This is a genomic window from Flagellimonas flava, assembly GCF_050617915.1.
Lineage (GTDB): Bacteria > Bacteroidota > Bacteroidia > Flavobacteriales > Flavobacteriaceae > Flagellimonas > Flagellimonas flava_A.
Map to the genome: position 1 here is coordinate 230686 of NZ_JBODQE010000001.1, position 57671 is coordinate 288356.

The window sequence follows — 57671 nt, forward strand, 5'->3', positions numbered from 1 at the left end:
GCCTCCCCGGAGAATTTTTCCGTATTTCCATCCTTGGTGGTGATATCGAATACGGAAGAGAGTCTACCCCCAAATTCTGCTGGTATATTTCCCTTGTAAATCTCCGCTGAACCTGTGGAAAAAGGGTTTATGGCAGAAAAAATCCCGAAGAAGTGGGAAGGATTATAAATTACCCCATTATCCAAAAGTATCAGGTTTTGGTCTGTTCTACCGCCCCTAACATTGTAGCCAGCAGCCCCTTCTCCTGCCGTTGTTATGCCAGGAAGTGTAATGGCAGCTTTAAGGATGTCCCGTTCACCCAAGACCAAGGGGATATTTTTGATTTTTTCCACCTCAATAAGGGTAACCCCTGTAATCGCGGTTTCCACATTTCTATCCAAATTACCCTGGACCACCACTTCATCCAACGCTTCCACACTCTCATTGAGGTCAAAATTGTAAACCCCATTGTTGTACAGGATTACCTTGGTTCTGGAATCTTGGATTCCAAGCCCTTGCGTACGAATGATGTTTTCACCTACAGGAAGTTCCAAACTGTAGTTACCATTTGCATTGGTAGATGTTCCCAAGTCCTCGCCCTCCACAATGATGGCCAAATCAGGGATGGGCTGTCCTGTTCTGGCATTGGTCACTTTCCCATTTAAGGTAAACGTCCTTTTTCTGTTGTTTCGATTCTCCTTTCCAATTTTCACCACCTGCATTCCCCTAGATACACCGGAGTCCTCAGCGTTAACAAACAAAGGCCCTAAATCTTGAATGTCGTCATAGCTGGGCCCATCATCGGCAACAGCATCTTTTTTGCCAAAAAAATCTTCCGGAAGCGACTCGTAAATCTGATTGTTCTGTAGAAGAAAAATTTTGTTGTCCTCAGCTATATAAAAATTAAGGACCGTGTTTTTGAACAGGTCATCCAAAATTAAGCTCACCTGGGTATCTTGATAAGTGCCGCTTACCTTAATATTCTCCAACCAGGCGTCCAGATAATAAAATCTGTAATCCGTTTTGCTTTCAATGGACTGTAATGCATCCAAAACATCCACATTGGTAAAGGAGATTGAAATCTTTGGTATTTCTTCTTGGGCCAATGCATGCTGCATGCCTACAAGAAGCATGAACGAAATCAAAATTTTCTTCATTACTTGGAAGTGTTTTTAGGTTGGGACATTAGTATTTCCAAACGTTTTAAAAGACTTACCTGAAAACCGTTTGGATCCGATTTCCTGAGTCCCCTAGCTAGATTGTAAAATCTATCTATATCCTTTTTCAATTGTGGGAACACCAAAAGATTATCCTTTTTGGTATTAACTATATGGTACTTGCCTTGATAGAAAAGGACTTGTTCACTTTGTCCGTCCAAGAACTCATAGTAAATAGCACTGCGGTCCTTTCGGTCAAAACTTTTCTTGGTGTATTTGGTATAGAGCGTATACAAAGGACCTTCATAGGCCACGGCATAAAACCCGTAAAGGTTAAGCCCTGGAGCCTGGCTCCTTTCGAGCTTGATAAAATCCACCCCGGCAATGGTAAAACTTTCCACCTTATCCTTGAAAAGTCGCAAGGTTCCCCCACCAGCTTTGCTAATTAATTTAAGTAATACCTGGTCTTCAAAAACATCATATTTAAGATCCAAACCGTAGTAGCACTGCCCTTCGTAACACACATCCCCTTTAAGAAAATCCCTGTTTTTATAGTATTGGGTATTCTCATTAATGGTCCTGTATTTTACAGCGTGGATTTCACCTTGGTACAGCCCTGTATTCTCTATACCAACCTCTTTGTCAAATTGATTATAATATGAAACTTGCTGAGACTCCTGGCCATGCGCAGACGCGACTAAACCAAGGACAAGCATTGCCCTAAAAGGCTTCCGAAAAAAATAAAGCATCCTACTGTTTGATTGATGTATGAGGTTCGTTTGTTTAATTGAATTAGCTTGACCTAAAGTACCACATAATGTGATAATTTTTAAATTTTTGTTAAAAATTCATGGAATTTTATCAATCTGGTTAAATCACAAAAATTTTACTCGTGATTTAACATTTTTTAACATGGAATTTTTAATGGTCCAAAGCTAGTTTGGGCTAAAAACCAATAAAGAAGTAGAATTATTTTGGATTTCTTCTTTGTTCATCATCATTTTTCTGAACTTCCCGTCCACAAACATTTCTGCCTGATCTTCATAGTGCTTACTGAAAGGGTTACCTGATTGTCCTGTAGGAAGTATGCTGATGCTATTGTCAATATCTGAAAAATCGACAATTCGACGTGTAGATGGGCCCACGTTGACCTTATGGAATCCAGTACCGTCATAGGTGAAGTTCATATTATTGATTACTTCCCTGGTACCGTTGACTGGGAAAGGCCCAACATTGAAAAAACTACGCAATGATTCCACTTGGCCTATAGGGTGAGGGTGTTCCACAGTATGTACCTTATCCCAAGTCCATTGGGATGCATCCGGCCCAAAATCATCTACCAAGGATTGCCATGCTTCGGCAAAGGACTGGAGTACAATTTCATCCCTGCTTTCCACTTTATCCTTGGTATGGACATTGTCCCACCAAATTCCCGTTTGCATCTGCGCCCCATATGCAATCTGCCTTTTAAATATATGGGTGCCCAAAAACTGTTTGAACTTTTCCTCTCCCAGCTCGTCCAAAAAGGTATTCTTTACCATATAATATTCGCACCTATGGTACAAGGTTGGGTTTGTTCCATCCAAAGTATAGGTTCCGTCCCAGTTCCGAAGTGCATCTACCTGAACCAGTTGCTCATCGCTTAAATGGGAAACATCAAGTAGTTTGATCAATTCTGAAACCAATGCAGGGTTCACCAAAGAGGTGGCATCCAAAATCATCTGGGAAGTGGATTCGCTGTCCCAATCGCTTTTACTTTCCAACAATTGAACAATTCGCAGGGCCCGGTTCTCAGGAAGGTAGTATCCAGGATAAAGCATCCCCGCGATGGAATCCGGTTGGTTATTGGCCGAATACACATAATCCCATGGCGGGTTTATGGCCGATGGATTCTCGGAAAAATCCAGATAACGGACTGGTTCGTCTTTGCCTGAAGCGCCGTCCATGACCATCTTTGTAGAGACACTATCCGGCATTTGATAGAGTTGGGCGGTGGCCCACCAGGCCACATTTCCTTCCGCATCCCCATACATCACGTTCAATCCAGGTGCGTGGATTTTGGGCAAAGCACCTTTAAATTCCTCCAGATTGCTGGCGTGGCTCATTTCATAGACCGCATCCAGTACCTTGTTTTCTTTTTGGGTATAAATCCAAGACATGGCAATGGGAGTATCTCCTTTTATTTGCTTGGCCACATTATTTACCAATGGCCCGTGTCTGGTTTTTCTAATGGTGAAACTAATTGGTTCGGCATCCTTTACCTTGATTTCCTTGGTAACATATTCATAGTTCTCCCAGCCATTTTCGGTTTTATATTGCGTACTGTCCGCAGGATTGGTTTGCTCCAAATAAAAATCAATGTCATCATTTTCAAACATGGTAAGACCGTATGCCACATTTCTATCGTGGGCTAGCATGGGAAACGGCCCTCCTGCCATATGATACCCATACTTCTCATAGGTTGGAGTACTTATATGGGCCTCATACCAAACTGAAGGCTGGGCGTACGAAATATGTGGGTCGTTGGCCAAAATCACCTTTCCGGACTTTGTCTTGTTGGGGGCAATCACCCAACTGTTACTCCCCTCAAATTGAGGAACAGGTAGTTTGTTCAAGGCTTGGAACACTCCAGCGGTAATGTCCAAATCCAAGCTGTCCATTTTAGTATTTCTGTAATTTTTAATCCATGTTGTAGTGGTATCCGAATACACCGCCAAATCTTGAATGTACTTCTCACCCAATTCATTTTTGATATCCGTGAGAAGCGGATCTGTTTTATGTGCCATGGCAAAGCTGAAGGCCATATACCCCATGGCATCCATAATATCATTAAGCTCAAAGGGTTCTTTTTTTAAGCCAGTAAGGTAAAATTCAATGGGGGTTGGCCCTTCTTCAATAAACTCATTTACCCCTTCAAGATACGCCTGTGCCAAAATTACGGCCTCACTGTCCATATCCATTTCGGAAACTGCTTGGACAGAGTTGTCGTCTATCCCCAAAGAGAGGAAGAACTTGTCGGTTTCTACCAAATCGGCTCCAAAGACTTCGGAGAGCTGGCCTTTGGCAACACGACGCAACAGCTCCATTTGCCAAAGTCTGTCCTGGGCATGGACATAACCCAATGCCTTGGTGGCATCTTTTTCATTATTGGCATAAATATGGGGAATTCCGTAGTCGTCAAAATAGACATTCACCTCATTGGAAATACCGGCTAGGGAAATTTTTCCATCATAGTCCGGTTTTAGACTTTGTACAAACACGAAGACGCCTATGGCAACAATAAGCACAAGGCCAGCAAGTACTAAAAGTACCTTTTTAAGTTTCTTCACTGGGGCTTTGGTTAATTGAAATAGTTACTCTAAGGTACACTATTTTCCAAAAAGCCTAAAAAATGGAAGGAAGAATAACTATTTATTCATGGACAATTGGTATGTGGCAAGACCGGATTTGAGCCATTGCCCGTATTCCTCCACATCCACGTATTGAACCGCATCATTTAGGATTTCCAAATTAGGGGACAGCAGTACATAATAGGGTTGGGAAGCAGCATTAAAATTGATGGTCTGGAAAGTCCCCCATTTTTGTCCAACCGTTGTGATCTCCTTAATACGTCCAGACTCATATTGGAAATCGAACTTCTGGTTTTCCGGGAGTTCTTTGCGATCGTCCACATAAAGTGAGATCAAAACATATTCATCCTTAAGCAGGGGATAAATGCTTGGATCACTCCAAACATTTTCTTCCATCTTCCTACAATTAACACAGGCCCACCCAGTAAAATCCAACAAAATTGGCTTATTTACCGCTTGCGCATGGGCCACACCTTCATCAAAATCCTTATAGCAATCCAAGCCCAGTGGGCAATCGCTTTCGGATGTACTCAAAGTATAAAAGTCCGGTGGTGGAAAACCACTCAACAACTTTAGACTGGTCATATTTAGTAATCCCAATATCAGATAGGTAGCAAAGGCGGTACTAAGAACGCCCACCAATTTTCTTCCCATGGACAGTTTTTGTTTGGGTCCATCATGAGGGAATCGGAAAATACCAAACAAATAGAGCGCCATCAGAACGAAAATCAATATCCATATACCAAGAAATATCTCGCGTTTGAAGATTCCCCAGTTCCCCACCAAATCTGCATTGGATAAAAATTTGAATGCCAATGCCAATTCCAAAAAGCCCAACACTACTTTCACTGTGGTCATCCAACCCCCGGATTTTGGCAACGAATTCAACCAAGCCGGGAACAAGGCGAATAGGGCAAAGGGTAAGGCCAAGGCCAAGCCAAAACCTACCATTCCCGCGGACAGGTTGACTGCCACATCACCTTCTGCCAAGGTGGTACTGCCCAATAATCCACCCAAAATGGGTCCCGTACAAGAGAACGACACAATGGCCAAGGTTAGCGCCATAAAGAAAATTCCCAGTCCACCGCCCACTTTGGATGAGGCAGCATCCATTTTGTTGGCCCAAGAACTCGGTAAGGTCAATTCGTAATAGCCGAAAAATGAGAAGGCGAAAAAGACGAATATGGCAAAAAAGAACACATTCAGCCAAATATTGGTGGCTATGGTATTCAGAATCTGCGAGTCAATGGAATCAAACAAATGAAATGGAAGACTCAACAAAAAGTAAATCAACACAATGAAAAAACCATAGAGCATAGCATTGGTTATGCCTTTGGCCTTTTGTTGCGATTGTTTGGTAAAAAATGATACGGTCAATGGAATCATTGGGAAAACACAAGGAGTCAGCAAGGCAATCAAACCTCCTAGGAACCCAAGTCCGAAAACCATCCACAATCCTGACTTTTTCTTGGCCTGGGTCAACCCTCCCTGATTCAGTAACTCCTTGTTCTTTAAATCCAATTTCAGGTTGGCACTCATAGCCAAACTTTCCTCATCAATTTGTTGTTCCGAAGCCACAAAACCCTGTCCATCCAAGGAAACTTGGAACAGTTCGTCCATAGGTATGCATACCTCCTTACAAATTTGATAGAACAGATTCACCGAAATTTGGCGAACCTCTGGGTTCAACAGTTTAATACGTTGGGTAAAAATGGCCTCTTTTTTAAAGAAGGTCTCCTCTACTTCGAAGATGTCACTGTACTCTTTTATTGTTTCACTTTCTTGGGTCTTGCCCACCAACTCATAGTCTACGCCAGCATTTTCAAAAGTGAATTCACTGGGTAGAGAACCTCCTTCGGCGGTGTACTGGGAATACACGTGCCAACCTTCCATGATTATCCCCTTAAAAACAAGCTCATATTCGGTATCGGATATTTTGTTAACCGTATGCGACCAAAGTGCTGGTTCTTTATCTGTCTGACCGTAAAGCCAAGAGCTCAATGCAAAAAAGCCTAAGAGTAGTGCTAACTTTCTCATACAAGAAGCGAAATTTTAAGTATCTGTTGGGTCGTGGTTTCCACCTTGAACCTTTCATCAAACCTTCTGCCCAAAACCCACAGAATGGCATCACCCGAACAAAGCAACCACTGCCTTTCCTTGGAAAAAACGTCCATTTTCTCGTCCTTGAAGAATTTGGACAGCTTTTTTTTGCCGTGCATTCCAAAAGGATAAAAATAGTCGCCTTTTTCCCATTTCCTTAATAATAACGGATAGTTTAACTTTTCCTTATCAACAAAAATCACCTGGGGAGAAGAATTTTCAATGGAATCTGCTTGTTCAAATTTCAAGGGAACAGGAAATTTGACCAAACTTTCCTCTTCTGCAATCCAATATTTTTGGTTGATGGCGTTTTCATTTTTGGAAAGAATCAAATGCTCCCGATCCTTTAATAATCGATGGGTTTTGGAATGCAATTCCTTACCGCTTGCAGCCTTTGTCAATGCCTTGATATCTTCCCACACAACAAACCCATATTCCTTGAATAGTTCATACAAATGACCCCCCAAGGGATGAAGTTGCAACATGTTTTCAATATTGATTCGAATCTCACCCTCCATTTCCTCGAACAAGTTCGCTCTGACCGAATCCACATAATTTGAAATCAGGCTTTTTGAATGGCGTAAATGCTCTTGTGTTGCACCAAAATTTTGAAGAAAAGTAGGATGCAGTTCCTTCAATTTTGGCACCAGTTGATGTCGGATTTTGTTCCGAAGGTATTTGGTGTCTTCATTGCTGCTGTCCTCCCGCCATTCCAAATGCTCTTTTTGGGCGAAATCCAGGATTTGCTGTCTGGAAAACGGGAGTAATGGTCTAACAACATTCCCATTTTGGGCAGGAATCCCCGAGAGTCCATCTATTCCAGTTCCTCTGGAAAGGTTGATTAAAAATGTCTCCAAGACATCATCAGCATGATGGGCCGTTAGTACATAATGGAATCCTTGGGTTTCCATCAGCTCGTCAAACCAGTCATAGCGAAGTTGCCTAGCAGCCATTTGAATGGAACCTCGATTTTCTTCTGCATAATTGACCGTGTCAAAAGACTTTTTATGGACCTCTACCCCTAAGGTTTGCGCCAATTCCTCAACGAATTCCTCGTCCCCATCACTTTCGTCCCCACGAAGTTTAAAATTACAATGCGCCAGCGCAATGTTCAAACCAGCCTGTTTGCACAAATGGGCCAGAATAACACTATCCAAACCTCCGCTGCAAGCCACAAGCACTTTGCCCTCCGTTAAAAAGGGAAAATGTTTCTGAATATGGGCCTCGAATTGTGCTCGCATTTGGCAAAAGTAGCAATAAACCTCAGCTTCCTTCCAGTACGCTGCGCATGGCCTTGGCCTTTAACAGACATTCTTGGTATTCTTTTTCCACATCCGATTTGGAGGTGATAGCACTCCCGACGGAAAATGAAACATATTTAGAGGTTTGGTTATAGAGAATACTGCGGATAACCACATTGAAGTCAAAATCCCCATTGGGATCAAAATAGCCCACAGCTCCGCTATACAATCCCCGCTTGGTCTCTTCCTGTTCCTCAATGATTTTCATGGCAGAAACTTTCGGGGCACCCGTCATACTTCCCATCGGAAAGGTGTCCTTAATCAATTTCATGGAATTCAACTCTTTGGGCACTTTGGCAGTTATGGTCGAAATCATCTGATGCACCTGCTTAAAAGCATAAACCCCACATAATTCCTCTACCTTCACACTGCCCTTTAATGCGCTTTTTGACAAATCATTCCGCACCAAATCGGTTATCATGATATTCTCCGCCCGCTCCTTAGGGTCTTGCTGCAATTGCTTTTTCAGTTCTCGGTCTTCCTTTTGATTCGCGCCTCTTGGTGCCGTACCTTTTATGGGCTGGGATATCACCTTCTCCCCTTCCCTGCGCAAGTAACGTTCTGGGGAAGCACATAGCAGATATTTATCGTCCAACTTTAAAAAGGCCGCAAAGGGAGGTGATGAAATTTGATTCAAATTCCTATAGGTTTCCCATGGATCTATTTCCGTTTCCTCCGCATAAAATTCTTGGCAAAAGTTGGCCTCGTAGATATCTCCTCGATGTATGTGTTCCAAAAATCTGTTGGCCTTTTCAAAATAGGCATCCTTATGGATGCGCAGTTTTATTCGAACAGATTGATGGAGCTCAGGAGTAGTTCTATTTTGTGACAATCGCTGTATTTCGATATAATCTGATTCCATCTCCGAGGAGAGACTATTCAGATACAACAACTGAACTTGATCGTCTTTTAAAGTCAGAATTTTTTCAGGCCTGAAGAAATGGAGGACTGGAAATCCCAGCCCATCAAAATTGCTGGAATCAAGATCTTCCCATTGGTTTTTTAGGTCGTATGAAAAATAACCAAACAACCAATCCTTCTCTTTGTCGATGAAATCTGATACTTCATCGGTGTTTTGGAGTGATTTGATAGACTCATCGGTCTGTTCAGAAATTGCCAGAATTGCATCGTATTTCCCGTATGTATCCTCATGATTATTACTGTCCAGCCAAACCACTTTATTAAAGGATTTAGACCATTCCAATAGCCCGCTTTTGAAATTTTCAGGGGAGGAAACAGAAAAAGAGCGTTGCTTTCGCAAAAGATTTTACTTAAGTGAATCCAGAAATTGGGTCAGTGCTTTTTGATGCGCTTGCTTCAATTCGGCATCCACTATTCCACCCTGCCCAAAATTCTGATGGAATGCAGGCAACGAGAAGGTACTTACAATCTCAGCGCCAAATCTGGGCAGTAGGGCTTCGGTGACCCCCAAAGCGCCAATGCCTCCGCGTCCACCAGGAGAGGCCGACATCAAGAGAACCTTGGTGTTGTCCAAGAATTTACGCTCCAACCGGGATAGCCAATCCAATACATTCTTAAAGTAGGCAGAGGGATTGCTATTGTGTTCATTTACGGAAAGAATCAGCCCATTTGCTTGTTGGATATCGTTCTTGAGTTCCACTAAAGAATTGGAATACCCTTTTTGTTTCTCCTCATCCTCACTAAACATGGGGAATGGATATCTGGTCATGTCTAACAATTGAACCTGATGCCCTTCAATCATAGTTGTGGTATGCTGAACCAATTTAAAATTGACCGAGGTGGAAGAATTACTTCCGGCAAACGCCAAAATTGAAGCCATAGGGAAAAAACTTTGTTTGTTTGGCTAAAATACCGCAAAAGGCTATTCCATGCGAGTATTTTGTCTAATTTTGACGCGTTAAACATCCAAACTTGCTGTTAAGCAAGTATATAGGATAATTGTTTGCCAATGAATTCCAAGTCCACCAGATTATTTTTTATTGATGCCATGAGGGCCTGGGCCATTTTGATGATGCTCCAAGGACACTTTATTGATGGCCTCTTAGATCCCGTTTTCAGGGACAGGGAAAACATGGTGTTCAAAACCTGGCTTTATTTCCGTGGAATTACTGCACCCGTATTCTTTACGGTATCTGGATTTATCTTTACATACCTGCTCATCAGGGTTCCCCAAAAAGGGTTTGATAATCCCAGGGTAAAAAAAGGCATACGCCGTGGTTTGCAATTATTGCTCATTGGCTATTTGCTCCGCACCAATTTTGTTGGATTGTTAAGTGGACATATCTATGGTTCCTTTTACCTGGTGGATGTACTGCATTGTATTGGTCTTTCCATTTTGGCCGTAATAGGAGTCTATCTCTTTGCTGTCAGAAGAAAAGCTTTCGTTTTCCCAGCATTATTGTTGGGAATAACTTTGGTTTTATTTCTATTTGAGCCTGTTTACAAACAGTGGTCTTTTGGCTTTTTGCCGGAAATGTTGGCCAACTATTTTACCAAGGCCAATGGTTCCGTATTTACCATAATCCCGTGGTTGGGCTATGCCACCGTAGGTGGTTTTTTGGCGGTGCTGTTTACAAAGTTCAAGGATTTTAAGTACCTATATCCTGTTGCCATTTCCGTGACGGCCGTAGTTGGATCAGCATTGATTTTTTACTCTTCCTCTGGATTTGTATCGTTATTCCGCCTTACCGGAATTGAATTGTTCCATATGATTCAATCCAACAATTACCTCTTTATTCGATTGGGAGATGTCTTTCTGGTCTTCGCTGTTTTCATGATCATCCGAAAATTCCTGACCAACCCTACCATTTTGAAAATTGGGGCCAGCACCCTTTCCATTTATGTAATTCACTTCATCATCCTTTATGGAAGTTTTACGGGAATGGGGCTTTACCGTTTTTTCAAGTACAGCTTGAGTCCTTCGGTGGTAATTTCAGGAGCATTGGTTTTTATGGTAGTGTGTACTTACCTAGCGCTGCTTTACAACAAACGCGAATCAGAAATTAAGGAACATTTTACCTTGGCTCTGGATTACTCAAAATTGAAAGCTGGGGAGCTCAAGCTTATTTTGTCTCCAATAGCCCGTGATCTTTCGCTTCGGGCAAAAGCGGCCTGGAGACGTTTTTCCAGAATCCGGCAGTAACTGCTAAAATCCCCTTTTTATGGAGGACATCCAGGCCATGGATCTGGAAACCATTTCCTGGCTTATATCATTGGTTGTCACATCAATCAATTCGTGTGTAGTGTTATCCAGTAGTTCCAATCGAAAGTTTTCTTTGCCCATCTTATTTAAGGTCTCCAAATCAAATAATCCCGGATGGCTTCTATCCAATGCGCCGTACATCCAGAGAACAGGAATATCCATACGCTTTATTGTCTTTATGGGATCAAAACCATGATAGCCCTTAAAACTGTTGACCAATTTATTACCATTCTCAATCGTCATACTAGCATCGTCCATTTGCTCATCGTAGTAATCCGATGCCCCTACCGAGGCCACTCCACCGCTATAATTCATTAGAAAGGCCACATTCCCATGGGTTTTATACACTTCGGAAGCCACCCATGTTCCTTGGCTTGAGGACAACAGTCCAATTTGGTCAGCGGAAACCGAATGCAGTCCTTGAAGATATTTGATCAAACTTGCTACAATTTTAGCTCGTTCCGCGATGGTCTTTTTACTGTTGGTGCTGGAAACCTGGATGAAGCTTCCAGTGGATTTCCCCACACCTTGCTTGTCATACAACAGAACGCCGTACCCAATGCTATTGATTGCAGGAACAAAGGGCAAAAAGTAATCACGGGTTCCTCTATCCGATCCTGGCACCACAATCACCACGGGTACTTGGCCATCCTGATTTTCAGGTAGATGTAAGGAGGCAGAAATGACCGCTAATCCGTTTTTCACCTCAAAATTCAAGGGTACCGGCAACTCCTGACCAATCCCTTTAGATAGCCATATGGCCATCATAACCAAACTTATTCTTTTTAAAAGCATCTTATCTGAAATTAAATTAACAATCCAACTTCAGCCCAAAGGGCTGCTCCTAAAAGATAAGTTACATGCAATTCTGTTACAGTTTCAGCACTGTTAGCTCCAGAATACCATTAAATTAAATATGGATCGGTCTGTTTTCCGTGGCCGCCAAGGCAGCTTCCTTGACCGCTTCGGCATAGGTAGGATGTGCATGGCTCATTCGTGCCATATCCTCCGCAGATGCCCTGAATTCCATCGCAGTAACTCCTTCGGTAATGAGGTCTGCGCAGCGCGCTCCGATCATGTGTACGCCAAGAACTTCATCGGTGGTTTTATCCGCTAGGATTTTTACAAATCCGTCAATGTCCATACTCGCTCTGGCTCTTCCCAATGCCCGCATAGGAAATTGACCAACTTTATAGTCAACCCCAGCTTCCTTGAGTTGCTCTTCCGTTTGTCCTACCGCAGCTACTTCTGGCCAGGTATAGACCACGCCTGGAATCAAGTTGTAATTGATATGTGGCTTTTGACCTGCCAAATATTCGGCAACCAAAGTTCCTTCCTCCTCAGCCTTGTGGGCCAACATGGCACCACGCACCACGTCGCCAATAGCATAGATGTTGGACACATTGGTTTGTAGGTGTTCATTGACCTCTACCCTACCACGGTCATCCAATTTTACCCCAGCGGCTTCAGCATTAAGTCCATCCGTATAAGGTCTTCTTCCTACAGAGACCAGACAGTAATCCCCAGTAAAAGTAACCTCCTGTCCTTTCTTGTCATCTGCTTTCACGATCACTTCATCTCCTTTGCGTTCCACGGATTTCACCTTGTGCGACAAATGGAATTTCATCTTTTGCTTTTTCAAGGACCTCATAAGCTCTTTGGAAAGTCCGCCATCCATGCCTGGAATGATTCTATCCATGAATTCCACCACAGTTACCTCAGCACCCAAACGCTTATATACTTGTCCCAATTCCAATCCAATAACACCCCCACCAATCACAATCATGTGTTTTGGAACCTCTTTTAGCTCAAGAGCTTCCGTGGAAGTAATGATTCGCTCCTTATCCAACTTAATAAAGGGCAAAGTAGATGGTTTGGACCCTGTTGCTATAATGGTGTTCTTAGCCTCAATGGTCTCGGTTTTGCCATCTTCTGAATCAATGTTGACGTGGGTAGCATCCTTAAAACTCCCTACTCCCTGATATACATCGATTTTGTTTTTATCCATCAAAAATTGAATGCCTTTAGTGGTTTGGTCAACCACACCTTGCTTACGGGCGATCATTTGCTCAATGTTTACCTTTACTTCACCCGGGATATCAATACCGTGCTCCTTAAAATGTTTGACAGCATCTTCGTAATGATGGGACGAATCCAATAGGGCCTTGGAGGGAATACAGCCCACATTGAGACAGGTTCCGCCCAAGGTGGCGTATTTCTCAACAATTGCAGTTTTCATTCCTAATTGGGCGCAGCGAATTGCCGCCACATAGCCTCCAGGTCCAGAGCCAATAACGGCCACATCGTATTGATTCATATCTATTTATTAGGGATTTTGTTTTGTTTTGATAATGAGTACAAAAATAACAATGTTTCTTTGAAATGCCTTTTCTTTTTGCTATTTGATTTAGCTCATGTTAGTATTCTGACAATGTTCTGTTAAAGGGTGTATCAACGCCACTGAAATTGTTTAAATTCAAGGGTTTTTGTTTTATGCGTACGCTTAGATTACAAAAAGAAGTTGAGCTATTTGTGGCAGGAATAGGTGCCGCACAAAGCCTGTTTCTTTCCATTTATAGTTTGTTGGAACGCAAATGGGATTTTAGGAACCTGTTGCTCTCCCTTTTCTTTTTTGCCATCACCATAAGATTGACCAAATCCATACTCTGGGTCTATCTGGATACCAGTCCTATCTGGTTTATCAATTTAGGGTTTGCAGCCCACGCGCTTACTGGCCCAGCACTCCTATTATATGTCTGGCACTTCCTTTTCCAAAAAAAATGGTCCCATTGGAATTGGATCCATTTTGCTCCAGGGGTTTTCCTATTGCTTTTTATCAACCTTTTAACCAGAGACGGGTTTTGGTATATTGGTGGTTACACGGCCTTGTTGTTTCATCAAATGATCTATGCGCTGGGCGGTTTGGTTCTACTGGGCATATTTATTAGAAAAAAAACATTATGCGTCCAACCTACCAAAGCAGCCAAAATTTGGCTAACCACTTTGATATTGGGCACCGTTACCCTTCAGTTTCTTTATTTTTCCAATTATATTCTGGGGATTACCCCTTACCTATTAGGCCCCTTGCTGTATTTACCTTTCATTTATTTCCTGGCATTTGTGTTGTTCAAAAACCCATCAATCCTTCAGCATGTAACTGCCCAAAAAAATGGAGCCGCTAAATTGTCGGCAGAGGAACTAAGTGCAATGGCCGAGAGACTCCAAAAAACCATGGCATCCAAAAAAATATACCTTGATCCTGATTGTACCATGGCCAAGGTGGCCAAAGCGGCCAATATGCAGCCTTATTTGGTTTCCCATGTGGTCAACAAGGTAATTGGAATGGGATTTCCCGATTTCCTCAACTCCTATAGAGTGGAGGCTGTTAAAAATAGACTTGTCCATCCCGATTACAGGCATACCAAAATAGCCAGCATCGCTTATGATTGCGGATTTAACACCCTTTCGGCCTTCAATACCGCTTTCAAAAAAGTTACGGGCTCCACTCCAACAAAATTTCAAAAGGAACAGGTTTCTCCTTAAGGATTTATAAATCCGTCACACACATTTATCAATCACATAGCTTAATCCCCATAGCGTTCACATCTTGGTATTTCAATTGGAATACTGAATGAACCACTTATTTAGATCTTACAAATTGCACAAAGGCAATTCGCCTAGGCTTCGGGAAAAACGGCTTGTGGCATTATCTGCCATTTACTTTTTCTGTTTACTCTGTGGTTATTTTATCCTCCGTCCCATTCGGGATGAAATGGGTATCCTAAACGGGGTTGTAAACATGCAATGGTTATTTACGGGAACCTTTGTGGCCATGCTGATGGTCGTTCCAGTTTTTGGATGGGTAGTGAGCAGATTTTCCATCAGCAAGGTGTTGATGTATTCCTATGGATTCTGCATTGTCAATATTTTGGTTTTCTATTTCCTATTTACCCTATTTGGCCCCTCAAGAGGAATGGCTGCAGCCTTTTTTATTTGGCTCAGCGTTTTCAATTTGTTTGTTGTTTCCCTCTTCTGGAGCTTTATGGCCGATGTATTTGACAGCGTGTCTTCCAAACGTTTTTTTGGTGTTATTGCCTCTGGAGGAAGTTTGGGCGCGCTGGTGGGGCCGGTAATCGCCAATGTAGTTGGGAGTAATTTTTCCATCGGAATCCTATTATTGGTTTCAGCATTTTTTTTGTTGATGGCGGTCTGCTGCATTCACTTCATTCTAAAACTTCAGCCCCTTAAAACCAAGGGTGGCGTTAAGACAAATACACCTAAGCCAAACCTTTCCCAGCTTTTTGAAGGTATACGTCACATGGCAAAGTCACCTTACCTATTGGGCATAGTTGGCTTTGTTTTGCTCTACACCTCCATATCCACCGTATTGTATTTTGAGCAAGCCCATATTGTGGAAAAGGAGCTTTTATCAAGTGCTGACCGTCTTGACTATTTTTCGCGCTTGGATTTCACCATCAATGCCATAGCCATCTTTGGGCAGTTCTTTCTAACCGCCAAAATCATTAGAAAGATTGGCTTATCCATAGTTTTGGCTTCCGTTCCCCTGTTGGTAGGGCTGGGATTGATTTTTTTGGGTCAAAACCCTACGTTGACCATAATCGCATTGCTCATGGTCCTTCATCGTGCCGGTAATTTTATGCTGCTAAGACCAGGGCGTGAAATTTTGTTCACGGTAACCGACTTTGAGGAAAAATATAAATCCAAAAACTTTATAGACACCGCCATCTATCGCGGTGGAGATGCCCTAGTAGGGTGGCTCTTTGCCGGAGTGGCGGCCCTTGGATGGGGTCTTGGGTTCATAGCCCTGGTAACCATTCCCCTTTCATTTATCTGGAGCCTGGTCGGCTTCCGATTGGGTAAAATGCAGCTTGTTAGGGAGAATGACTTAACTTTAAAAAAGAAGATGTATGAAGAACATGTATAGCAGAAGAGACAGCTTGAAATTGTCATTGTTGGCTGGATTGGGACTTTCGCTCCAACCCTCCTATGCTTTTTTTAATCCTAAGGACAAAGTCCTTACGCGACCCATTCCCAAATCTGGTGAAGCGCTACCCGTTGTTGGTTTGGGCACCTGGCAGACTTTTGACGTGGGCAACTCCGTTGAGAAACGCAAATTATTAACCGAGGTATTGACCCAACTGCATGGTTTTGGAGGCTCGGTAATCGATTCTTCCCCGATGTACGGAAGCTCGGAAAAAGTGGTGGGTGATCTAGCTGGGCAACTTGATTTCCAAAAGCAGTTGTTCTATGCTACCAAGGTTTGGACTTCCGGAAAACAGGCTGGAATTCGACAAATGGTTACCTCGTTCAAAAAGATGGGGGTCAACACTATGGATTTGATGCAGATACACAATCTTGTGGATTGGAAAACACATGTAAAAACGCTGAAAGATTGGAAGGCTCAGGGAAAGATTCATTATTGGGGTATTACCCATTATGTTGACTCTTCCCACGAATCCCTAGAGCGTATCATTGCGGCAGAGCGTCCAGACTTTGTCCAATTCAACTACTCCATTATTGCGAGACATGCGGAAAAATCCCTTTTCCAAACAGCCCATAAGTATGAAGTAGCTACCCTAATCAACCAACCTTATGGTGGGGGTTCCTTGTTTGGAGCCGTGCGAGGGAAAAATCTCCCAGGGTGGGCAAAAGAATGGGATATTCACAGTTGGGGGCAGTTCTTTTTAAAGTTCATTCTGTCCAATCCCCATGTAGGCTGTGTTATTCCGGGAACCTCCAAACCGCATCATATGATAGACAATATGGGAGCTGGTCTGGGCCGAATCCCAAATAGGGAAACCCGGGAAAAAATGGCCTCCTACATAAAGTCACTTTAGAAAAATTCTACATTGGGGCCAAGGGGAATTTAACGGCACCATAGCACCCAATCCAAAGACCACCAATATGGGAAAGATATAGCCCGGTTTCAAACCAAACTGGGCCATGCCAGTGCCCGCTGGATGTAAGTACAAGGAACTCTCCAATAATGAAAAGTGAAATTAAAAATAAGGGTAAGAAATTATCCTTGACGACAATTAAAGTCGAAATAAATCCAGCGATTACCGCAGAAAGAAAAAAGGCCGTGCTTCCAAAAAATAATTCTTGAAGCGAAGACGTGCAAAAACTTAAGCCTTTAAATAAAATGTTATGTGAGATGGTCGTATAAAGTATGAGGGAGAACCCTCCTACGACCGTGGAAAGCACCGTGAGAAAAACCCGTGTACGCGAATTCATGAGTAAAAAGATGTTTTTTGATTGTGGTTCGTTTCTTGATTTGACCAAAAAATTAGGAATATCCCGGGAAATGGGAATCCACTTTAACATCGATTTACGTTAAACTTTCCTAAATAGGAATCGCTGTACTATGCTTCACTTCGTTGATTACAAAAGAGCTTTGGGTACTTCCAATATTACTGATAGCGGTAAGTTTGGTCACCATAAATTCACGGTACTTTTCCATATTTTCCACATGAATCTTTAGAATGTAATCATAATCCCCACTGACATGAAAACACTCTGAAACTTCCTGGAGTTTTAAAACTTCCCTTTCAAATCGAAGTACGTTCTCTTTGATATGTTGGGCCAATCTAATATGGCAAAGCACGGTGAAGTTTCGCTGGATCTTGGATTTATCCACAAGGGCCACATAACCTGTAACCACTCCTTGCCGTTCCAGCCTTCGAATACGTTCATAAACAGCTGTTTTGGACAAGTTTAGGCTATCTGCATATTGCTTGGTGGTCTTTTTACTATCCTCTTGAAGGAGTTGTACTAGTTTTTTATCAATTTCATCCAATTCCATACCGACCTTTTTTCCGTAAATCTTAAATTATAACGAAATATAATGATTAATATTCTTTAATACACATAAAAATAGAACCATGTTCTAAAATTATTAATGTACATTGATTTTTTATCCATACATAGGTACTTTTACCGCAAAACTTACCTAATGAAATACAAAGCTTCAGACAAGATTCAAGACCTACAGTATTTTGGGGAATTTGGTGGGGTAAACCCTTCCATTTCCGATTCATCCACCTATACCTTTTTATCGGCCAAGACGATGTTCGACACCTTCGAGGGCAATACCGAAGGTTGTTACCTTTACAGTAGACACTCCTCTCCATCCAATCTATATTTGGGCGAAGCTATGGCCCAATTGGAAGGTACCGAGTCGGCCAATGTGTATGCCAGTGGGATGGGAGCTATCAGCGCCGTTATCTTACAATTGTGCAATGCAGGAGATCACATTGTTTGCAGTAGAACCATTTATGGGGGCACCTATGCCCTATTGAAGAACTTCTTAAAGAAGTTCAATATAACCACCTCTTTTGTAGACATCACCAAATTGGATTCGGTTGAAGGGGCCATAACCTCGAAGACCAAAATGATCTATTGCGAAGCGGTCAGCAATCCGTTGCTTGAGGTTGCAGATCTTCCTGGACTTTCTACTTTGTCCAAACAGCACGGAATCCCATTGGTGGTGGACAACACATTCTCACCGCTGTCCATCAGTGCTGCCAAATTGGGCGCTGATATTGTTGTACATAGCCTCACAAAATTCATCAATGGAAGTAGCGACTGTGTGGCGGGTGCCGTATGTGCTTCCAAGGATTTTTGTTTGAGTTTGAAGGATGTCAATGACGGGGCTGGGATGCTCTTGGGAAGTACTATGGACAGTCTCCGGGCGGCATCAGTTCTTAAAAACATGCGAACGCTTCATATCAGAATCAAAAAGCACAGTGAAAATGCCCTATATCTTGCCCAACAATTTGAAAAGGACGGATTGACGGTGGTGTATCCAGGCTTAAAATCACATTCCGGACATCAAACCATGACCTCCCAGTTCAATCCTGAATTTGGGTATGGCGGATTGCTGACTTTGGATGTTGGTTCTTTGGACATGGCCAATGCTTTGATGGAATTGATGCAGCGTGAAAAATTAGGGTACCTGGCCGTGAGTCTCGGGTTTTACAAAACGCTTTTCAGTGCTCCGGGCACTTCTACTTCTTCCGAAATTCCTTTGGAGGAACAGGAGGCATTGGGATTATCCCAAGGATTGATTCGCCTCTCTATTGGTTTGGACAACGATATTCACAAAACCTATTTGACCATGCGTGCATGCATGGAGCGGCTAGGAGTTTTGCAGACAGGTAAAGTGCTTGTTTAAAAGCTGCTTAACCTCATGGTTTGCAGAACAGGATGCAATGTTGTAATATTACTCGTTAACAAAACCAGACTACATGGCGGAAAAAGCCCAAAAACCCAAGTTTAGAGAAGCAGAAAACATTGTAGAAAATAAAGAACTCAACATTTGGGAAGCGCTGATTCCAGTTTTCGCCTTGGTGGCCATGTTGGCATATAACGTTTTTGTTTTTGGTGATAGTGCCATTGAGGGATCCAATCAGTTTATTCTCTTGCTTGGTGGAGCCGTCGCTGCCATTGTTGGTTTTAGAAACAAAGTTTCCTACAAACAAATGTTGGCCGAAGTTGCCGAAAATGTGAGATCCACCACAGGAGCCTTATTAATCCTATTGATGGTGGGGGCATTGGCAGGTACTTGGTTGATTAGCGGAATTATCCCCGCAATGATCTACTACGGTCTTTACATTCTGAATCCGACAATTTTCCTTGCTGCCTGTGTAGTTATTTGCGCCATTATCTCCATTGCCACCGGAAGTAGTTGGACTACGGCAGCAACCGTTGGTATCGCGCTTATTGGTATTGGGGATGTGTTGGGCATTTCATTGGGTATGACGGCAGGGGCTGTGCTTTCTGGCGCCTATTTCGGAGATAAAATGTCGCCCTTGAGTGATACCACCAATCTGGCACCGGTAATGGCAGGAGGTGAGCTTTTTTCGCATATTCGATATATGGCACTTACCACAATTCCTACCATATCGGTAACCTTGTTGATCTTCATCATAATTGGCTTTTCCATAGAATCCACTGGGCCAACAGACGCTTCCGAAATTCTTGGAATCATCGGGGAACGATTTAATATAAACGGATGGCTGTTCATAGTTCCTATTGTTGTCATCTTTTTGATCATAAAGAAAACGCCTCCTTTGGTAGCGCTCTTGATCGGAACCTTGCTCGGCGGGGTTTTTGCCCTTATTTTTCAGCCGGGTATTGTGAGTTCCCTAGGAGGCGGAAATGGGCTTTCATTCGAATCTGGGTACAAGGGGGTACTCAATGCCATTACGGTAGAAACCCAATTGGAAGCCCCTGAAAAATATAGCAAGCTATTTAAATCAAAGGGAATGGCTGGAATGCTCGGCACCATTTGGTTGATTGTCTGCGCTATGGTTTTTGGTGGAATCATGGACGGTATTGGAGCGCTTCAGCGAATTACCAAGTCCCTTTTAAATATGGCCAAGACCACTTTTGGCTTGTTTGCCAGTACGGTTGGGAGTTGTCTTGCGCTAAATGTAACAGCGTCTGATCAATATCTAGCTCTAGTGGTTCCCGGGAAAATGTTCGCCAAAGCCTACGAGGAACGTGGGCTAGCACCAGAAAACCTAAGTAGAACATTGGAAGATTCAGGGACGGTAACTTCTGTTCTTGTACCATGGAATACCTGCGGTGCCTATCACAGTGGCGTTTTGGGAGTCCCTGTCATAGATTATTTCGCCTTTGCCGTTTTTAATTGGCTGAGTCCGTTCATGACCTTACTGTTTGCAGCCTTTAAAATCAAAATCAAGCAACTTACCGCGAAATAAAACAATTGACAACTCAAATGTCTTAATCACTCATGTGGTTAAGAACACTAGTTGTAAATTTTATTGTTCTCGTCTCCTCCTGCGACCAGAAACGCCAATAGATCACTTAATTCCTTCTCGTTTAAACTATTAATTAAACCAGCTGGCATTGCAGATTGCGAAGACTCTTCAACTGTATCTATATCAGCTCTTTTGATTGTACTTGTCATATCAGGAGAGAAGGCATTTATGCTTACGATTATCTCGTCGTCCCTTTCTTCCACTGCCCTTCCTCTAATGGTATTTCCATTGTTTAGGTGATAAATGGTGTTTCGATATCTGTCTGAAACCGTTTGTGAAGGATTGACAATAGCTTCTGCAATGTCTTTAATTGAAAAACGTGTTCCTATTTGTGTCAACTCTGGCCCTGAATTGCCTCCAACACCTTTTATACTATGGCATAAAACGCACATTGATGATCTATAAAAATTTGCTCCGTTGGCAAAGTTGGCATCCTTTTTATTTTCATTAAATGCTTTCTCAACCAGAGCAACGGTATAGTTTTTTCCAGGACCATCTGGCATTCTAACATCTTTCATCAAATCTACTTGTTGATTCATGGATTCACTGGACAAGGACTCGAAATACGCTCTTTCTTCATCCGGAACATTCACTAAGGCTTTACGTTGAATGGCCTTAATAAAATTAGCATACTGTTTTCCCCCAGACTTTTTTAACGCTCGATTATACCATCTAAAATACCGCTCCCTCAAGGCTTTTGTCCAACCAGATTTTACTTCACTTAAGCTTTTGGCATAACTGATGTTTTGCTGATTGGGCATATTTTTAAGCATGTTTTCCACGTCTTTACCATACTGATCACTTCTTTTGGTAATATCCCCCGACAAATAATTAGATTTTAAATTGGACGTAATGGTGTCGTTCTCCATTTTATAAATGGTAGCCTCCAAAATTTCGGAAGAATCCAAGTAACTCAGCAACTTGGTTATTTCCTTATTAAGATGTTCCGATTCTTTTAAGTGATACGGTAAAAGTTTGGTGGCAATGGCCCTTTGTAACGATGCATCAAGGCTTTGATTGCTTCTGATGATCAACAGCTCTATGGCTCTTAAAAAATCTATTTTTTCTATTGAGTTTAAATCTGCCCAATCCAACTTCATTAAAGCTTTTAATGCTTCTACTCTATCATTGTCCTCCCCTTGATGGCCAATGGCAATCGCCAGGGCGGTTTTTCTCAAAACACTTTCATCTTCAACTATTTTATGTTTCCAAATAGCAACATCTTGATTTTCCAATGCTACTCTAGACGAAAATCGAATATATCTGTCCTCATGATCTAAATTTTCAACCAGAAAATCTATCTGATCTGGACTTTTAATGCTTTGAAAGCTCTCAATTTTTTTTCTAAGACTTCTTTCGTTTTTACCTAATTCGTTTGGAACTGGTATCTTAACTTCATTATTCAAGGCACCTGTATAGGTTAGTTTATATAAAGCAGACTCCAAGCGCCTTCCTCCTGTCAAGAAATACATGGCACCATCATTTCCCACTATTCCATTGGTCAACGGCAAGGGCACCCCTGAAATAAACTCAGTAACCTCAGCCGTATAGCTACTTCCTTTGGGGGTCAGACTGGCAAAATACATGGTACCATAACTCCAATCAAAAAGATAAAATCCATTCTGATAATACTCGGGGAATTTCAAGCCTTCACCTTCCAAAAGTCCTGTTGGAGATCCCTGTCCCAAATTTGCAATACTCGGTAAGTTATCCGGGAATTCAGCATCAAACTTACCTGTTCCAGTACGCCAACCAAAATCTCCCCCGCTGGTTAAATGGCACAGTCTAATAGGTCTATACCAAGGCATTCCCATATCGTATTCCATATCAGAATCGAACCCAAATAGTTCCCCATCAGGATTAAAAGCGATATCATAAGTATTTCTGAGCCCTACATTTAAAAGTGTCCAATCCCTACCTTCAAAATCAGTTTTAACCACCCAACCACCTGGGGCTTTTACATCATTGGCATGACCACTGGGGTCTTTGATAACTGGCAATAAATTATCTTCTCCCCAGTTCCTGGGTATAACACTTCCGATATCTTCCGGAATATCGGTATGGTTTCCTAAAACCATAAACAGGGATTGTCCGTCCGGTGCCAAAGTAATGTTGTGTGGACCATGTTCTCCCCAACCATTAAAGGTCCGAAGCATTTTAACGGTGTCAAACTCATCATCACTATTTGCATCGGTAATTTTGTAAAAACCACTTTGTATGCCCAAGTCGTTTTCGTTGCTGGCATTTACCAAGGCATACAATGTGTTTTCATGCCAGAGCAAACCTTGCGCCATCCCTAATTTGATATCAATCTTTTTAACAACAACGCTATCCAATTTGTTAGCTGTATCAGGCAAAGTCACGCTATAAATAGTTCCGAATTGGTCCGAAGCATACAAACGTCCTTTGTCATCTTTGGTTATGCTCACCCAAGATCCTTGCTCATGGGCACCAGGGCTATATAGCTTCTCTATTTTAAAACCTTCAGGGATGGTTATGTTGTTCAAGGTGATTTGTTCTGTAATAGGTCCAGAAAACTCCTTTTTACAGGAAACAATACAACCCAAAATCATGATAACTAGGGAAGCCTTAAACAATTTTAAAACCAGACTTTTCCCATTAGTCCTTTTTTGATGATTATGCATATGAAGTTTGTTTTTTAGTGGTTAACCATTGTGCATTTGGTAAAGTCATGCATACCGTTCCATTGCCGTAATTTGAAAATTGCCAACTCCGAATCAAATTACAAGAAAATAATGGGGAATGAACTAAGTGGATATAAAATCGAGTTTTTTGTAACAGAAATGGTTGCCGAAACGCGTGGGCATAAAAGTCAACATCACCAAAATGCACCATAGGTTTGGCTTCTCCTTGCTTCAACGTTAACACGTTTAAAAAATAATCAGAAATATGGTCTCGACATTGTTAGTTCATTTTTTTATTCACTTCATTTTTTTGGTTCCCTCAATAATTTTTCTCCTTTTTTACACAAATGGAAATATGTGTTTTTGTCAGCAAATTAGGATTCAAAAATGAACCAGTTTTAACGAGCAAGAGCTAAATTTGTTGACGCACAAAAAAGCACATAAATTATGACATTAGTTGGCAAAAAATTTCCAAATCTAGAAGTCAATGCCATTGACAAATCCGGCATTACTACAAAGCTGAACATTCTTAAAAAAGCTCAAGAATCAAACAAGAAAGTGGTGCTTTTCTGGTACCCCAAGGATTTTACTTTCGTTTGTCCAACAGAGTTGCACGCCTTCCAAAATGCCGTGGAGGAGTTTGAAAAAAGAAATACCATTGTAATTGGTGCTTCCTGCGATACGGCGGAGGTTCACTTTGCTTGGTTGAACACCGAAAAGAAAAATGGAGGTATTGAAGGTGTCACCTATCCCCTATTGGCGGACAGTAATCGAAACTTGGCCTCTACCTTGGGCATTTTAGACATTACAGACGAAAAATACGATGAGGAAACCAAAGTTTTCACTGTGGAAGGAGATAATGTAACCTATAGAGCCACTTATTTGATTGATGAAGAAGGAACCATCTTTCACGAAAGTGTGAACCACATGCCGCTTGGCAGAAACATTGATGAGTTCATCAGGCTGATAGATGCCTATACGCATGTACAGGAAAAAGGAGAGGTTTGCCCTGCCAATTGGAACAGCGGTAAAGAAGCTATGAATGCCGACAGAAGCGGTGTGGCCGAATACCTATCCAAGCACGCCAATTAGTCCCTTAAAGAAGAAACAAAACTCTGGAATTGACCTGTTCTTTTCCGTAAAAAGGAAGGAACATCCCAAAATATGACAGGCCCATTGGAAAAACTTTTTCAATGGGCTTTCTTTTTTGCCACGGACTTTGGATTATTTAGTAATTTCACCCTTCTTAAAACTTTTCATATGGCATCAATAACACTAGGTGGAAACCCCGCCAATACAGTTGGAAACCTTCCCGAAGTAAACACACAAGCACCCGCTTTTACGCTTACCAAATCGGATATGTCCACCAAAACACTTTCGGACTTTCAAGGAAGCAAAGTGGTTTTAAATATTTTCCCAAGCGTGGATACAGGCACTTGCGCCCAATCCGTAAGACAGTTCAATGAAGAAGCTGCAGAACTTAGCGGTGTGAAAGTGCTCTGTATTTCTAAAGATTTACCTTTTGCCCAAAACAGGTTTTGTGGGGCCGAAGGCATTGAAAATGTGGAGATGCTTTCTGATTATAAAACAGGTTCCTTTGGTCAGGATTATGGCTTAGCATTTGCAGACTCTGCTTTTGAAAGCCTACTTTCCAGATGTGTTGTGGTTCTGAACGAGGAAGGAAAGGTTATTTATACCGAACAGGTACAGGAAACCGGGGATGAACCTAATTACAAAGCGGCGCTAGAAGCCTTAATGGATGCCTAAGGAGTCCTTCTTCATCAACAGGATCAAGAGTGTAGGTTACGCCTTTAAAGGGCTGTTCTTGCTATTGCGGACAGAGGCTAGTATCAAAATCCAATTTGTGATAGCCCTGCTCATGACTGCAGCGGGTTTTTATTTTGAAATTTCATCTGGGGAATGGATGGCCCAATTGATTTCCATTGGAATGGTCATGGGAATTGAAGGCTTGAATACTGCCGTAGAGAAAATATCGGACTATATTCAACCCGAAGATGACCCAAAAATTGGTTTTATAAAAGATATCTCTGCAGGAGCCGTTATGATAGTATCCATCATAGCATGTATCGTGGGACTTGTTATTTATGTGCCAAAATTGGTTTAGCAACATCTGTTTCCACGGTAAGCATCGTAAATTTGTAAATTAGCCCCGTTATTAATCAATTGCATGGCCAAGAAGAGGACAAAATCCAAACCTAAATCCGCCAAAAGAAAATTATCCTTAAAACCGTCCAAACAGAATAAGATCATTTTGGGCAGTTTGCTCATTGTACTCAGTATTGCCCTGTTCTTCTCCTTTATGTCTTATTACTTTACTTGGCAGGAGGATCAAAGTTTACTTACCGAGTTTAGGGATCGCAACGCGGAAGCCAATAATTTGCTTAACAAATTTGGGGCTGCAGTAAGTCATTTTTTCATGTACAAAGGCTTTGGTTTGGCCTCCTTTGTATTTCCGTTGTTGCTGGCAGTTACTGGACTCTATCTCTTTTTGGGACTGGACAACAAAGGACTGGTAGGCAAATGGATTTGGGGGTTGATCGGTGTCATCTGGGTATCCATTGCCCTTGGATTTTTCGCTATGGAGCAACCCCTGTTGGGTGGACTTATTGGCTATGAAATGAATGATTTCCTTCAGGATTATGTGGGCAAAATTGGAGTGTTCCTGATTTTGATTTTTGTCTTGATGGTCATATTGGTTCGCTTGTTCAATTTTAGTCCCGAGGGCATAGGTAACTTCTTTAGAAACCAACGGCAAAACCTTAAAACTGACTTTAAAAAGAAAGATTCGGTACCAAAAATTTTGGACACCGAGGATAACAGCATCGAGCTAAGCACGGAGGAAGAGCCTGTTTTGGTGGATACCTATACCCATAAAAAAGATATTCCACCTTTAAATCCAGAAGCAGGTCTTGATGTGAACCTGCCCCAGGAAGAGGAATCAGACATTGCCCTAAAAGTCGAAACGGTAAAAGAGGAGAAGGAAGAAAAGGACATCAAAGCGGAAAAATTGGTAAAGGATTTTGGGGAGTTCGACCCAAAACTGGAACTGGGCAATTACAAATTCCCCATCCTAGATCTCTTGGAACCCCATGGAGCTTCTTCAGGAATCACAATCAACCAGGAAGAACTTGAGGAGAACAAGAACCGAATCGTTAGCACGCTTAAAAACTATAAGATTGGGATTGCCCAGATCAAGGCCACTATAGGCCCCACGGTGACGCTTTACGAAATTGTGCCCGAGGCGGGAATCCGAATTTCCAAAATCAAAAACTTGGAGGACGACATAGCTCTGTCTTTGGCCGCGCTTGGGATAAGGATCATTGCCCCTATTCCCGGAAAAGGAACCATTGGTATCGAGGTGCCCAATAAAAATGCCTCCGTGGTATCCATGCGCTCTGTAATTGCCTCCAACAAATTCCAAAAGGCGGAAATGGAATTGCCCATTGCCTTTGGAAAAACCATCAGCAATGAAACTTTTGTTGTGGATTTGGCGAAAATGCCCCATATGCTCATGGCAGGTGCCACTGGACAGGGTAAATCCGTAGGATTGAACGCGGTGATCACTTCCCTTTTGTACAAAAAACATCCAGCGGAAATCAAGTTTGTACTGGTGGATCCCAAGAAAGTGGAACTGACCCTGTACAACAAAATTGAAAGACATTTCCTGGCTAAACTTCCAGATTCAGAGGACGCCATTATCACGGATAATACCAAGGTGATCAATACCCTGAATTCCCTTTGTATTGAAATGGACAACCGCTACGAGTTGTTGAAAACGGCCATGGTGCGGAACATTAAAGAATATAATGTCAAATTCAAGGCCCGCAAGCTGAATCCCAACGACGGTCATAAGTTTTTACCTTATATTGTTTTGATCATCGATGAGTTTGCCGATCTGATTATGACTGCAGGCAAGGAAGTGGAGACGCCCATTGCGCGTTTGGCCCAGTTGGCCAGGGCTATTGGGATTCATTTGATCATAGCCACCCAAAGACCCTCCGTAAATGTGATTACCGGAATCATCAAAGCCAACTTCCCTGCGCGGATTGCCTTTAGGGTGACTTCCAAAATAGACTCCAGAACCATTTTGGACACCCAAGGAGCCGATCAATTAATTGGACGTGGGGATATGCTCTTTACCCAAGGTAACGATGTGACCCGACTCCAGTGTGCTTTTGTGGATACCCCTGAGGTAGCCAAAATCACGGAATATATTGGCTCGCAACGCGCCTATCCGGATGCCCATTTACTGCCAGAATATGTAGGTGAGGACTCTGGCACGGGGATTGATTATGACATAGCGGACAGGGATGCCATGTTCCGGGAAGCGGCAGAAGTCATTGTAAATGCCCAGCAAGGTTCCGCATCACTGATCCAGCGAAAATTAAAATTAGGATATAACAGGGCAGGACGAATCATTGATCAATTGGAAGCCGCAGGAATTGTAGGTCCTTTTGAAGGAAGTAAAGCAAGACAAGTATTGGTTCCGGATATTTTGGCCCTAGATCAACTTTTAGAAAATGAAACAAAATAGCACAATGTTCAAAAAACTATTTCTTTTTATCGGGCTTTTTGCCGCGGGTTTCTTTGCCCATGCGCAGAACGAAACCAAGGCCAAAGGACTTTTGGATGAGGTATATAGCAAAGCCAAAAGCTACGATAACATCTATATAGATTTTAAGTATGGTCTTGAAAATTCTGAGGCCAACCTAAAGCAGGAATCCAGTGGAAATGTGACCTTAAGTGGTGATAAATATCTTTTGGATTATTTGGGCGCCCAAGTGATGAGTGATGGTTCCAAAGTCTACACCATTGTTCCTGAAAATGAGGAAGTGACCATTGAGGCTATTTCCGAAGACGACAACAACATTACCCCATCAAAAATGTTGACCTTCTACCGCTCTGGACATAACTATGCCTGGGATATCCTTCAAAATGTGGGCGGAAGAAAAATCCAGTATGTAAAGTTGACCCCCATCGATTCCAACACCGAAATAGCGTCCATTCTTTTGGGTGTGGACATGGGAACCAAGCATATCTACAAGCTTATTCAAACTGGAAAGAACAGCACAAAAACAACGATTACCGTTAATTCTTTCAAAACCAATCAGCCATTGTCAAGTACACTGTTTACCTTTAACGCGAAAAAATTCGAGGACGACGGGTACTATATCATAAGAAATTAGGCATTGAAGATACTTGACCGGTATATATTATATAGGTTTCTCTATAACTTCTTTAGCTCCTTTTGCATCCTGATTGTCATATTCATCTTCCAAGGAATATGGCTTTTTATAGATGACTTGGCGGGAAAGGGACTTGGCGTGGTGATCATAGCCAAGTTCATTTTTTATTTTATCCCCACCCTGGTGGACAAGGTACTTCCCCTAACCGTATTGCTGTCGTCCATTCTCACCTTTGGAACCTTTGCGGAAAACTACGAGTTTGCCGCCATGAAGGCCTCTGGTATTTCCCTTCAGCGAGGAATGCGCAGTTTGATAGTTTTTGTGCTCTTTTTGGGCGTGGTCACCTTTTTCTTTGCCAACAACATCATTCCCAAATCCGAACAGAAGATGTTCAATTTAAGACGAAACATCGCCAAGGTTAAGCCAGCTGCGGCCATTACCGAGGGGGTGTTCAGTGATTTTGAAGGTACTGGGGAAGGCATGAACATTAAGGTGGATCGAAAATATGGGGAGCAAGACCGTTTTCTGGATAATGTAATCATCCACATCAAGGACAAACAGGCAGTAAATACCACGGTCATCAAGGCCAAAGAAGGGGAACTGATCAGTAGTGAGGATTCTGATATTATTGAGTTGGTTCTTAAAGATGGGAACTATTATAAGGAGCTAAAACCCAAAAGAAGCGAGGAAAAAAGGAAACATCCTTTTGCTAAAGCAAAGTTTGAAACCTATACCATCAACATAGATATTTCCGAACTCAACAATCAAGATTTGGAGGAGGAAGGAAACATCACCACGGACAAAATGAAAAACGTTGTCCGCTTGGTCAAGGATATTGATTCCTTGGAAAAGAACAATTTGGAAAAAGTGGAGGCCTTTTCCAAGAACATCATTACACGGATGGGAGCCTTTCCCGTTCCCACCAAACAAGACAGCATTGAAAAGGCGCAAAGGGCCAAACTGGACAAAACTGAGCTGACCGAAAAGAAAAAAGCCCAGTACGATAGCATTTCTACCATTAAGGAGTTTATTAAAACCCTTCCAGAATGGCAACAGTTGCAAATTGTTACTTCTGCCCGCACCTCTACCAAAAGTATATTGACCACGGTTATTGGTAAAAAAGAAGAGTTGCAAAAACGGTTTAAGTTTTACAACAGCCATATTCTGTCCCTGCATAAAAAGTATGCCCTGGCATTCTCTTGTATTATCCTATTTTTTGTGGGAGCTCCCTTGGGTGCTATTATTCGCAAGGGTGGTTTGGGATTGCCCATGGTGATTGCCATAATCTTGTTTTTGGCCTATTATTTTATTGGGGTGTTTGCAGGAAACTACTCCAAAGAGAACAATATTCACCCTATTTTGGGCGCCTGGTTGTCTACCCTGATCATGCTCCCCATGGGAATTTCCTTGACCCGACGGGCCACTGCAGATAGAGGATTGATTGGGTTTGGACACATTATGGATGGAATAAAGAACCTGTTCAAGAAGAAAGAAAAAGAGGACACTGAATGAGTGATAAGGAAAATTGCCGACTGAATGCCATAGAAGAAGCCATTGAAGACATCCGTCAAGGCAAGGTTATCATTGTGGTAGATGATGAAAATCGTGAGAATGAAGGAGATTTCTTGGCCGCTGCTGAGCTCATTACGCCGGAAACGGTAAATTTTATGGCCACCCATGGCCGCGGGCTTATCTGTGTACCACTTACCGAAGGACGTTGCGAAGATCTGGGCTTGCATAAAATGGTTACCCATAATTCCGATCCCTTGGAAACGGCTTTTACCGTATCGGTGGATTTGCGAGGAAATGGGGTTACTACGGGAATTTCCGCCGGGGATCGGGCCAAAACCATCATAGCGCTTACGGAACAGGGTACCAAACCGCATGATTTGGCAAGACCTGGGCACATTTTCCCTTTAATTGCCAAAGAAGGTGGAGTTCTCCGAAGAACAGGACATACCGAAGCTGCCATAGATTTTGCCCGTTTGGCCGACCTGAAACCCGCTGGGGTTATTGTGGAAATCATGAACGAGGATGGCAGCATGGCAAGATTGCCTGAGTTGCGGAAGGTGGCCAAAAAATTTGATCTTAAAATTGTTTCCATCGAGGACTTGATTGCCTACCGCATGGAACATGATAGTTTAATTGAGCGGAAGGAGGCCTTCGATATCAAAACCCGATTTGGGGACTTCCGTTTGCGTGCCTATAAACAGACCACCAATGATCAAGTGCATATTGCATTGACCAAAGGGCATTGGAAATCTGGGGAGCCTGTGCTTACAAGAATCAATTCCACTTTGGTGAACAATGATATGTTGGGTACCCTTACCAATAACCCAGACGAGCGGTTGCAGCGCATGTTTAACGCCTTAAATGCTGAAGAAAAGGGAGCTATGATTTTTATCAACCAAGGAAACCAACACATGAATCTGCTGGGTCGTTTGGCAGAATTAAAAAAACTGCAAGCAGAGGGCATTTACAAAGCTCCAAAAATAGATATGGACACCAAGGACTTCGGAATAGGGGCACAAATTTTACATGACTTGAATATTTCCAAACTTCGATTATTGACGAACTCTGCGCAGACCAGACGTGTGGGAATGGTAGGTTATGGGTTGGAGATTGTGGAATACGTTGGCTACTAGTTGTTAGACTTTAGATAAGAGACAAGAGACTTTAGACTTTAGACCCTAGGTACCTGCTTAATCTTCTTCCATTAACCGAATCAACTCATCCACTTTTTTTAATCTGGGCACAAGTTCTTTTTTAACTGCCCTTTTATTCATTAAGTAGGCAAATATTGTAATTGCAATAATTAACAATAACAATATCCATAGATGCTTTATACCAATAACTTCTTTCCATGATTTTCGGTACAGCTCTAATATACCCGTTACCATAATTATTACCCCTGGCAAGCTTGGCAGAATGTACCAATAAACTACGCTATCGAGCAGACTCTTTTGCCGCTCCAAATAGGTTTTACTCTGCTTTAAGTACTCCATATAGGAGCCCGACTCTTCAGGTTTACTTTTCTTAACATTTAAAAGTTTATAGATTACATACAAACAATAAACCACTATCCATACTGCTCCAAACTTGGCCAGAATATTGGGTTGATTGTAAATCTGATATCCAAAAATGGGTATCACAACAAAGATTGCAGCGCCTATTTCAATAAAATCCCTAAAACGTATTGCCCTGTCAAGTCTATCTAAACTTGATTGTACATCCAACATCAACTTGGATTTTTCAAACTTAATGCGCTCGTGCTTTGGTGAGGACTGCCATATCTGGATCAACTCGTTCTCAATCATAATTTTTCGTTTAGACAGTTCAACAATTTCTTTTTGATGCGTTTAACGCGAACGGCGACCGTATTTTCCTTTACTCCCATAATAGCGCCAATCTCTTTATAGGGCAACTCCTCAAGATAAAGGGTGATGATGGCTTTGTCAATTTCATTGAGATGTCTAACACATTGCCGTAACAAGTCCAATTTGTGTCGGCTCCCACTTTCCTCCTGATGCCCTTCAATCTGTTCAATGGTAACGCTTCTTATATCGGAAATCCGTTTTTTGTCCCGCATTAAATTGGAACGGTACCGAAGCCCCACATTCAAGGTAATCCGATACATCCAGGTAGTCAGTGTTGAGTCTCCATTAAAATTGGGCAGGGCTTTCCAGATGTTGACCAATACCTCCTGAAATAGGTCTTTGGCTTCTTCCGAATTGTTCGCATACGAATAGCAAACACGAAGTAATTTTTCTTGGGATTCGTCCAAGGCGTTCAGGAAGGTACGCTCTAAATCTTTGTTCATTAGGATTGCTGCCTTTATTGGTTTAGTTACAGGCCATTTGAAAATATGACATGAAAACCAAAAAAGTTGCAATCTTAGTGAGAATTACACTTTTAAAATCGAAGAATGGTGCTTATAGAATTTTCCGTAGCACATCGGCCATAGTTTGGGCCCTTAGCTTAACATCGTCGGCTGTCCAACCTAGTTTGATCAAACAGGAAATGTTGCGCCCCACCCAATGGTCAGATGCGGAGAAATCTGCTTTTTCATAATTGGGAAGAGCTTCCAGCACATCTTTTGGCAATTTTCCCAACGATTTCTTTTGGGTCAAATGCTCCCATTTGCGGTAGTAATGCCAATTGTTGTCATACCAATAAAAACAACCATCCACTCCAGCTTCTCCCAAAGCTTTTTGGGCATTTCTGGCCAATTTTTCCGAAGGAAGGAAAAAATTTAAGAATGAGTAGTTCTCCTCACCCCCCTCGGGAACTGTCCGGAATTGGACTCCCTCAATATGGCTTAAAACTTCCCGCATAATGCCATAGTTTTTCTTTTGAATGGCGATAAATTCATCCAAACGGTATAGTTGGGCCAATCCCACTGCAGCATTCATTTCGGAGATGCGATAATTATAGCCCAAAAATGGATGCGCCTCTGCTCCCCTATCGTTTCCAATATGGTCATGTCCGTGATCCGAGTATTTATGGGCATTCTGATAATATGCTTCATTGTTGGTAAGTATAGCACCTCCCTCACCACAGGTAATGGTCTTTACATAATCAAAAGAAAAGCAGCCCAAATCCCCAATACTCCCCAATGGCTTTCCATGGTAGGTAGCCCCTATGGCTTGGCAAGCATCTTCCAACAACAATAGCCCTTGCTGGTCGCAGATAGTTTGCAAGGCTTCCAGATTGGCCATGGAACCACACATATGCACTGGCATGACCACCTTGGTTCTTGGGGTAATGGCTTTCTTTACAGCTTCAGGGTTCAGGGTCAAGGTATCGTCCACATCAACCAGAATGGGAATTGCACCCAATGCCAGAATCGATTCAAAACTGGCAACAAAGGTAAAGGTGGGCATAATGACCTCATCTCCCGCTCCAATGCCGGCGCTTGCCAAAGCTACGGTTAGAGCAGCCGTACCACTACTCACCAAATGCACGTGGTTCGATTTCATTTTTTGCGCCAAGGCTGCTTCCAGCTCTTTGGCTTTCCAATGATTATTTCGCATGCCGTCAAAGCCATAGCGCATCAGCACCCCAGAATCCAGGACGTCCTTTACTTGTGCTCGTTCCTTATCTCCAAAAAGTTCAAATCCAGGCATATTTTTTTTGTTAATGGTTATTTGTTATTTGGTTTGGGAGTATTAATTACTGGTTATTGATTATTGGTTTTTGGTTATTGCTAATTGCTTATTGGTCATTGATTATTGTTTATCCAAAAAACCAGAGTTTTATAGCCATTATAATGACCATTACCACCAAAAAAGTCTTGATAAACCCATCCCCTTTTTTGACGGAAAAACGACTGGAAATCCACCCACCTGTTCCATTTCCGATAGCCAAGATAAGTCCAACTTTCCAGTCCACTTTATCATTGAACGCAAAAACCGCCAAGGCGGACAGCATATAAACAAAGACCACTACCACTTTAGTGGCATTGACTCGTACCAGGTTCATACGGTTGACAAAATGCATGAACAAAATCATGAGGAAGCCAAGACCAGCATTTATAAAACCACCATAAATTCCAAAAAAGAAGAAGACCACAATGCTCAGCCAGAGGTATTTTCCGGTGAGTCGTTCCTGCATTTCCTCCAATTTCAGTTTAGGCTTGAAAATGATAATCAGCACCACGGCCAGCATCACCATGGCCAAAATCTTATTGAACGTCTCCCCATCCACATCCACAGCAATCCTCGCCCCAAGAATGGCGCCTAAAAAGGCTGAAATTCCAAGATAAATATTGAAGGGATAGGTTGAGACGCCTTTACTTTTGAATCCAGCAGTGGCAATAGCCGTTTGAATCACTATGGCCACTCTGTTGGTTCCATTGGCCACAGCAGGGGGAAGTCCCAAAAAAATTAAGGTAGGGAGCGACAGTAGAGAGCCACCTCCTGCAATGGTATTGATAAAGCCTACGGCGAAACCAACCACAACCAAAAGCACATAATGGTACCACTGATCCATGGGGGCAAATGTAAGTGGTATAAATGAAATGGAAATCTGAAATAAAATAAAGTGTTCAGGTTTTTACTGAAATAAAAAAGCTTACTATATTTGCACCCGCCTTTGCGATGGTAAAGGCTTACAAAGAGCGGGCAAGCTCGCAAATATTGGAGGAATGGCAGAGTGGTCGAATGCGGCAGTCTTGAAAACTGTTGAGGGTCACACCTCCGGGGGTTCGAATCCCTCTTCCTCCGCAAAGAAAAGCTTCACCATCGTGAAGCTTTTTTGTTTTTTGGGATTCTGGCATTTGCAAGAAGCTCAGGTATTTTTCAAAATTGCCTTCACTCCAGAGCATTGGACAATATATAAATTAAAAGACTGTAACAAGAATGATTAAACAAGTCATTGGAACCCATCCTTTGTTCTGCTAGCTCGAAACTCAAAACAAGGTGCTATCACTGGTAAATTAAACTCAAAAGTTTGTTTAATATCCTGCTGCCTGCCCATCCTTACGGCTTTCGGAAGCACCATGATAAACTTTGTTTTCGTCATCCCATAAAATGGCTTGGTAGCCTCCATAGATTCCACGAGCGGTACCCATGCGGTGGCCTTTATCCATTAAACCTCTAATGGTAGAATATGGTATCCCGGATTCTGTTCGTATCGTCCCTGTGTTCTCGGTGGTCGCTCCCATGGGGCTCGCTCCACCCGTATGGTCCCATCTAGGGGCATCACCAGCCTCCTGGATGTTCATTCCAAAATCAATCAGGTTCATAACTATTTGTGTATGGCCCATGGGTTGAAAATCTCCTCCCATCACACCAAAACTGAGATAGGGTTTGCCATCTTTGGTCACAAAGGCTGGGATTATGGTATGAAAGGGTCGTTTTCCTGGCTCATACGTATTTGCCTGACCTCGTTTTAAACTGAACAACTCGCCCCGGTCTTGGAGCATAAAACCCAATTTGGGTGGTGCCATTCCAGAACCCATCCCGCGGTAATTGCTTTGAATCAATGAAATCATGGTGCCTTCATCATCCGCTACTGTCATATAAATGGTCTCTCCTGCGGAGATTTCCCCGGCAGAATAAGTTCCGGCTCTATCGCCAATCTGATTTCTTCTGTCTTCAGCGTAATCATCGGAGAGCAGTTCCTTAACAGGAACATCAAAAAAATCCATGTCGGCATAATATTTCGCACGGTCTTCAAAAGCTAGTTTTTTGGCTTCCGTAAAGAGATGGAGGTGTTCCGTACTTCCAAATTCGATATTGGAAAAATCATAACCCTCCAGTATTTGCAGCATTTGAAGTGCAGCAATTCCCTGGCCATTCGGCGGAAGTTCCCAAACATCATACCCCCTATAATTAATGGATACAGGTTCTACCCATTCCGACTTGTGCGCTGCCAAATCTTTGGCCGACAGAAAGCCTCCTTGGTCTTTAATGAACTTTCCTATGGTTTTGGCAATATCCCCTTTGTAATAGGCATCCCTACCCCCCTCAGCAATTTTTCGATAGGTATTGGCCAAGTAAGGATTTTTATAGATTTCCCCTTCGTTGGGTAATTTTCCGCCATTTTGGGTTTTGTAGGTATCCTCAATATTCGGAAACCCTTTTGATTCAAAAAAGGGAATAGTGCGTTGTATGTACCACGCAATAAGTTCAGTTAATGGAAAGCCTTTTTCGGCATAATCAATAGCTGGTGCGAGTATTTCAGTCATGGGTTTTGACCCAAACTTCTGGTGTAATTCAAACCAACCATCCACTGCACCAGGCACACTAACAGGGAGCGGCCCATGCGATGGGATTTTATCCATACCCTGTTTTTCAAAATATTCCAAGCTGAGTTTTTGCGGTGAACGTCCACTTGCATTCAAGCCATATAGCTTTTGGGTTTTTCCGTCCCATACAATAGCAAACAAATCCCCTCCTATGCCACATCCAGTGGGTTCCATCAATCCAAGAGCAGCGTTTGCAGCAATGGCAGCGTCTATGGCATTACCGCCATTCTTAAGGATATCCAATCCTATTTGGGTTGCCAAGGGATGGCTAGTGGCCACCATTCCATTTTGTCCCAATACCACCGAACGAGTGGCAAAAGGCTCCCCAGTAATTCGGTCTTGGCCAATGCAATATTGGATAAGGATGAAAAAGCAAAAGAGGAAACACATTGAATTTTTCATTAGGTCATGGGTTTTTGATTATCCCATAAAATTAAAGGGATTTTCAAACAATTGCTAAAAGGCTGCTGGAAATGAATTGGTAAGTTAACCATATATGGCCGCTAGAGAATCCCTTGTTAAGCTCCCAAACCCTCAAGAAAAATGCTAACTTTAAAGCAATTCTTAATAACCCATTCCAAACTGGGCTTCCAATACAATCATTGTGAACCAATATCTTTCACCCTTTTTTCTAGCGATTGCCTTTCTAAGTTTGTGCAACTCTTGTCTGAATAAAGAAAAACGTCCCGACACTCCAAACCATGCCAGCATCGAGCGATGGAGCGAAGAACGAATCAACGATTGGTATGAGAATCAAACTTGGCTGGTCGGTGCCAATTTTGTCCCATCTTCTGCCATCAATCAATTGGAAATGTGGCAGGATGATACTTTTGACACTTTGAAAATCGACAAAGAACTTTCCTGGGCCCATGATTTGGGATTTAATACCATGCGTGTGTTTTTGCACAATCTGTTATGGGAACAGGATTCCCTTGGCTTAATAAATCGTGCGGAAAAATATCTTGAAATAGCGGACACCCATCAAATTAAGACCATGTTTGTTTTGCTGGACGATGTTTGGGACCCGAATCCAAAATTGGGCAATCAGCACGAACCCAATCCCCATGTGCATAATTCTGGATGGGTGCAAAGTCCTGGACATGAGGTTTTGGTAGATTCAACCCAGCATAATAAATTGGAACATTATGTTAAGGGTGTGCTTAATCATTTTAAGGATGACCCGCGTGTGCTTATCTGGGATTTATATAACGAACCAGGTAACCCCAATAGCAATAGTTATGGGGAATTGGAACCCGAGAACAAAGAAATCCATTCGTTAAGGCTATTGAAAAAGGTGTATCAATGGGCGAGGGAAGTAAATCCCTCCCAACCCCTTAGCATTGATATTTGGACTTCGGTCAATAAAGAATTGGATGAGATGAGTGACATTGACAAATTCGCCTTTGAAAACTCCGATGTCATCAATTTTCATTGCTATGCCAATGCCGAAGCCACAACCCAAATGGTAGAACGCTTGTCCGCTGCCAACCGTCCCTTATTCTGCACCGAGTACATGGCTCGTTCTGTCCATTCTACCTTTCAAGACATACTCCCTATATTCAAAAAACATAAGGTAGCGTCCTACAGCTGGGGTTTTGTTTCAGGAAAATCCCAAACCATTTATCCTTGGGATTCATGGCAAAAGGAATACACTGCGGAACCAGAACTTTGGTTTCATGATGTTTTACGGGAAGATGGCTCGCCCTACAAGCAGGAAGAAGTTTCTTTTATTCAGTCGATCACAGGTGACGCTGAGATTTTAGTGGATGCCGAATTGGGCGATTGGGATAGGCACCATTACCTGTTTGGACTGTCAGATCCATGGAAGCTTAAGGCCAAAGATCAAACCCATTTTGATTATGTGGTCACTCCTGAGCACTTCTATTTTTACTTCAAGACCATGGATGCCACCCCTACCAAAATCACATATGTAAACGAACGTTCCTTGCTACCTGCAGACAGGGTGGAATTGTTTTTCTCTTCGGATAAGGAGTTGACAGAATACTATGGTGCCGAAATGACCCCAAAGGGTGAAGTACTTGATTTTAAGGCAAGTTTCCCAAGGAATATTGACCATGGCTGGGACTTTAAAACCCTTACCCTGGCTACTAAAGATATTGATGGGGGTTATATTGTGGAAGGCAGTATTTCAAGAAAAGAGCTCGAATCCTTTGGTATCCAAAATGAATGCTATTTGGGTGTTTTCCGAGCGGATTTTCACGGCGGCAAAAAGGTGAATTGGTATACCAAAACCATCCCTGACTCCCCTAAGGCGGATTTTCATATCCCTTCTGCCTTTAGTAAGGTTTCTTTGAACGAATAGCACCCAATGAAGGTTTTAAAGTTTCTCTTTTTCCTGTTTGCCTGTCAATTTTCGTTTTCCCAAGTAGACACGCAAATCTTAGAATTGGCCGATGCAGCTTTGGAACTCACCAAACAACAGGTTACCTATGACCCCCGTTACTTTTCTATAGCTTATCCAAATGGGGACGTGCCAAGTGATAAAGGGGTTTGCACGGATGTCATTATTAGGGCCTATCGCAAAATTGGCATCGACCTCCAAGAAAGGGTACATCAGGATATGAAAGCACATTTTCAGGAGTATCCCAAAATTTGGGGGTTGCAATCCACAGACACCAACATAGATCATCGAAGGGTTCCAAATCTGATGACTTATTTAAAACGTCAGGGAGCCTCGCTACCTATTTCCAATCAAGCTGCGGACTATTTACCTGGAGATGTGGTATGTTGGAATCTGGGCGGGGGAACTACCCATATCGGAATTGTATCCCATAAAAAATCCCGTGACGGGCACCGATATCTTATCGTTCATAATATTGGGCGTGGGCAGGTTTTGGAAGATTGCCTATTTGATTTTAAAATTATAGGACACTATCGCTACCCGTAGATACATGACTTTTCATTTTTGTGGCCTGTTAAGAGATTCATTGTTCAAGCTATAGTACCTTTAGATGGAATATGAACAAAGTTTATCTTTTAATAGTTACGGCTTTTCTTTTCGTTCTAGGATTAGGGTGCAATTCTGGCAACACATCCAAAAAACTGACCATCGCGGTTTCGTCCAACATGCAGTATTCCATTCAGGAAATAGCCGCAAAATATACGGAGCATACAGGAACAGACTGCGATTTGGTAGTGGGTTCCTCAGGAAAACTCACCGCCCAAATCATGGAAGGAGCACCTTTTGATGTATTCCTCTCCGCGGATATGAAATATCCCCAAATGCTTCATCAAAAAGGACATACCAAGGCGGCGCCGAAAATTTATGCGCTTGGGAGACTGGTCTTGTTTGCTACCAACAAAGAACTTATCCCTAAGTTGGAATTTCTCATAAGCGATAGTATTGCCCATATAGCGTTGGCAAATCCCAAAACAGCACCCTATGGTAGGGCGGCCATGGAAGTATTGGAGCAACATGGGTTGATGGATTTGGTCAAGGGCAAACTGGTATACGGTGAGAACATTTCACAGACCAATCAGTTTATGACCACTGGGGCTGCCCAAATGGGATTTACGGCCAAATCTACTTTAATCGGTACGCCTTTATCCCAGCAGGGCCATTGGATAGAATTGGACACGGATAGCTACACACCTATTCAACAGGGCATTGTGATACTGGAGAATCAAACAGGTCAAGACCAGGCTTCCCTCTCATTTTTGGAATTTATTTTTACAGAGGAAGCCCAAGAAATTTTGAAGAAATACGGATATTCGATATATGAATAGTTTACAGGGGACCATTGTGGATATTGAGGTTAGTGGACATCTGTCTCTTGTAACGGTTGAAGTGCATTCGATGACCCATATCAAAGCTATAGTGGTGGAAACACCAGAATCTGCGGATTACCTCAAAAAAGGCGAAGTAATCAATGTTTTGTTCAAGGAAACTGAGGTCGTCATTGGGGTGGGTGAATCATTTCATATCAGTTTGCAGAACCGAATACCTGGAAACATCAAAAACATAGATAAGGGAGCTTTGCTGGGAAAGGTGGTCTTGGAAACCCCGATGGGTGAAATCACTTCCATTATCAGTTCCAACGCAATAGGCCAACTGAAACTGAAGAACAGCGCTCCAGCCACCGCACTGATCAAACTAAATGAAATAATGTTGGCCAAACTATGAGTTGGGAACCCCTAATATTGACTTTTAAATTGGCTATGGTCACTACCCTGGCCTTGTTGTTGGTTTCCATACCCCTCTCCTATTGGCTGGCGTATTCCAAAGCTCGAATCAAGCCCATTGTTCAGACTTTGGTGAGCATGCCTTTGGTTCTTCCACCTACAGTTTTGGGATTTTATTTCTTGATTGCGTTTAGCCCCAATACCATTTTTGGAGGCTGGCTCAATGAAGCCTTGGGAATTCAATTGGTATTTTCATTTCCTGGGCTTGTAGTGGCATCTTTACTGTATAGTTTGCCTTTTATGGTGCACCCCATTCAATCCGGGTTTTCTGGAATTCCAGACTCCCTTCGGGAAGCATCCTACCTCATTGGCAAATCCAAGTTTCGCACCTTGATGAAAGTGCTTTTGCCCAATATCAAACCTTCACTGCTAACCGGTATAGTGCTTTCTTTTGCACATACCGTTGGAGAATTTGGGGTGGTCTTGATGATTGGGGGCAACATTCCTGGAAAGACCAAGGTAGCATCCATTGCCATTTATGATGAGGTTGAGGCCCTGAACTATGCGAGCGCCAATTTTTATTCCTTGATCTTGTTTGCAATCACATTTGGAATACTGCTCACGGTATATTTGATCAATGGTGGACATCTTAAAAAGTTTTGGAAATGATAAACATCCAAACACAAAAACAATTGGATGGACCGGAAGGCCCTATGCTCCTAGACCTGGATTTACAGGTTCCGCGGGGTCAATTGGTCACCCTTTATGGCCTTTCTGGAGCAGGCAAAACGACCACCTTGAAAATCCTTTCGGGATTAATGCAGCCAGAAACAGGTAAAATTGAGGTTGACGGCAGTGTTTGGTTGGATACATCAAAGAAAATCCGTCTAAAACCACAAGATCGAGAGATTGGGTATTTGTTTCAGGACTATGCCCTGTTTCCCAATATGAGCGTGCTGCAGAACTTGGAATTTGCCCAACCCAAGGACAAGGATTCTGGAATTGTCCAGGAACTTATCCAGATTATGGAACTTGGAAACATTCAAGACCGAAAACCGGATACCTTATCAGGAGGGCAGCAACAGAGAGTGGCCTTGGCCAGGGCCCTGGTTCAACAACCCAAATTACTTTTATTGGATGAACCGCTTTCGGCCCTTGATCTAAAAATTCGACTCAAATTGCAGGATTATCTGCTCCAGGTACACCGTAAATATGAACTAACCACCTTGCTGATCAGCCATGACATTGGGGAAATCCATCGATTATCGGATTGGGTTGTGGTCTTGGAGGAAGGAAAGGTAGTTCGCCAAGGGAGTCCATCCGAAATTTTTATAAACCAGAACCTAAGTGGTAAATTCAAATTCAAAGGAGAAGTACTCCGCATCGAGAAAAATGAAGTGGTTTATATTGTTACCGTTTTAATCCAAAATGAAGTGGTCAAAATAATAGCCCAGGAATCCGAAGTGAAAAATCTTGGCATTGGAGATGCCGTCATCGTGGCCTCCAAAGCATTTAATCCGATAATCTACAAAGTTTCTTGAAGGGAAATTGAAAATGTATGAAAGAGACAAGAATCAATAAATACTTGAGTGAGGTTGGATTTTGTTCCCGTCGGGAAGCGGATAAGTTAATTGACCAAAGTAGGGTGACCATCAATGGAAAAATCCCGGAAATGGGGACAAAAATCAAACCCTCAGATGAAGTCCGGGTGGATGGAGAGTTGATCTCCGAGCCCAGGGATAAATCTGTGTACCTGGCCTTTCACAAACCTGTGGGAATCGTATGCACTACGGATACAAGGGTCGAAAAAGACAACATCATTGATTATATCAACTACCCAAAAAGGATTTTTCCCATTGGCCGTTTGGACAAACCCAGTGAAGGACTCATATTCATGACCAATGACGGAGACATCGTAAATAAAATTTTAAGGGCTAGAAACCATCATGAAAAGGAATATATCGTCACCGTCAATAAACCCATTACCTCAGACTTTATACGCCGCATGCGCAATGGCATTCCCATATTGGGAACCATGACTCGAAAATGTGAAGTGGAAAAATTGGGGTCACACCAGTTCAAAATAATCTTGACCCAAGGTCTTAACAGACAGATACGCAGAATGTGCGAGCATTTGGATTACCGGGTAAAAAAATTGAAACGGGTCAGGATAATGAACGTAAGCTTGGATGTTCCGGTGGGAAAATGGCGCCATCTAACAGAGCAAGAGCTTCGCGAAATCAACAAACTAGTGTCAAGTTCCTCCAAGACACACGATTAGGTTTGTGCAATCAGTCGGTTAAAATGCACAAAACATCGTTAACTGACCTTTTTATAGATATCACATTGTTAATGAATTAAAAAATATTCGATGAAATGCAGTTTTTAATCGATATAATTCAAAAACTATGAAAAATTAATAGGTAATTCTTAAAAATCTTTCTCCAAATTTGTGATGTATTAACCCCCAAATCTGTACATCATGACACGTTCATTAACCCATCAGTCCATTCTTGTTACCGCCATATTCTGTATTATGCAGGTAACTGCGCAAAATCCCATGAAATTTGAAAATAGCATTGGGATTATCGAAGCCTCCAACGGCAAAAGTAATGGCCATGTATCCACATTGGAAGGTTATATCCCCTCCATGTCGGTAACCCAAGATGGTAAAACGGCATACTTCAGTAAAACCAGTGAACAAAAGCCATTGTACGGATTATTTTCCAAAAAGGAACTTATCCATGAGGTTTATCGCGCTGAAAAAATCAACGGTAAATGGAGCAACATCACCAAAATAGCCGTGTGTCCCAAATATGCCTCTGCCAAACATCCTACGGTTTCCGATGATGGTAAACGTCTATTCTTTGCATCCAATATGAAGGGAAGCTATGGGAAATATGACATCTATGTTGCTGACATCAACTCTGATGGAAGCCTAGGAATATCCAAAAACCTTGGCCCCAAGGTAAACACTAAAGAGGACGAACTATATCCAAATATTTATAACGGTACGCTCTTGTTCTTTGCTTCTGAAGGACGTGATGGATTTGGAGGCTTGGACCTCTATGCCACTCAAGTGACCCATAACAAACTGACTCCTTCGGTAAACTTGGGAAGCCACATCAACAGCAGCAGGGATGATTATGCCATACAATTGGATGTTGAAAAAGGGGAAAGCTATGTAGTATCCAATAGAGGCCAAAACCATACCATTGAGCAGGTAACCATTGCCTATAGAAGACAACCTATGGACAATACCGTGGTGGCCTACAATGATAACAATCTCAACGCTGCATTAAATGCGGACTCGGCAAATACGTATACTGGAACTTCCTTTGAAGATTAACAGTACGGCATAAGTTGGTCCACTACCTGAAGATTATCTGATTTTGTCAATTATAGAACATTATTGAACTATGGTAAATTAAACAGGGGGAACCAAAAATTATCATAGAAGCGGGTTGTGTTATTTCATCCGGACCAATTTAGTAAGAATAGGATGCTCGAAAAGGGCATCCTATTTTGTTTTATACAGTTCTGAATGCGCTTATACCTCATGAAATTTGAGTTAAACCAAAAGTGCATTTGAACGAAAAAAACTACAAATTGTTCTTTTGAAGGAATAAAAAACTTAATTTAATTTTGGAAATAACATATTAACCCAAATCTTATACTCATGAAAAAAGCTACTAATCTTAGTGCCAGAACAAATCCCCCAGACCAAGCAAAGGCACTTTTCTAGCACCCTTTATTTTTTCTAGACTACTATTGATTTAATCCCTTTGGGATTGTTATCAGCATGTCCACTCTTGGACATTGGTCAAACCTGTTAGGTTCTGTTTTATATCTGGAACACTCAGGTTTGCCATGTTCTCCATGACTGGATGTGCGGACAGGACGTGTTTTACCTGAATCTAAGGTAAACGATGATGTATATGACAAAATCAGATAATCAAATCTAGTAACCATGAAAACTGAAACATTAAAAATTGTAATTATTGATAATGACGAAAAACTACACCCCCTCTACCAACAGTATTTCACCGATTCGTTATTGTATGAACTGGTAGCGATTTACACTTCCGTAAATCAATTTATTCCAAATGTTGTTAGAACAAGACCGGACATTGTGGTTTCCGAAGTTAATTTGACCGGTATTTCGGGAATTGATGGCATTCCTTATTTCAAGAAACAAAATACCTCCTCCAAGGTTTTGATGATAAGTGGGAAATGCGACTTCGAGGTGATAAAAGAAGCATTTAGAAAGGGAGCCGATGGTTTTTTGACCAAGCCCCTAGCCAAAAATCGATTGCTCAATGCCATTGCGGAATTGCACCAACATGGAGTGGCTTTAGAGCACGAGGTGGCCAAGAAAATCATTCATTCTTTCCAGGTCAAAACGTTCGAGAGCTTTTCAAAAAAGGAAAATCAAATTATTGAGTTGCTCACCCATGGGTATACGTATAAAATGATTGCCGACAGGCTTTGTGTAACTCCCAGTGCCGTGAATTTTCACATTCAGAACATCTATGTAAAACTCAATGTGAACTCCAAATCTGAAGCCTTGAAGAAACTGCAAGAGATGGAAGTTCGACAATTGAATGCAGCTTAGCTTGATACCCTTACAAACAAAAAAAGCCCGCTAAAAGCGGGCTTTTTATTTTGGACAATTAATGTCTTATTTCACTTCTTCGAAGTCTATCCTTCGTCCTTGCTCAGGACAGGCTACTTGACTTCTTCGAAGTCTACGTCTTCAACGTTATCGCCTTCAGCTGAATCACCTGCTCCAGCATCACCACCCGCTGCGGCATCTGCAGCGCCATTGGCTTGGGCAGCTTCGGCCTGGGCCTTGTACATCTCTTCAGATGCCACTTTCCAAGCTTCGTTGATTTTCTCCAAAGCTGGTTCAATAACCACTACATCTTTGGTCTCATACGCTTTCTTCAGCTCTTCCAAAGCCTCCTCGATTGGCTTTTTCTTATCATCCGAAAGTTTATCCCCAAACTCCTTCAATTGCTTTTCTGTTTGGAAAATCATTCCATCGGCCTCGTTCAACTTATCCGCTTTTTCTTTGGCTGCTTTATCCGCTTCTGCATTCGCTTCTGCCTCCGCTTTCATCTTCTCGATTTCCTCCTCGGTCAAACCTGAAGAAGCTTCAATTCGGATATCCTGCGTTTTGTTTGTGGCCTTATCAGTTGCGGAAACCTTGATGATTCCGTTCGCATCGATATCAAAGGTCACTTCAATTTGAGGTGTACCTCTTGGTGCGGGTGGAATCCCATCCAAATGGAATCTACCAATGGTTTTGTTATCCGCTGCCATGGGGCGCTCTCCTTGCAGTACATGGATCTCAACCGAAGGTTGATTATCAGCCGCTGTAGAGAATACCTGTGATTTTTTGGTTGGGATTGTGGTGTTTGCCTCAATCAATTTGGTAAACACGCTTCCCATGGTTTCGATACCCAAAGAAAGTGGGGTAACATCCAAAAGAAGTACATCTTTCACATCTCCTGTCAATACACCTCCTTGGATTGCAGCACCTACGGCCACAACCTCATCCGGGTTAACCCCTTTGGAAGGTTTTTTCCCGAAGAACTTCTCCACGGCTTCCTGCACGGCAGGGATTCTTGTAGATCCCCCTACCAAGATAATTTCATCAATGTCGCTTTTGGAAAGTCCAGCACTCTTTAGTGCAGCCTCACATGGCTCTATGGTTCTCTTCACCAAATCTCCAATCAATTGCTCAAACTTGGCTCGGCTCAAGGTTCTAACCAAGTGTTTAGGGCCAGAAGCAGTAGCTGTCACATAAGGCAAGTTGATTTCGGTTTGGGCAGAAGACGACAATTCAATCTTTGCCTTCTCCGCAGCCTCTCGTAAACGCTGTAGCGCCATGGCATCTTCCCTTAAATCAAGTCCTTCGTCGTTTTTGAACTCTTCAGCCAACCAGTCAATGATTTTTTGGTCCACGTCATCACCTCCCAAGTGGGTATCTCCGTCTGTAGCCAATACTTCAAAAACACCATCACCCAATTCCAAGATGGAAACATCGTGTGTACCACCACCAAAATCGAACACTACAATCTTTTGATCCGTATCTTTTTTATCAAGTCCGTAAGCCAATGAAGCCGCAGTTGGCTCATTGATGATTCGCTCCACAGTTAAACCGGCAATTTCTCCAGCTTCTTTGGTGGCCTGACGTTGGGAATCATTAAAGTATGCCGGTACGGTGATCACCGCTCTGGTCACATCCTGTCCCAAATAATCCTCAGCCGTTTTCTTCATTTTCTGAAGGATCATTGCTGAAAGTTCTTGTGGCGTGTACAAACGTCCGTCAATATCTACCCTTGGGGTATCATTGTCACCTTTTTGTACTTTATACGGTACTCTGTCAGCCTCTTTTTTGGATTCTGAGAACTTATTTCCCATAAATCGCTTGATAGAGTAGATTGTTTTATGAGGATTGGTAACTGCCTGACGCTTGGCCGGGTCTCCAACCTTGATCTCTCCGCCTTCCACGAATGCGATGACGGACGGCGTGGTTCTTTTCCCCTCTGCATTGGGGATTACCACAGGCTCATTACCCTCCATTACAGAGACGCAGGAGTTGGTCGTACCCAAGTCTATACCTATAATTTTGCTCATTTTATTTAAAGTTATATCTGTTGAAAATTCATTTTTGTCTCGCTCTAGAAGTGACAATGATCATGCCATGCGTTGGAATATGACAAGGTGTCAGACATAAGGGGGTTGAACTCACAGTAAAGAGTATTGGGCAGTTGGAGATTGGAGATTGGTGCTTGATGCTTGATGCTTGATGTTTGGTGCTTGGAGCTTGGAGTTTGGTGTTTGGTGTTTGGAGTTTGGCAAACCGATTATTGATTATTGATTATTGATTACTGATTACTGATTACTGATAATTGATTGCTGATTCAGAAACTAACTAACTCCCCACCCCATAATTTGTACTTGCGCTCTTCTTATATTTGGGAAAAATAATTTGCCTGTGGAATGCATTAGCGTTTTTGACATGCTTAAAATCGGTGTGGGGCCTTCCAGCTCCCATACACTAGGGCCTTGGAGGGCCGCGGAACGCTGGATTCAAGAGCTTAGAGAACAACAGATTTTTGATGCCGTTTCTGAGATTAAAGTCTATCTCTATGGGTCATTATCCTTAACGGGAAAAGGACACGCAACGGACATAGCTGTGATTATGGGGCTCCTGGGCAGTGATCCCGAAACGGTACCTACGGATAGTATCAACAGCACCATAGATACCATAAAAACTTCTGGTAAGTTGGCACTTGGAAATGAGCGCGAAATTTCTTTTTCCTTTTCGGACGATATTGTTTTTAAAAAAGAGTTCCTGCCGTTTCATGCCAATGGGATGCGCTTTGAAGCAAAACTCCACGATGGGCAGAGCCATTCAGAAACCTATTATTCCATTGGAGGGGGTTTTGTGGTCAAAGAGGACCTTGGACATTCCCAAGAAAATAAAGCCACGTTCAAAGCATTTCCCTGTCCTATTAAAACGGGGGATGAACTCTTGTCCTATTGCGATTCAAAAAAAACATCCATCTCAGAAGTAGTACTTGAAAATGAACTCTCCCTAAGATCATCTGAGGAAATAGATGCTGAATTGCAACGTATTTGGCATACCATGTTGGAATGCATGTATTTGGGGTGCCACACCCAAGGCACGCTTCCCGGAGGCCTCAATGTAAGGCGGAGGGCTTTTGAAATGCATCAAAAATTGAAAGGAGAACTACCCTATTCCAACCCAGAGGAATGGTTGGGGGTAATCCGAAACACAGAGGTCAAATTTAGGCAGATTTTGAAATGGGTCAGTTGTTTCGCTTTAAGCGTAAATGAAGTCAATGCCTCCTTGGGTAGGGTTGTCACTGCACCCACCAATGGCAGTGCCGGGGTCATACCCTCAGTTTTGATGTACTATATGGTCATAGAAAACCATTCGGCGAATTTTGAGCACATTAAAAAGTTTTTGTTGGTGGCGGGTGAGATTGGCAGTATATTTAAAAAAGGTGCGACCATATCCGCGGCCATGGGAGGATGTCAAGCTGAAATTGGGGTATCCTCGGCAATGGCAGCAGGTGCTTTGACCGAACTATTGGGGGGCACCCCCGAACAAGTTTTGGTAGCGGCTGAAATTGCGATGGAGCACCATCTAGGGCTTACTTGTGATCCTATTGGGGGGCTGGTACAGGTACCGTGCATAGAACGCAATTCCATGGGAGCGATCAAGGCCATCAATGCTGCGGAGTTGGCTTTGGAAACCGACCCCAAGGATGCCAAAGTGCCTTTGGACAAAGTAATCAGCACCATGTGGGAAACCGCCAAAGATATGAATACCAAGTATAAGGAGACTTCCGAAGGAGGGCTAGCTGTTGGCGTCTTTTTAAGTGATTGTTAAACCAAAAATAATTCGATAAGTAATTCAACCTTAATTCATGGCAACCTCAAGATTTTTTTCGTTAGGACTTGGTGCGCTTGTTTTTCTATTGCTTGCTTTCAGCCCAAACAAGGAAATGGAAAGTGAGTATCGGCTCATCCTGTTTGAAGGATCTGATTGGTGCGTGAACTGTATTCGGCTCGAAAAAAATGTATTGAGCAATGCTGCTTTTATCTCCTATGCAGAAAAACATGGTATCCGTATTGAACGCATCGATTTTCCGCAACGAAAGCAATTGGACGAAGCTACCCAGCAATACAATGCCGAAATGGCGGAGAAGTATAACTTTCAGGGTATTTTCCCTACCCTCATTTTAGAAAAAACCGATACCAAGGAAACCCAAACCTTGGAGTATCTGGACCAAAGTTGTTCCGATTTTATTGACCAACTATCATCAAACCTTAACCCATAGGTATGCTACGTTACAAAAGACAACAAAAATTAATGGGCTGTTCTTTTGAGTTGGGTGTGGTACTGGATGATGAAGTCAAGGCCCATCAAATATTGGATGAAGGGGTTAAGGAAATCCAGCGCATTGAGGATTTGTTATCCGAGTTTAAAGGGGATTCCATTATTTCCAATATCAACACAAAGGCATACGAAATACCAGTTCATGTAAATCCAGAGGTCATGGAGCTGCTAAAACGCTGTCAGCAAATATCCAGACTCTCCCAAGGGTATTTCGATATCTCCGTGGGACCATTAAAAAAACTGTATCGGTTTAGGAATGCCGAGTTCACCTTACCTGGTAAAAAGGACATTCAAAGGGTCAAAAATCGAGTGGGTTATGACAAAATCCAGCTGGATGAAGACTCCAATGCTGTCCGTTTGAAACAAGAAAACATGCACCTCAGCATGGCAGCCATTGGAAAAGGATATGCCGCGGATAGGGTAAAACAAATTTGGAAAGATCACAAATTACCAGGAGGCTACATTGATGCCAGTGGCGATTTAACAGCTTTTGGCACCGATGAGAACGAACAAGCCTGGAAGATTGGCATTGCCAATCCGGATGACAGAGATCAAATCCTTTTTCATATTCCACTGAACGATGCTTCCCTAGCCACTTCCGGGGATTATGAACAACATTTTATGTACCGCGGGGTCCGCTATTCACATAACATCAATCCTAAAACCGGGCTTCCGGTAATAGGAGTCAAAAGTGTTTCTATCTTTTCCCCTAGTGCAGAGCTTTCAGATGCCCTTGCTACGGCGGTATATGCCATGGGCGTTGACAAAGGGCTTTCCTTTTTGAATCAACTCCCCCAAACCTACGGTATTATTGTGGATGACCAAAACAAGGTGTTTTTTACCAAGCAATTACAATATGAACCAATTCCTGCCTAAGATTTTCGCCTTGTTCCTGCTACTGGTAAGCTTGGAATCCTGTTCCACGGCCTTAAAACCTTATGAAAGACAATATATTAACGACCCTGAAATGTCCATGACCGGATTCAGTGCGAATAAATTTCAACATTACGCTCATGCCATTAGGGAAGGGTCCGTAACCGCTGAGGGCAAAAAAGGCAGTGGGGGCTGCGGTTGCAATTAGGGTTAAAGGATGAACAAACGCACTTTACTTGTTGGCAGCCTTGCATTTTCCCTATTGATGGCGAAAGCACAGAATAGGAGCAAATCCGAATTTAAGGTCAAGGAGACCGAAGTGGAGCTTTTGTATAACCACTACCTTCAAAATGGCGACAACTCTGCCGTGACGGGTGGAGAGGGAACCGAACGCTTGACGGTATACGGACCTTCTTTCAACCTCAAAAAGAAACTGGGTAAAAACGGAATTAATTTTCAGCTTGGTGCCGACATTATTTCCTCAGCTTCCACTGATAATATAGACCGAATTAAGTCTTCCGCCTCCCGCCTGGATGCTCGCAGTTATACCAGTCTTCACTATACCCGCTATCTGGAAAAGAGTAAAATGACCTTAAGTGTTGGACTAAGCGGTTCCATAGAATCGGATTACTTTTCGATTGGAAAGCATTTAGGTGTGACCAAAACTTCCCAAAATGATATGCAAACATATTCGGCGGAACTCCAGATTTTTAATGACGATTTACGTTGGGGAAGACTCGATGATGGGTTTTTGTCAGAGCCCCAATTTTTGATTTACCCCGTTGAGCTTAGGTTTCAGGAATGGTATGATGAGTACCGACGGGACTCCTTTAATCTTAACCTAGGATTCACCCAAGTATTGGATCAAAGAAACACTATTGGCATATTTTCAATCCTCAGTTTGCAAAAAGGACTATTGGCAACGCCCTTCCACAGGATTTTCTTTTGCGATAATTCAAGAGGGGTGGAACAGTTTCCAGACGAAAGGCGGAAGCTTGCGGTTTCCCTTAGATGGAATAGGTTTACAACAGGAGGAGTCATTCTAAAAAATAAAGTGGGGTTATATACCGATGATTTTGGGATTCTGGGACTTACCTTGGACAATGAAACTGCTATTAAGCTAAGTCCTAAATGGACGTTACTCCCTAGCTTTAGGTACTATACGCAAAAAGAATCCAAATTTTTTGCCCCAAAAGGTGAACATGACCCTACTGAAGAATTTTACACCTCAGACTACGATCTATCGGGTATCAATTCCATTACCGTGGGCATGGGCTGGCGACATTGGCCAGCTTCGCGTAAAAACAAGGGGTTGCATAATTTTTCGTTTCGGTATTTCTTTTATTCCCGTTCCAATGGGTTAAAGGCGCATACCGTTTCCACCTCCTTTAATTTTCTGAAAAAACGCAAGGGAAGGGCAAGAAAAAACAAGTCCAAATAGGGAAGAGCAACAGAGAGTTTTCCAACAAAACTAACCCATTATACTTCAGGAAGTGCCATTTACACAGTTGCAGGACGGCTGTCTCATTTTTTTAGTACCTTGTATTTTATTATTAATCAACCCTTTACAGTTATTTTTTAATTACCTAAAATGACTGTCAGTTCTTCCCTTGGGTTGCATCCAAAAACAATGGTCAATACCAATTTGAATTTGGAAATGTAAGTTTCGAATACATGCTTTTTAACAATAACAACTAACACTATGAAAACTAAATTAAGTCTCGTCGTAATTGCGCTGGGATTGCTCACAATGATCCACTTTTGGTCCAAAAATGGTTCTTTGGGAACATCGAAAACGTATCAAAAAGCTTCCTTTGCCTTTATTAAGTGTACTCCTACCACATTTTTGCTAGACGGAATTGACAGTACCCAGCAGATTTCCCCACTTTTCGAAAATCTTGGGGAACTGAGTTACAAAATCACTACGCAAAATGAACGTGCACAAACCTTTTTCAACCAGGGATTGAGATTAACCTATGCCTTCAATCATGCCGAAGCACACCGATCCTTCATGGAGGCTTCACGATTAGATCCAACATCAGCTATGACCTACTGGGGCCAGGCATATGCATTGGGACCAAATATCAATGATCCCCTGCCCCCTGAAGAACGAAAAATAAAAACCAATGAGGCTCTCGCCAAGGCAAAAAAATTTGCGGCCAACGCCACTGCAAAGGAAAAAGCGCTCATCAATGCCTTGACGGCCAGATACAGTGAGGATTTATCCAAGGATGTAGCCGAACTCAACATGGCTTATATGCATGAAATGGCCAAAGTGCAGCAGCAATTTCCAGAAGATGCCGAAGTTCAGGTACTATATGCCGCCTCGGTCATGAACACCGTACCTTGGAACTATTGGGACGATAATGGGAATCCATCACCCAACATTCCCGAAGCCAAGGCCGCCTTGGAAAAAGCAATAGAAATTAATCCAGACAATCCTGGAGCCCACCATTATTATATTCATATGGTGGAATTGCCAAAACCTGACTTGGCGGTGGCCAGCGCTGATAGGCTTGGAGGACTCATGCCAGCAGCAGGACATATTGTACATATGCCATCCCATATCTACATTCGCGTTGGGCGTTATTTGGATGCAGTAAAGTCCAACCAAGCCGCTATTTTGGCCGATGAGGATTACATTTCCCAATGCTATTCCCAAGGTTTATATCCATTAGGTTATTATCCACATAACATTCATTTTCTTTGGTCCGCAGCGAGCTTATTGGGGGATAGTGAAATTGCCATTGACGCAGCCAAAAAAACCGCAGAGAAAGTTCCAACAGGAGAATTGATCAATCTTCCCTTTTTGCAGGACTTTGCCTCCACCCCATTACTCGCCTACACACGATTTGGAAAATGGAACGAGATTTTGACCATTCCCGCTCCCAATCCTGAAATCAAACATCTCAACCTTATCCGCCACTATGCCCGTGGAATGGCATTTGTGCGCAAAGGAAACAGCAAGGAAGCCAAAGAGGAACTGGATGCAATTGCCGCTCTCAAAAATGATCCTGACTTGGAGGATTTGGTTGCCACAGCACATAATCCCTCCATCAATTCAGCGAATATTGCTTATGAAGTGGTAGCTGGAGAGCTTGCAGCTTTGAATGGGGATGTAACCAAGGCCATTTCACATCTGGAAAACGCAGTGAAATTTGAAGATGGGTTGACCTATACGGAGCCTGCTGCCTGGCATATTCCAACCCGTCAGAACCTGGGAGCCGTCTTAATGGCTGCCAAAAAGTATGCGGAAGCAGAGAAAGTCTATCGCGAGGATTTGAAAGTCCTAAGGCAAAACGGTTGGTCCCTAATGGGCTTACACAATAGCTTGAAGGCACAAGGTAAAATGGAAGAAGCGGCCAAAATCAAACAAGAATTTGATCAAGCCTGGGCCCATTCAGATATAGAAATTGAAAATTCCACCCTATAACAAAAGCCTATGAAATTTTCGAAGTGGCTCAACCAATCCAAAGTGCCGATAGCCGTTGTGGCTATTGGTACTCTTATGGTTGTTTATCTGTTTCCCAACCAGAAAAAAGAGTTGCCGGTATATGGGCCTCAGGATTTTGACCCAGAACTGGTGGATGTTGTTCTTCAAAATACCCAAGCACTCCACACTGTTACAGATTTTAGCCTAATCAATCAAGAAGGGGAACATATCTCTCAGGAAAATTATAAGGATAAAATCTATGTAACTGATTTCTTTTTCACCCGCTGTCCCAGCATATGTCCTATTATGTCCAATAATATGCAAAAACTGCAGCAAGAATTTTTGAATGAGGATGATGTAATGCTGCTGTCCATGTCGGTTACCCCAGAAATGGACAGTGTTCCTGTATTAAAGGAATATGCCCGTAGAAATGGAGTGTTTAAATCGAAATGGAATATTGCCACTGGCGACAAAAAACATATTTATGACCTGGCACGTAAAAGCTATTTTGCCACCGTTGATTATGGAGATGGTGGACTCCAAGACTTTATCCACACCCCAAACTTTGTGCTTGTAGATCAAAATAAACAGATACGGGGTGTCTACAATGGAACTGATACCGATGACGTAAATCGGCTTATTGGTGACATTAAGTCACTGGTCTACCAAATAAACTGAACGGCAAGCTGAGCGCTCCTTATTCTTCCAAGCACCCTGCCCTACCGCGGGTATCAATGAGGTAAATGATTTTCCATTCCCCGTCAAAGTTGACCAGTTGAAAAGAGTTGATTCCGCAATGGCTGAATTCATTGTTTAACCAGAATTCATAGCCCACCCAGGCATTGGCCATAGTGCGATCTACTTGAATGGAAAACGAAGTAAGTTTCTCTTCAAAGGAAATACTATCCGGGATGCTTGTGATGGAGCTTATCAATTTGTCAAATTTCTCCGTTCTAAACAGGGTCTTTCCCTCTTTGTTACGCCCCGTAGTTTGCAATACGACATCATCGGCTACCAAACTTTTCATGGCTGCGGAATCCTGTTTGTGGAATCCATCAAAAAAAGATTCAATGACCTTTTTGACGTCTTCTTTATCATCATAACTGGAAGCATTTGGGCCTTGGGCTGAAAGATTGAAGACTACAACTAAGGATAGTACAAGGGTAAATAGTGTTTTCATGGTTTTACGTTTTTTGATTGCTGTCCAATTTAAACAAATCTGCTTACATTTAGTTCCTAAAATCGAACGGAATGTCAGTCGCAAAAAAAGAATACAAGCGGGTCACAGTGAAATCATTGATAGAAATGAAACAGCATGGAGAGAAGATTTCCATGCTCACCTCCTATGATTATTCCATGGCCAAAATTGTTGATGACGCACAGGTAGACGTTATTTTGGTGGGCGATTCCGCCAGCAATGTAATCGCTGGTCATGAAACCACCTTGCCTATCACTCTGGACCAGATGATTTATCATGCCAGTTCAGTGGTTCGGGCTGCCAAGCGTGCATTGGTGGTAGTGGATATTCCCTTTGGGAGTTATCAAAGTGACTCCAAGGAGGCCTTGCGTTCTGCTATCAGAATCATGAAAGAAAGTGGCGCCCATGCCGTAAAAGTGGAAGGAGGAGCAGAGATAAGACAGTCCGTTATTCGTATTCTGGAGGCTGGAATTCCCGTTATGGGGCATTTGGGTCTCACCCCCCAATCCATTTATAAATTTGGAACCTATACGGTTCGTGCCAAGGAAGATGAGGAAGCTAAAAAACTAAAAGAAGATGCCAAAATGCTGGAAGAATTGGGATGCTTTGGCATTGTTTTGGAAAAGATTCCGGCCAAATTGGCCCAAGAAGTAGCAGAAAGCGTTTCCATTCCAATTATTGGCATTGGTGCTGGCGGAGGCGTTGACGGCCAAGTGCTTGTTGTCCATGATTTACTTGGAATGACCCATGAGTTCAACCCGCGTTTTTTAAGACGTTATATGAACCTTTATGAAGACATGGGAAATGCCATTTCCCAATATGTGGATGATGTGAAAAGTAGGGATTTCCCCAACGAGAGCGAACAGTATTGACCAATTATCAATTTTCAATTATCAATTTTCAATCGTCTGATAAGTCCACTCCATCCAATCTAAATGTCCTTTACGAGGATAACCACCTTATCGTGGTCAATAAACGCGCGGGTGATATTGTACAAGGAGATAAAACGGGGGATGTTCCGTTAAGCGAAGTGGTCAAATTGTATCTCAAGGACAAATACAATAAGCCAGGAAACGTGTTTTTGGGTGTCGTTCACCGTTTGGACAGGCCCACCACCGGAATTGTACTGTTTGCCAAAACCTCCAAAGCCCTGCCCCGACTCAACAAGTTGTTTTCTGAAGGAAAAACCAAAAAGACCTATTGGGCAGTCGTTAAGGAAGCTCCGAAACAAACATCAGCAGAGTTGGTACATTGGCTGGTACGAAATCCCAAACAGAATAAATCTTATGCGTATCCCAAAGAAGTCCCCCAAAGCAAAAAGGCCATTTTGGAATATCAATTGATCAAGCGGTTGAATGCTTACTCCCTACTGGAAGTTGACCTTAAAACCGGGAGACACCATCAGATTCGGGCTCAATTAGCAGCCATGGGCTGCCACATTAAAGGGGATTTAAAATATGGTGCGACCCGAAGCAATAAAAATGGTGGGATTCACCTGCATGCCAGAAGTTTGGAATTGGAACATCCAGTAAAAAAGGAAAACATCAAATTACTGGCTCCGCCACCGGACGATTCCATTTGGAATGCGTGCATTAACGGGTAATGGCCAACGCCTTCTCTCGGATGACCTGCCCAACAGGTTTGCTTTGTAAATGACTTTCCAGCCACGACAAAATATCCAGGTACAGGAAGGCCCGCTTCTCATAGGGGTGGTTTTCATACCGTTTGAGCTCGTTATACAATTTTTGGAACTCATTTTTTAAATCACTGGGGTAGATTTCCCCAAGATTTCGCAGAAACTTGATCATTTCTTGTTGTACCGCATGTAGGTCGTTCATTTTAAGCAAAAACTTATAGGTACTCTTCAATTGCACCTCCAAATGATAGTCCATACCTGCCTCATAATGTGCCACCAAGCTTAAAACCCTGGCAAAGCACATCAAATCTTCCCGCATTTTTAGATTCTTGTTGGAAATGATTTTTTTGAGGTAAACAATGCAGTTTTTATGATCACCTGTGCCAAAATATAGACAGGCAATTTTATAGTAGAGCAGCATTATATGGTGCTCATCTATGCGGGGTCGGTGTTTTTTGATCCCGTACTCAATAATATTCACCAAATACAGCCCCTTTTCAAAGGTTCCTTCCAGAAAATGGAGGTTTAATTTGTTGGAGTTGATGTATAGAAAGGCGAGCGAGGCAATATTATCATTGCTTGGAAACCCTGAATGGTTTACCTGAGCCTCCAATCGTTCCAAGGTTCCCCGGAACTGGGACGCGTATTTGACAAAGAAGAGCGACTCCAAAAGATAATGGTTGCCCTTCAGGAAAAACACGGGGTTTAAGGAAATCATTTCCTTGTTCTCATAAAAGAGATCCACCCATTTGCTGGCATATTTATAGGAGGATAAAAAGTCCTGTGTCAATAAACTATACCACAGATGTGCTTTGTACAGCCAAAGCTTTTCGCGAAATCCCAACTTTTCTATATCATAGGAAGGTAATTGCGCCTCAAAATAGCTTCGGACCTTCTGCAAATCCTCATCATTTCTTACGTAGCCCACCTTCAACATCATTCCATAGAGTTGCAGGGAAAGGTTAGAG

51 protein-coding genes and 1 tRNA gene (2 of these 52 only partly in view) are annotated in these 57671 nt (G+C 42.5%); 32 read left to right on the forward strand and 20 right to left on the reverse strand.

Features of this window, described 5'->3' with window-relative positions; translation table 11 throughout:
• From ACRHOZ_RS01010 to ACRHOZ_RS01040, 7 genes are all read right to left on the reverse strand, one after another.
• Positions 1-1136: the 5' portion of a TonB-dependent receptor gene (locus ACRHOZ_RS01010; protein ID WP_431121383.1), read on the reverse strand. 1639 nt of this gene lie to the left of the window's left edge; the window shows 1136 of its 2775 coding nt (coding positions 1-1136); its start codon is at positions 1134-1136; its stop codon lies beyond the left edge, outside the window.
• The gene (locus ACRHOZ_RS01015; RefSeq protein ID WP_431121385.1) at positions 1136-1885 is read right to left on the reverse strand and encodes a hypothetical protein; all 750 of its coding nucleotides are present in this window, start codon (positions 1883-1885) and stop codon (positions 1136-1138) included. Before ACRHOZ_RS01015 ends, ACRHOZ_RS01010 begins: the two co-directional genes overlap by 1 nt.
• 186 nt (positions 1886-2071) lie before the next feature.
• Positions 2072-4465: a penicillin acylase family protein gene (locus tag ACRHOZ_RS01020; protein ID WP_431121387.1), complete on the reverse strand. Its 2394-nt coding sequence runs from the start codon at positions 4463-4465 to the stop codon at positions 2072-2074.
• Positions 4466-4543: 78 nt separating this feature from the next.
• Positions 4544-6523 (reverse strand): protein-disulfide reductase DsbD family protein, encoded by a 1980-nt coding sequence (locus ACRHOZ_RS01025; protein ID WP_431121389.1) that lies wholly within the window; start codon positions 6521-6523, stop codon positions 4544-4546.
• A complete protein-coding gene (tilS, locus tag ACRHOZ_RS01030) occupies positions 6520-7827 on the reverse strand; it encodes a tRNA lysidine(34) synthetase TilS (RefSeq protein ID WP_431121391.1) in 1308 nt (435 codons plus the stop codon). The genes ACRHOZ_RS01025 and tilS overlap by 4 nt, the downstream gene beginning before the upstream one ends.
• A 22-nt stretch (positions 7828-7849) precedes the next feature.
• Positions 7850-9148 (reverse strand): anthranilate synthase component I family protein, encoded by a 1299-nt coding sequence (locus ACRHOZ_RS01035; protein WP_431121393.1) that lies wholly within the window; start codon positions 9146-9148, stop codon positions 7850-7852.
• Between the two features lie 6 nt (positions 9149-9154).
• Positions 9155-9688 carry an NADPH-dependent FMN reductase gene (locus ACRHOZ_RS01040; protein ID WP_431121394.1) on the reverse strand — a complete coding sequence of 178 codons (534 nt, stop codon included), beginning with the start codon at positions 9686-9688 and terminating at the stop codon, positions 9155-9157.
• 129 nt (positions 9689-9817) lie between these two features.
• On the opposite strand from ACRHOZ_RS01040, the gene ACRHOZ_RS01045 reads away from it, so the two are divergent.
• Positions 9818-11011 carry a heparan-alpha-glucosaminide N-acetyltransferase domain-containing protein gene (locus tag ACRHOZ_RS01045; RefSeq protein WP_431121396.1) on the forward strand — a complete coding sequence of 398 codons (1194 nt, stop codon included), beginning with the start codon at positions 9818-9820 and terminating at the stop codon, positions 11009-11011.
• A gap of 3 nt (positions 11012-11014) precedes the next feature.
• On the opposite strand, the gene ACRHOZ_RS01050 is transcribed toward ACRHOZ_RS01045, so the two are convergent.
• Both ACRHOZ_RS01050 and lpdA read right to left on the reverse strand, forming a co-directional pair.
• Positions 11015-11866 carry an alpha/beta hydrolase family protein gene (locus tag ACRHOZ_RS01050; protein WP_431121398.1) on the reverse strand — a complete coding sequence of 284 codons (852 nt, stop codon included), beginning with the start codon at positions 11864-11866 and terminating at the stop codon, positions 11015-11017.
• A 115-nt stretch (positions 11867-11981) separates the two neighbouring features.
• Complete coding sequence (gene lpdA / locus ACRHOZ_RS01055; protein ID WP_431121400.1) at positions 11982-13388, reverse strand: dihydrolipoyl dehydrogenase; 1407 nt, start codon at positions 13386-13388, stop codon at positions 11982-11984.
• 176 nt (positions 13389-13564) lie between these two features.
• Between lpdA and ACRHOZ_RS01060 the strand changes: the two genes are divergently transcribed.
• The 3 genes from ACRHOZ_RS01060 (at position 13565) to ACRHOZ_RS01070 (ending at position 16929) form a co-directional block, all read left to right on the forward strand.
• Positions 13565-14614 (forward strand): helix-turn-helix domain-containing protein, encoded by a 1050-nt coding sequence (locus ACRHOZ_RS01060; protein ID WP_431121402.1) that lies wholly within the window; start codon positions 13565-13567, stop codon positions 14612-14614.
• An 88-nt stretch (positions 14615-14702) separates the two neighbouring features.
• The gene (locus ACRHOZ_RS01065) at positions 14703-16016 is read left to right on the forward strand and encodes an NTP/NDP exchange transporter (protein WP_431121404.1); all 1314 of its coding nucleotides are present in this window, start codon (positions 14703-14705) and stop codon (positions 16014-16016) included.
• On the forward strand, positions 16000-16929 hold the full coding sequence (locus tag ACRHOZ_RS01070; RefSeq protein WP_431121406.1) for an aldo/keto reductase: 930 nt from the start codon (positions 16000-16002) through the stop codon (positions 16927-16929). The genes ACRHOZ_RS01065 and ACRHOZ_RS01070 overlap by 17 nt, the downstream gene beginning before the upstream one ends.
• Before the next feature lie 7 nt (positions 16930-16936).
• Here ACRHOZ_RS01070 and ACRHOZ_RS01075 read toward each other — a convergent pair whose 3' ends face one another.
• Positions 16937-17326, reverse strand: coding sequence for a hypothetical protein (locus ACRHOZ_RS01075; protein ID WP_431121408.1), 390 nt, complete (start codon positions 17324-17326; stop codon positions 16937-16939).
• Positions 17327-17435: 109 nt separating this feature from the next.
• Positions 17436-17894, reverse strand: coding sequence for an Lrp/AsnC family transcriptional regulator (locus ACRHOZ_RS01080; RefSeq protein ID WP_431121410.1), 459 nt, complete (start codon positions 17892-17894; stop codon positions 17436-17438).
• A gap of 150 nt (positions 17895-18044) precedes the next feature.
• Here ACRHOZ_RS01080 and ACRHOZ_RS01085 point away from each other — a divergent pair, with 150 nt between their 5' ends.
• Together ACRHOZ_RS01085 and nhaC are read left to right on the forward strand one after the other, a co-directional pair.
• Positions 18045-19265, forward strand: a complete 1221-nt coding sequence (locus ACRHOZ_RS01085; RefSeq protein WP_431121412.1) for an aminotransferase class I/II-fold pyridoxal phosphate-dependent enzyme — start codon at positions 18045-18047, stop codon at positions 19263-19265.
• Between the two features lie 73 nt (positions 19266-19338).
• Positions 19339-20817 carry a Na+/H+ antiporter NhaC gene (gene nhaC, locus ACRHOZ_RS01090; protein ID WP_431121414.1) on the forward strand — a complete coding sequence of 493 codons (1479 nt, stop codon included), beginning with the start codon at positions 19339-19341 and terminating at the stop codon, positions 20815-20817.
• 47 nt (positions 20818-20864) lie between these two features.
• Here nhaC and ACRHOZ_RS01095 read toward each other — a convergent pair whose 3' ends face one another.
• A complete protein-coding gene (locus ACRHOZ_RS01095; RefSeq protein WP_431121416.1) occupies positions 20865-23522 on the reverse strand; it encodes a c-type cytochrome in 2658 nt (885 codons plus the stop codon).
• Between the two features lie 447 nt (positions 23523-23969).
• Here ACRHOZ_RS01095 and ACRHOZ_RS01100 point away from each other — a divergent pair, with 447 nt between their 5' ends.
• The 7 genes from ACRHOZ_RS01100 (at position 23970) to ribB (ending at position 31374) form a co-directional block, all read left to right on the forward strand.
• Positions 23970-24614 carry a peroxiredoxin gene (locus tag ACRHOZ_RS01100; protein ID WP_431121418.1) on the forward strand — a complete coding sequence of 215 codons (645 nt, stop codon included), beginning with the start codon at positions 23970-23972 and terminating at the stop codon, positions 24612-24614.
• A gap of 168 nt (positions 24615-24782) precedes the next feature.
• Positions 24783-25289, forward strand: coding sequence for a thiol peroxidase (gene tpx / locus ACRHOZ_RS01105; protein WP_431121420.1), 507 nt, complete (start codon positions 24783-24785; stop codon positions 25287-25289).
• A complete protein-coding gene (locus ACRHOZ_RS01110; protein WP_420399888.1) occupies positions 25282-25647 on the forward strand; it encodes a diacylglycerol kinase in 366 nt (121 codons plus the stop codon). The genes tpx and ACRHOZ_RS01110 overlap by 8 nt, the downstream gene beginning before the upstream one ends.
• A gap of 63 nt (positions 25648-25710) precedes the next feature.
• Entirely contained in the window at positions 25711-28077 is a 2367-nt protein-coding gene (locus tag ACRHOZ_RS01115; protein WP_431121423.1) for a DNA translocase FtsK, read from the forward strand.
• Positions 28078-28081: 4 nt separating this feature from the next.
• Positions 28082-28729: a LolA family protein gene (locus tag ACRHOZ_RS01120; protein WP_431121425.1), complete on the forward strand. Its 648-nt coding sequence runs from the start codon at positions 28082-28084 to the stop codon at positions 28727-28729.
• Between the two features lie 3 nt (positions 28730-28732).
• Positions 28733-30241, forward strand: a complete 1509-nt coding sequence (locus ACRHOZ_RS01125; RefSeq protein ID WP_431121427.1) for an LptF/LptG family permease — start codon at positions 28733-28735, stop codon at positions 30239-30241.
• A complete protein-coding gene (gene ribB / locus ACRHOZ_RS01130) occupies positions 30238-31374 on the forward strand; it encodes a 3,4-dihydroxy-2-butanone-4-phosphate synthase (RefSeq protein ID WP_431121429.1) in 1137 nt (378 codons plus the stop codon). The genes ACRHOZ_RS01125 and ribB overlap by 4 nt, the downstream gene beginning before the upstream one ends.
• A gap of 57 nt (positions 31375-31431) precedes the next feature.
• Here ribB and ACRHOZ_RS01135 read toward each other — a convergent pair whose 3' ends face one another.
• From ACRHOZ_RS01135 to ACRHOZ_RS01150, 4 genes are all read right to left on the reverse strand, one after another.
• Positions 31432-32046, reverse strand: a complete 615-nt coding sequence (locus ACRHOZ_RS01135) for a hypothetical protein (protein WP_431121431.1) — start codon at positions 32044-32046, stop codon at positions 31432-31434.
• Positions 32043-32549: an RNA polymerase sigma factor gene (locus ACRHOZ_RS01140; protein ID WP_431121433.1), complete on the reverse strand. Its 507-nt coding sequence runs from the start codon at positions 32547-32549 to the stop codon at positions 32043-32045. The genes ACRHOZ_RS01135 and ACRHOZ_RS01140 overlap by 4 nt, the downstream gene beginning before the upstream one ends.
• A 112-nt stretch (positions 32550-32661) precedes the next feature.
• Positions 32662-33855, reverse strand: a complete 1194-nt coding sequence (locus ACRHOZ_RS01145) for a DegT/DnrJ/EryC1/StrS family aminotransferase (protein ID WP_431121435.1) — start codon at positions 33853-33855, stop codon at positions 32662-32664.
• 109 nt (positions 33856-33964) lie between these two features.
• On the reverse strand, positions 33965-34720 hold the full coding sequence (locus ACRHOZ_RS01150) for a sulfite exporter TauE/SafE family protein (protein WP_138833486.1): 756 nt from the start codon (positions 34718-34720) through the stop codon (positions 33965-33967).
• Positions 34721-34868: 148 nt separating this feature from the next.
• Between ACRHOZ_RS01150 and ACRHOZ_RS01155 the strand changes: the two genes are divergently transcribed.
• Positions 34869-34953, forward strand: a tRNA-Ser gene (locus tag ACRHOZ_RS01155).
• 230 nt (positions 34954-35183) lie between these two features.
• On the opposite strand, the gene ggt is transcribed toward ACRHOZ_RS01155, so the two are convergent.
• Positions 35184-36881 carry a gamma-glutamyltransferase gene (ggt, locus tag ACRHOZ_RS01160; protein ID WP_431121438.1) on the reverse strand — a complete coding sequence of 566 codons (1698 nt, stop codon included), beginning with the start codon at positions 36879-36881 and terminating at the stop codon, positions 35184-35186.
• Between the two features lie 202 nt (positions 36882-37083).
• Between ggt and ACRHOZ_RS01165 the strand changes: the two genes are divergently transcribed.
• From ACRHOZ_RS01165 to ACRHOZ_RS01205, 9 genes are all read left to right on the forward strand, one after another.
• A complete protein-coding gene (locus ACRHOZ_RS01165) occupies positions 37084-38802 on the forward strand; it encodes a sugar-binding protein (protein ID WP_431121440.1) in 1719 nt (572 codons plus the stop codon).
• Positions 38803-38808: 6 nt separating this feature from the next.
• The gene (locus ACRHOZ_RS01170; RefSeq protein WP_431121442.1) at positions 38809-39387 is read left to right on the forward strand and encodes a DUF1287 domain-containing protein; all 579 of its coding nucleotides are present in this window, start codon (positions 38809-38811) and stop codon (positions 39385-39387) included.
• Positions 39388-39458: 71 nt separating this feature from the next.
• Positions 39459-40226 carry a molybdate ABC transporter substrate-binding protein gene (gene modA, locus ACRHOZ_RS01175; RefSeq protein ID WP_431121444.1) on the forward strand — a complete coding sequence of 256 codons (768 nt, stop codon included), beginning with the start codon at positions 39459-39461 and terminating at the stop codon, positions 40224-40226.
• A complete protein-coding gene (locus ACRHOZ_RS01180) occupies positions 40219-40623 on the forward strand; it encodes a TOBE domain-containing protein (RefSeq protein ID WP_431121446.1) in 405 nt (134 codons plus the stop codon). The genes modA and ACRHOZ_RS01180 overlap by 8 nt, the downstream gene beginning before the upstream one ends.
• Positions 40620-41291, forward strand: a complete 672-nt coding sequence (gene modB, locus ACRHOZ_RS01185; RefSeq protein ID WP_431121448.1) for a molybdate ABC transporter permease subunit — start codon at positions 40620-40622, stop codon at positions 41289-41291. Before ACRHOZ_RS01180 ends, modB begins: the two co-directional genes overlap by 4 nt.
• On the forward strand, positions 41288-42163 hold the full coding sequence (locus ACRHOZ_RS01190) for a sulfate/molybdate ABC transporter ATP-binding protein (protein WP_431121450.1): 876 nt from the start codon (positions 41288-41290) through the stop codon (positions 42161-42163). The genes modB and ACRHOZ_RS01190 overlap by 4 nt, the downstream gene beginning before the upstream one ends.
• A gap of 17 nt (positions 42164-42180) precedes the next feature.
• A complete protein-coding gene (rluF, locus tag ACRHOZ_RS01195; protein WP_431121452.1) occupies positions 42181-42903 on the forward strand; it encodes a 23S rRNA pseudouridine(2604) synthase RluF in 723 nt (240 codons plus the stop codon).
• Positions 42904-43104: 201 nt separating this feature from the next.
• Positions 43105-43971, forward strand: coding sequence for a hypothetical protein (locus ACRHOZ_RS01200; RefSeq protein ID WP_431121454.1), 867 nt, complete (start codon positions 43105-43107; stop codon positions 43969-43971).
• A 621-nt stretch (positions 43972-44592) separates the two neighbouring features.
• Positions 44593-45237, forward strand: coding sequence for a response regulator (locus ACRHOZ_RS01205; protein WP_431121456.1), 645 nt, complete (start codon positions 44593-44595; stop codon positions 45235-45237).
• A gap of 113 nt (positions 45238-45350) precedes the next feature.
• Here the strand turns inward: ACRHOZ_RS01205 and dnaK are convergent, their stop codons facing one another.
• A complete protein-coding gene (gene dnaK, locus ACRHOZ_RS01210) occupies positions 45351-47267 on the reverse strand; it encodes a molecular chaperone DnaK (protein WP_431121458.1) in 1917 nt (638 codons plus the stop codon).
• A gap of 361 nt (positions 47268-47628) precedes the next feature.
• Here dnaK and ACRHOZ_RS01215 point away from each other — a divergent pair, with 361 nt between their 5' ends.
• The 7 genes from ACRHOZ_RS01215 to ACRHOZ_RS01245 all read left to right on the forward strand — a co-directional run bounded on the left by ACRHOZ_RS01215 (position 47629) and on the right by ACRHOZ_RS01245 (position 54547).
• Positions 47629-49053: an L-serine ammonia-lyase gene (locus ACRHOZ_RS01215; protein WP_431121460.1), complete on the forward strand. Its 1425-nt coding sequence runs from the start codon at positions 47629-47631 to the stop codon at positions 49051-49053.
• Positions 49054-49090: 37 nt separating this feature from the next.
• The gene (locus tag ACRHOZ_RS01220) at positions 49091-49504 is read left to right on the forward strand and encodes a thioredoxin fold domain-containing protein (RefSeq protein ID WP_431121462.1); all 414 of its coding nucleotides are present in this window, start codon (positions 49091-49093) and stop codon (positions 49502-49504) included.
• Positions 49505-49506: 2 nt separating this feature from the next.
• A complete protein-coding gene (locus ACRHOZ_RS01225) occupies positions 49507-50439 on the forward strand; it encodes an FAD:protein FMN transferase (protein WP_431121464.1) in 933 nt (310 codons plus the stop codon).
• Positions 50420-50644, forward strand: a complete 225-nt coding sequence (locus ACRHOZ_RS01230; RefSeq protein WP_431121466.1) for a DUF4266 domain-containing protein — start codon at positions 50420-50422, stop codon at positions 50642-50644. The genes ACRHOZ_RS01225 and ACRHOZ_RS01230 overlap by 20 nt, the downstream gene beginning before the upstream one ends.
• Before the next feature lie 9 nt (positions 50645-50653).
• Positions 50654-51877 (forward strand): DUF3570 domain-containing protein, encoded by a 1224-nt coding sequence (locus ACRHOZ_RS01235; protein ID WP_431121468.1) that lies wholly within the window; start codon positions 50654-50656, stop codon positions 51875-51877.
• Between the two features lie 261 nt (positions 51878-52138).
• Positions 52139-53869: a hypothetical protein gene (locus ACRHOZ_RS01240; RefSeq protein WP_431121470.1), complete on the forward strand. Its 1731-nt coding sequence runs from the start codon at positions 52139-52141 to the stop codon at positions 53867-53869.
• A 9-nt stretch (positions 53870-53878) separates the two neighbouring features.
• Positions 53879-54547: an SCO family protein gene (locus ACRHOZ_RS01245; protein ID WP_431121472.1), complete on the forward strand. Its 669-nt coding sequence runs from the start codon at positions 53879-53881 to the stop codon at positions 54545-54547.
• 19 nt (positions 54548-54566) lie between these two features.
• On the opposite strand, the gene ACRHOZ_RS01250 is transcribed toward ACRHOZ_RS01245, so the two are convergent.
• Complete coding sequence (locus tag ACRHOZ_RS01250; RefSeq protein ID WP_431121474.1) at positions 54567-55049, reverse strand: nuclear transport factor 2 family protein; 483 nt, start codon at positions 55047-55049, stop codon at positions 54567-54569.
• 71 nt (positions 55050-55120) lie between these two features.
• Between ACRHOZ_RS01250 and panB the strand changes: the two genes are divergently transcribed.
• Positions 55121-55939, forward strand: coding sequence for a 3-methyl-2-oxobutanoate hydroxymethyltransferase (panB, locus tag ACRHOZ_RS01255; protein ID WP_431121476.1), 819 nt, complete (start codon positions 55121-55123; stop codon positions 55937-55939).
• 89 nt (positions 55940-56028) lie between these two features.
• Positions 56029-56670, forward strand: a complete 642-nt coding sequence (locus ACRHOZ_RS01260) for an RluA family pseudouridine synthase (protein WP_431123308.1) — start codon at positions 56029-56031, stop codon at positions 56668-56670.
• Here the strand turns inward: ACRHOZ_RS01260 and ACRHOZ_RS01265 are convergent.
• Positions 56660-57671, reverse strand: the 3' portion of a protein-coding gene (locus ACRHOZ_RS01265) for a hypothetical protein (RefSeq protein WP_431121478.1). The gene runs 533 nt beyond the window's last position; only the last 1012 of its 1545 coding nucleotides appear in the window; its start codon lies beyond the right edge, outside the window — the gene reads right to left on this strand; its stop codon occupies positions 56660-56662. The two genes, ACRHOZ_RS01260 and ACRHOZ_RS01265, sit on opposite strands and share 11 nt — an antisense overlap.

Coding starts and splice junctions, on each gene's coding strand:
- ACRHOZ_RS01225 (WP_431121464.1), top strand. CDS start 49,507: ATGCTACGTTACAAAAGACAACAAAAATTAATGGGCTGTTCTTTTGAG.
- ribB (WP_431121429.1), top strand. CDS start 30,238: ATGAGTGATAAGGAAAATTGCCGACTGAATGCCATAGAAGAAGCCATT.
- ACRHOZ_RS01245 (WP_431121472.1), top strand. CDS start 53,879: ATGAAATTTTCGAAGTGGCTCAACCAATCCAAAGTGCCGATAGCCGTT.
- ACRHOZ_RS01110 (WP_420399888.1), top strand. CDS start 25,282: ATGCCTAAGGAGTCCTTCTTCATCAACAGGATCAAGAGTGTAGGTTAC.
- ACRHOZ_RS01120 (WP_431121425.1), top strand. CDS start 28,082: ATGTTCAAAAAACTATTTCTTTTTATCGGGCTTTTTGCCGCGGGTTTC.
- ACRHOZ_RS01250 (WP_431121474.1), bottom strand. CDS start 55,049: ATGAAAACACTATTTACCCTTGTACTATCCTTAGTTGTAGTCTTCAAT.
- ACRHOZ_RS01060 (WP_431121402.1), top strand. CDS start 13,565: ATGCGTACGCTTAGATTACAAAAAGAAGTTGAGCTATTTGTGGCAGGA.
- ACRHOZ_RS01200 (WP_431121454.1), top strand. CDS start 43,105: ATGACACGTTCATTAACCCATCAGTCCATTCTTGTTACCGCCATATTC.
- ACRHOZ_RS01085 (WP_431121412.1), top strand. CDS start 18,045: ATGAAATACAAAGCTTCAGACAAGATTCAAGACCTACAGTATTTTGGG.
- panB (WP_431121476.1), top strand. CDS start 55,121: ATGTCAGTCGCAAAAAAAGAATACAAGCGGGTCACAGTGAAATCATTG.
- lpdA (WP_431121400.1), bottom strand. CDS start 13,388: ATGAATCAATACGATGTGGCCGTTATTGGCTCTGGACCTGGAGGCTAT.
- ACRHOZ_RS01100 (WP_431121418.1), top strand. CDS start 23,970: ATGACATTAGTTGGCAAAAAATTTCCAAATCTAGAAGTCAATGCCATT.
- ACRHOZ_RS01135 (WP_431121431.1), bottom strand. CDS start 32,046: ATGATTGAGAACGAGTTGATCCAGATATGGCAGTCCTCACCAAAGCAC.
- ACRHOZ_RS01040 (WP_431121394.1), bottom strand. CDS start 9,688: ATGGCTTCAATTTTGGCGTTTGCCGGAAGTAATTCTTCCACCTCGGTC.
- ggt (WP_431121438.1), bottom strand. CDS start 36,881: ATGAAAAATTCAATGTGTTTCCTCTTTTGCTTTTTCATCCTTATCCAA.
- modB (WP_431121448.1), top strand. CDS start 40,620: ATGAGTTGGGAACCCCTAATATTGACTTTTAAATTGGCTATGGTCACT.
- ACRHOZ_RS01205 (WP_431121456.1), top strand. CDS start 44,593: ATGAAAACTGAAACATTAAAAATTGTAATTATTGATAATGACGAAAAA.
- ACRHOZ_RS01170 (WP_431121442.1), top strand. CDS start 38,809: ATGAAGGTTTTAAAGTTTCTCTTTTTCCTGTTTGCCTGTCAATTTTCG.
- ACRHOZ_RS01150 (WP_138833486.1), bottom strand. CDS start 34,720: ATGGATCAGTGGTACCATTATGTGCTTTTGGTTGTGGTTGGTTTCGCC.
- ACRHOZ_RS01070 (WP_431121406.1), top strand. CDS start 16,000: ATGAAGAACATGTATAGCAGAAGAGACAGCTTGAAATTGTCATTGTTG.
- ACRHOZ_RS01050 (WP_431121398.1), bottom strand. CDS start 11,866: ATGCTTTTAAAAAGAATAAGTTTGGTTATGATGGCCATATGGCTATCT.
- ACRHOZ_RS01045 (WP_431121396.1), top strand. CDS start 9,818: ATGAATTCCAAGTCCACCAGATTATTTTTTATTGATGCCATGAGGGCC.
- rluF (WP_431121452.1), top strand. CDS start 42,181: ATGAAAGAGACAAGAATCAATAAATACTTGAGTGAGGTTGGATTTTGT.
- nhaC (WP_431121414.1), top strand. CDS start 19,339: ATGGCGGAAAAAGCCCAAAAACCCAAGTTTAGAGAAGCAGAAAACATT.
- tilS (WP_431121391.1), bottom strand. CDS start 7,827: ATGCGAGCACAATTCGAGGCCCATATTCAGAAACATTTTCCCTTTTTA.
- ACRHOZ_RS01025 (WP_431121389.1), bottom strand. CDS start 6,523: ATGAGAAAGTTAGCACTACTCTTAGGCTTTTTTGCATTGAGCTCTTGG.
- ACRHOZ_RS01080 (WP_431121410.1), bottom strand. CDS start 17,894: ATGGAATTGGATGAAATTGATAAAAAACTAGTACAACTCCTTCAAGAG.
- ACRHOZ_RS01190 (WP_431121450.1), top strand. CDS start 41,288: ATGATAAACATCCAAACACAAAAACAATTGGATGGACCGGAAGGCCCT.
- tpx (WP_431121420.1), top strand. CDS start 24,783: ATGGCATCAATAACACTAGGTGGAAACCCCGCCAATACAGTTGGAAAC.
- ACRHOZ_RS01230 (WP_431121466.1), top strand. CDS start 50,420: ATGAACCAATTCCTGCCTAAGATTTTCGCCTTGTTCCTGCTACTGGTA.
- ACRHOZ_RS01115 (WP_431121423.1), top strand. CDS start 25,711: ATGGCCAAGAAGAGGACAAAATCCAAACCTAAATCCGCCAAAAGAAAA.
- ACRHOZ_RS01240 (WP_431121470.1), top strand. CDS start 52,139: ATGAAAACTAAATTAAGTCTCGTCGTAATTGCGCTGGGATTGCTCACA.
- ACRHOZ_RS01095 (WP_431121416.1), bottom strand. CDS start 23,522: ATGCATAATCATCAAAAAAGGACTAATGGGAAAAGTCTGGTTTTAAAA.
- ACRHOZ_RS01220 (WP_431121462.1), top strand. CDS start 49,091: ATGGCAACCTCAAGATTTTTTTCGTTAGGACTTGGTGCGCTTGTTTTT.
- ACRHOZ_RS01180 (WP_431121446.1), top strand. CDS start 40,219: ATGAATAGTTTACAGGGGACCATTGTGGATATTGAGGTTAGTGGACAT.
- ACRHOZ_RS01015 (WP_431121385.1), bottom strand. CDS start 1,885: ATGCTTTATTTTTTTCGGAAGCCTTTTAGGGCAATGCTTGTCCTTGGT.
- ACRHOZ_RS01065 (WP_431121404.1), top strand. CDS start 14,703: ATGAACCACTTATTTAGATCTTACAAATTGCACAAAGGCAATTCGCCT.
- ACRHOZ_RS01235 (WP_431121468.1), top strand. CDS start 50,654: ATGAACAAACGCACTTTACTTGTTGGCAGCCTTGCATTTTCCCTATTG.
- ACRHOZ_RS01075 (WP_431121408.1), bottom strand. CDS start 17,326: ATGAATTCGCGTACACGGGTTTTTCTCACGGTGCTTTCCACGGTCGTA.
- modA (WP_431121444.1), top strand. CDS start 39,459: ATGAACAAAGTTTATCTTTTAATAGTTACGGCTTTTCTTTTCGTTCTA.
- ACRHOZ_RS01145 (WP_431121435.1), bottom strand. CDS start 33,855: ATGCCTGGATTTGAACTTTTTGGAGATAAGGAACGAGCACAAGTAAAG.
- ACRHOZ_RS01140 (WP_431121433.1), bottom strand. CDS start 32,549: ATGAACAAAGATTTAGAGCGTACCTTCCTGAACGCCTTGGACGAATCC.
- dnaK (WP_431121458.1), bottom strand. CDS start 47,267: ATGAGCAAAATTATAGGTATAGACTTGGGTACGACCAACTCCTGCGTC.